Raw genomic sequence first — 56,012 nt, forward strand, 5'->3', positions numbered from 1 at the left:
ATCAGCGCATCGAACGCATCGGCGATGGCCAGGTAATCCGCCGGCCCCAGCGGCCGCCCGCAGAGGTCATAGAAATCCGCCCGCGCCACCCGGTCATGCGCGGCCGGAATGGTGACGCTGCGACCCCTGATTTCCAGCGCGCGCGGGCGGGCAGGGGCGGCGCCGGTCAACTCGGCCCAGATCTCGTCCAGCGTGGTCCGGCGGTCGCCGTCCTCGGGGGTGAACCAGACCTGCCCGCCCGCGGCGCGGCCCTGCCGGTGGTCGCGGTCGGAATCCAGCCGGATCACCTGCATCCGTTCCCGGATCAGCGCGATAAAGGGCAGGAAAAGCTGGCGGTTGAGGCCGTTCTTGTAAAGATCCTCGGGCACCCGGTTCGAGGTGGTGACCACCGTCACCCCCTTTTCGAACAGCAGCTGGAACAGGCGCCCCACGATCATCGCATCGGCGATGTCGGTGATCTGCATCTCGTCGAAACACAATAGCCGGGTCGAGGCCGCGATGGTCTCGGCCACCGGGCGCACCGCATCGGCGTCGCCCCGCAGGCGGGCATCGTTCAGCCCGGACTGCACCTCTTGCATGAATTCGTGGAAATGGACGCGGCGCTTTTTCTCGATGGGTGCGGCCTCGACCACCAGATCCATCAGCATCGACTTGCCGCGCCCGACGCCGCCCCACAGATAGACCCCGCGCGCCACCGGCCCGGGCGGAGGCTTGGCGGCCGCGCCGAAAATGCGGCCCAGCAGCCCGCCGGGCTTGCCGGCCGCCGGCGCGCGCGCCACCGCCGCGACCAGCCGGTCCAGCGCCGGCAGGACGGTGCGCTGGGCTGCGTCGTCCTTGATCCGCCCTTCGGCGACGATGCGGTCGTAAGCCGCGGTGACGGGATGCGAGACGGGATCGGCCATGCCCCGGCCGTGCCAGAGTTTCGCCGCGCCCGCAAGCCGGGGCTGGCGCGCGATCGCCCCCGCAATATCCCAAGCAGCAAAACCAGCAGCGCGGCGCCTGCCTCTTCGGGCGGTTGAAAATATCCCGGGGGTGCGGGGGCTGGCCCCCGCTTGCAGCGGCGCGGGTGGGGATCAGCGGCTTTCGGCGGCGATGCGGTCGAGCACGCGGCGTTTTTCGGCGTCGCTCATCCGGCTCCAGCCGCCGATTTCCTTTAGCGTGCGCAGGCAGGCGGTGCAGGTCCGGCTTTCGCGGTCCAGAGTGCAGATATTCAGGCAGGGGCTGGCGACCGTCATCCCAGATAGCCCAGCCGGTCAAGCGCCCCTTGCAGGATATAGGCGGCGGCCACCTGGTCGATGACCTCGGCGCGCTTGCGACGCGAGGTGTCGGCTTCCAGCAGGGCGCGTTCGGCCGCGACGGTGGACAGGCGCTCGTCCCAGAACCCCAGCGGCAAGGGGGTCAGCCGTTCCAGATTGCGGGCAAAGGCGCGGGTGGATTGGGCGCGCGCGCCCTCGGTCCCGTCCATGTTGCGCGGCAGGCCCAGCACCAGCCCGGCCAGCCCGCGGTCCTGGACGATGCGCAGCAATTCGGCCGCGTCCAGCGTGAATTTCTGCCGCCGGATCACCGTCAACGGCGAGGCGACGCTGCGCAGCCCGTCGCTGACCGCGACGCCGATGGTCTTGGTGCCCAGATCCAGCCCGGCGATGGCGCCGCTGCGGGGCAGGGCGGCGGCGAAATCCTCGATGGTTTCGCAGATCATTCGGCGGCGTCCAGACCGACCTCGGCCGCGGCGGCGTTAATCACCGCTGCGGCCTCGGGGGCGTTGCCAAAGCGCATCCTTGCCTCGGCCAGGATTTCCTGCGCATGGGCGCGATCATCGACCCGCACCAGCGAGGTGATCAGCCGCGCCCATTCCTCGGGGGTGCCGCCTTCGGTCGCGAGCCGCGATTCGAGATTGTCGACCATGCCGCGGATCATCTGCTGCTGTTCTTCGGGACTCATCTCGCCGGCGGCGGCCATGGTTTCGGCATCGGGGCCGGGCAGGGCGGGCATTCCGGGCGCGCCGGTTTCGGGCGGGCGGTATCCGGGATGGCCCGCGAACCACGCCAGTTCAGGGATCATCTGGCGGATGGTCAGGTTCCACGGCGCATCGGGGCGCGAATTTTCCAGCAGCTCGCGCCACAGGTCAAAGGCAAGGTCGGGCCGGTCGTTCTGCGCATACATCAGCCCCAGCAGATAGCGCGCCTGCGGCAGCTGCGGATCAAGGCGCAGCGCGGTCGCAAGCTGGGCCTGCGCCTCGGCCGAGACCATGCCCCCCGCCGCATCCACCCACAGCAGCGCCAGCCGGACGTGGTCGAACGCGCCGGCGTCCTCGCCGCGCAGCGCCAGCAGCCGCGCCTGTGCATCGGCGGCGGCGGCTACATTGCCCAGCCGGGCTTCGTGTTCGGCCAGCAGTTCCAGCCCCTGCCGGTCGTCGGGTTGTTGGATGACGGCCTGACGCAGCCTTTCGATCAGTTGCAGATAGTCGGGGTCGGCCTGCGGCAGCTCGCGCGCGGGCGCGCGGGCGACCAGATCGGCCTGCGCCGGCAGGTCGGCGATGCGGGCGTCGGCGGCGGCAATGCGGGCTTTCAGCGGCACGTCGGGCATGGCCGGGCTGCCGTTGCGCAGATAGATCGCGGCGCTTGCGGCGACCGCCAGCACCAGCACCGCGACCGCCAGCCACGGCCGCGCCGGTCTTTCGGCGCCTGCACTGTGGCGGGTCAGCGCGCGGTCGGCATCCAGGATCTTGCGCCCGATCTCGGTGCGCAGCCGCGCGGCCTCTGCCTCGGTCAGCACGCCGCGCTTCACGTCGCGGTCCACCTCGCGCAACTGGTCGCGATAGACGCCCAGGTCATAGGCGGCGGCGGGGATGGCCTCGGCCTGCCCACCCCCGATGAAAGGCCGCAGGATCGCCCCCGCCACCACCAAGGTCATTGCCGCCAGAATGATCCAGAACATCGCCGCCTCGCTTGTGTCGAGGGGGTGATAGGCAGTTTTGCCGGCGGGTGAAAGCGCCGCAAGGCCGCAGGCGCTTCACGGGCGCGTGGGGTGCGGGTGGCACGCAAACGGCAGCTTTGCGCCCGGGCTGTCGATCGCGCTTGATATTGCTGCATTGCGGCGTATGAGTCGGGTCATATCAACGGAGTATTTGACATGGCCTCGACCAACGAGAACAAAAAAAACCTGTGGTACATCGTCGGCGCGGTGGTCATCGCGGCCGCTGCGGCCTTCTGGTATGTCGGCTCGGACAACACGGCCCCGGCGGACAATGTCTCGGTCGAGCCGCCCCCCGCCGTGGAAGAGCCGGTTGCCGAAACGCCGGTCGTCGAAGAGGTTGTCGTCGAAGAGCCGGTGGCCGAGCCTGTCGCAGTCGAACCGGTTGCCGAGCCCGAGGCTGAGCCCGAGGCCGAAGATCCCGCCACCGACGCGACCACCGACGACGCGACCACCGATTCCGTGACCGAGGCGGTGACGGATGCGGAACCCGCCGCCGATGAAGCAGCGGATGAGGCGACCGATGACACGGCGGTCGAGGTCGAAACCACCACGACCAACTGATCCCCTGCGCGGGGGCGACCACGCCCCCGCACAGCTTGCAGAAACTGCGGCGCGGGTCGCGGCGTTGGGGCATATCCACGGTGATCCGTGCCGGGCAATCCGGCGCGGGCCCGGATCTGACCCATAGGTGCTTTCATGGCTTTACCCCGCGAATCCTCCGGCATCGGCATCTGGCCCATGGTGATCGGCGTCGCCGCAGTCATCCTGGCGGCGGTGCTGTTCTTCATGTTCGTGCCGATCCAGAAACCTGTGCCGACGCCCGACAGCCCGGCCGCATTGGGCATCGACGGCGAACCCGCCGGCGCGACCGGTGCCGGGGTGCAGCCCGGAACCCCGCAAGGGACCGAGGCTGCCCCCGCAGTGGTGCCGGTCGAACCCGCGCCCTCCAACTGACGCCCGCGCATGAAAAAAGGCCCGCCACTTACGGCGGACCTTTGTCATCATGCCGGCTGGGGGATCACATGCGCGAGGCGACGTTTTCCCAGTTCACCAGCTTGTTCAGGAAATTTTCCAGATATTTCGGCCGGGCGTTGCGGAAATCAATGTAATAGGAATGTTCCCACACGTCGCAGCCCAGCAGGGCGGTCTGGCCAAAGCACAGCGGGTTCACCCCGTTTTCGGTCTTGGTGACCTTGAGGCTGCCGTCCTTGTCCTTGACCAGCCAGGCCCAGCCCGAACCGAACTGCCCGGCGCCGGCCTCGGCGAATTTCTTCTTGAACTCGTCGACCGAGCCAAAGTTTTCGGTCAGCGCCTTTTCCAGCTCTGCGGGGATGGCGCCGGGGTTCGGGCCCATCATTTCCCAGAACTGCGCGTGGTTCCAGTGCTGGCTGGCGTTGTTGAAAATGCCGTTCTGGGCGACCGCGCCGTCCTTGTAGGTGCCGCGCACGATGTCTTCGAGGCTGGCATTTTCCCATTCGGTCCCGGCGATCAGCTCGTTGAGCTTGTCGACATAGGCCTTGTGGTGTTTGTCGTGGTGATATTCCAGCGTTTCCTTGGACATGCCACCGGCGGCCAGAGCATCATGGGCATAGGGCAGGTCGGGCAGGGTGAAGGCCATGGGAAGCAATCCTTTCAAAGAGTTTCGGGCAGAGCCTCGAACAAGGCTCGCCCAGCCGGCGGGCAGTTTCGCTGCCGGCCGAACGCGGGTCAAGCGGATAGGGTTCCCCGCCGGGCCGCGCGCCCGCACCGGGGCCGGGGCCGCGCCGGGGTTCAAAGGGGCGGCAGCGGGTAATCTGGCGGGTAATCTTGGGGGGCCGGCCGGCGCGGGCGTTGGCAAACCCCCGGCCGCGTGTGTAGAAGGGCGAAAACCGGATCAAGCAGGCGCGGACCCTTTATGGCCAACCAGAACGACCATTTCATCGACGAGGTGACCGAGGACCTGCGCCGCGACCGGCTGTTCCTGCTGATGCGGCGCTATGGCTGGGTCGCCGCGCTGCTGATTGTGGCGCTGGTCGGGGGGGCGGCGTGGCGCGAATACGCCCGCGCGCAAGAGGCAGCCTCGGCCCGCGCCTTCGGCGATGCGATCCTGGCCGCGCAGCAGGCGGGGGGCGACGATGCGGCCGCCCGCGCCGCCGCCATTGCCGCCATCGCGACCGACAACCCGCGTCAGGCGATGCTGCGCGATATTCTGGCCGGAAACGCGCTGGTCGAGGCCGGCGATATCGCCGCCGCCGGGCAGCGCTATGACACCGCCGCCACCGCCGCCGGCAGTGACGTGGTGATTCGCGACCTTGCCGCGCTGAAATCGGTGCTGGCGCAAGGGCCGGGCATGGACCCCGCCGCCCGCGATGCGGCGCTGACGCGGCTGTCGGCCCCCGGCGCGCCCTTTGAAATGATCGCCCATGAGCTCAAGGCCATCGCCCTGGCCGGCGCGGGCCGGCGCGACGATGCGGTCACGCTGATCCGCCAGATCCAGAAGATGAACGGGCTGAGCGGGCAGATGCGCCAGCGGCTGGCCGACCATCTGGTCACGCTGGGCGCCGACCCCGACCCCGAGGCCGCCACCCACACCGCCCCCGATCCCACGCTTGCCGCCGAGGTGGTCCAGCCCGCCGACGCGGACTGACCCGCCGCCTCTGCCCGCCACGTTCCCGCCGACCCACCGCCCCCGCCGCACCGGAGCCACAGATGTCCAGACTGAACGCGCTGCTGCCCCTGATCGCCCCCATGGTTGCCGTCGCCGCGCTGTCGGCCTGTTCCCCGCGCGAGGTGATCCTGACCGGCGAACGGCTGGACCCGCGCGACATCGCCTCGGCCGAAGGTCCGGCGGTGATCGGGCCGGCGGGGGTGACCTCGACCGCGCTGAACCTTGCCGCGCCGGTCTCGACTGAATGGAGCACGCGGGCGGCGAATGCGGCGCATCTGATGCCCCACGCGGCGCTGCCAGGCGGCGGGCTGCAACGGATCTGGTCGGCGCCCATCGGCCAGCCCTCGGGCAAGCGCCACCGCATCACCGCCGACCCGGTGGTGGCGGGGGGGCGCGTGTTCACGCTGGACAGCCGCGCGCAGGTGGTGGCCACCGCGCTGTCGGGCGGCACCGCCTGGATCGCCGATCTGCGCCCCGCGGGCGAAAGCGGCGACGGCGTGTCGGGCGGCGGCATCTCCCATGAATCGGGGCGGGTCTTTGTGACCACCGGCTATGGCGAGCTGGTGGCGCTGGACGCGGCCAGCGGCCGGGTGCTGTGGCGCCAGCGCGTGCAGGCGCCCATCGGCGGCGCCCCCACCGCCGCGGGCGGCGTGGTCTATGTCGCCGCGCGCGACGCCACCGGCTGGGCGGTGCGGGCCGAGGACGGCAAGGTGCTGTGGACGGTTTCGGGAATTTCCGCGCCTTCGGGCGTGACCGGGGTCTCGGCCCCGGCAGTGGCGGGGGGGCAGGTGATCTTTCCCTTTGCCTCGGGGCAGCTGCTGGCCGTGGACACCGCCACCGGCGCGGAACGGTGGAGCGCGCAGGTCGGTGGCTCGCGGCTGGGCCGGGCCATCGCCTTTATTCGCGACCTGACCGGCGATCCGGTGATCGCGGGGAACATGGTGCTGGCGGGGTCGTCCTCGGGGCGGATCAACGCCTTTGACCGCGACAGCGGCACCACGCTGTGGTCGGGCCGCGACGGCGCCAACAGCCCGGTGGTGCTGGCCGGAGGCTCGGTCTTTGCGGTGAACGATCAGGCGGAACTGGTGCGGCTGGACGCGCAGACCGGCGGGCGCATCTTTGCCACGCCTCTGCCGCTGTTCGTCGAGCAAAAGACCAAGAAACAGGCCGCCATCCGCGTGCATTACGGACCGGTGCTGGCGGGGGGGCGGCTGTTCGTCGCCTCGTCCGACGGGGTGTTGCGGGCCTTCGATCCGCGCTCGGGCGCGCTGGTCGGGCAGGCGGCGATCCCCGGCGGTGCGGCGACCGCGCCGGTCGTCTCGGGCGGCACGCTTTACGTCACCGGCCAGAACGGCCAGCTGCACGCGTATCGCTGATGAGCTTTACCCTTGCCATCGTCGGGCGCCCGAATGTCGGCAAATCGACCCTGTTCAACCGTCTGGTGGGCCGGCGGCTGGCGCTGGTGGACGACCAGCCCGGCGTCACCCGCGACCTGCGCGAAGGCGATGCGCGGCTGGGCGATCTGCGTTTCGTGGTGATCGACAGCGCCGGGCTGGAAATGGTCGAGGACGGCAGCCTGCAAGGGCGGATGCGGCGGCTGACCGAACGCGCGGTGGACGAATCCGACATCTGCCTGTTCGTGATCGACGCCCGCATCGGCGTGACTGCCGCCGACGAATATTTCGCCGACATCCTGCGCAAACGCGCCAAACACGTCATCCTTGCCGCCAACAAGGCCGAGGGCGCGGCCGGTGAGGCCGGCGCGGCCGAGGGCTGGTCGCTGGGCCTGGGCGAGCCGATCCAGATTTCCGCCGAACACGGCGAGGGGATGGAGGATCTTTACCGCGTCCTCAAACCCCTGTCCGAGACCGTGGAAAGCGAACGTCCCGCCCCCATCGCCCCCGCGGTCGAGGTCACGCTGACCGAGGCCGAGGCCGAATCGGGCGAGGGCGCCGAGGACTGGCGCCCCAGCGACACGCGCCCCTTGCAGATCGCGGTGATCGGGCGGCCGAACGCCGGAAAATCGACGCTGATCAACAAGATCATCGGCGAGGACCGGCTGCTGACCGGCCCCGAGGCCGGGATCACCCGCGATTCGATCTCGGTGCGGTCGGATTTCATGGGCACTCCGGTGCGGATCTTCGACACGGCGGGGATGCGGAAAAAGGCCCGGATCACCGACAAGGTCGAAAAGCTGTCGGTCGCCGACGGGCTGCGCGCGGTGCGCTTTGCCGAGGTGGTGGTGGTGCTGCTGGACGTGGCGATCCCGTTTGAACAACAGGACCTGCGCATCGCCGATTTCGCGGAAACCGAGGGCCGCGCCGTGGTGGTCGCCGCGAACAAATGGGATCTTGAGGACGACAAGCCCCACAAGCTCAACGAGCTGCGTGAGGCGTTCGAGCGGCTGCTGCCGCAGCTGAAAGGCGCGCCGCTGGTCACCGTCTCGGCCCGCACCGGCAAGGGGCTGGACCGGCTGCACGCCGCGATCCTGCGCGCGCATGAGGTCTGGAACCGCCGCGTCCCCACCGCAAGGCTGAACCAGTGGCTGACCGCGATGACCGAATCGCACCCGCCCCCCGCCCCGGGCGGCCGCCGCATCCGCCTGCGCTACATGACGCAGATCAAGACGCGGCCGCCGGGCTTTGTGGTGATGGCGACGCACACCGACCAGCTGCCCGAGGCCTATCGGCGCTATTTGATCAACGGGTTGCGGGCGGATTTCGACCTGCCCGGCACGCCCATCCGGCTGAATTTCCGCGACCAGGGGGTCAAGAACCCCTACAAGGACCGCTCGAACAAGCGGCCCACCGGGGCGCTGGCCAAGCACAAGGACCGGCAGCGGCCCAAGGGCAGCTGAGGTTCCGCCGCAGCAGGGGTTTTCCACCCCCGGCCACTTGCCGTGGCCTTCCTCGCTGAAAACGGTCCACTGGGCTGTTTTTCCGGGCGCTCGGAAACCCGGAGGATATTTGCGCAAGGAAGAACGGGCGCGGGCCCGGCGTTCCCTCTTTCGGGCGGTTGTTAAATATCCCGGGGTCCGGGGCAGCGCCCCGGTCCGGCCGCGCGGCCCAGGCGCCGGTTCAGCCTGCCGTCGCCATCGCATCCATGACCCGCACCAGCTCGGCGGCGATGCGAGGTTCGGTCAGCGCGTGACCTGATGCGGGGACCATGCGCAGCTCTGCCCCCGGCCAGCCGCGCGCCAGTTCCCACGCGCTTTGCGGCGGGCAAACCATGTCATAGCGGCCCTGCACGATCACCGCGGGCAGATGTTCGATGCGGTGGCGGTCGCGCAGCAGCTGCTCGGGGTCCAGAAAGCACTGATGCGCGAAATAGTGGTTTTCCAGCCGGGCAAAGGCGCGGGCATAGCTCGGCGGGATATGGCTGTTGGTCGGGGTGTCCACCCCGGCCAGCGCGTTTTCCCAGGCCAGCCAGGGGATGGCGTGGCGGGTCTCCGTCGCGTGGTCGCCGCAAAACAGCCGGCGGTGATAGGCGGCGATCAGGTCGCCGCGTTCGTCAGCCGGGATCGGCGCGACAAAGCGTTCCCACAGATCGGGCCAGAACCGCCCCGCGCCGCCGCCATAGAACCAGTCAAGTTCGCTTTGCCGGCCCAGGAACACCCCGCGCAGGACCAGTGCCGACACGGCCTCGGGGCGGGTCTGCGCATAGGCCAGGGCCAGCGTCGCGCCCCATGAGCCGCCGAACAGCACCGCCGGCGGCAGTTCCAGCGCCTGCCGGATCGCGTCGATGTCCGAGATCAGATGCGCGGTGGTGTTGGCCACGACCGAAGCCTGCGGCGTGGATCGCCCGCAGCCGCGCTGATCGAACAGCACCACCCGCCAATGCGCGGGGTCGAAAAACCGCCGCATCACCGGGCTGGTGCCGCCCCCCGGGCCTCCGTGCAGCACGACCACCGGCCGCCCGTCGGGGTTGCCGCATTGCTCGACGTGGATGTGGTGGCCGTTGTCGCGCGCGATCATGCGCCGGTCGAACGGCTCGATCGGTGGATAAAGCCGCCCCTGCGACGATGATGCGGCGTTTCGGTCTGCCAAGCGGTCCATGTTTCCGCTATACACCCTGCGCCGGGCCGACGCCAATCGGTCCCCGAAGGAGACGCAGCATGACCACCGCGCACAGCAGCATCGACCGGGCCGAGGTCGCCAAGTTCCAGGCGATGGCCGAGGAATGGTGGGATCCCGCCGGCAAGTTCAAGCCGCTGCACATGCTCAACCCGCTGCGGCTGGAATATATCGTCACCCAGATCGCCGCCGAATTTTCCCGCGACCGCAGCAGCCTGCGCCCGCTGGAGGGGCTACGGCTGCTGGATATCGGCTGCGGCGGCGGGCTGGTCGCGGAACCGATGGCGCGGCTGGGCGCGCAGGTCACCGGCGCCGACGCGGCCGAGGAAAACATTGCCGTCGCCCGGCTCCATGCCGAACAGTCCGGGTTGCAGATCGACTACCGTGCCACCACCGCCGAATCGCTGCTGGCCGAAGGCGGCGGTTTCGACGTGGTGCTGGCGCTGGAAATCGTCGAGCATGTCGCCGACCCGGCTGATTTCATCGCCACCTGTGCGCAGCTGCTGCGGCCGGGCGGGGTGCTGATCGCCTCGACCGTGAACCGCACCCCGCAAAGCTTTGCCGCGGCCATCGTGGGCGCGGAATGGATCATGCGCTGGCTGCCGCGCGGCACCCATGACTGGCGCCGCTTTATCCGCCCGGACGAACTGGCGGCGATGTTCGAGACCGCCGGTGCCAAGGTGGTGGATCGCGCCGGCATGGTGTTCAACCCGTTGGGTTTCCGCTGGTCGCTGTCGCCCCGCGACCTGGCGGTGAACTATCTGATGACCGGGATCCGGCGCTAGGTTTCATCCTCAAGCCGCTCGCGCAGGCGGCGCAGGACGGGCAGGGCGAGGCGCACCTGCGACGCGCCCAGATCGCGGACGATGGTCGAGATGCGCGGCAGGAACGCCGCCAGCGCCGCATCTCGGGCGGCGCGGCCGGCTGGGCTGATCGCCACGAATTTGCGCCGCGCGTCGTCCCAATCGGGGCGAACATGGACATGCCCCGCCCATTCCAGCCGGGAAATCGTGTTGGTCATGGCGCTGCGGTTGACGTGGAACGCCTCGGCCAGCTGGGCGGGGGTGCGTTCCTCGTTCAGATGCGCCAGCAGGTTCAGCACCGAAAAATGCGACAGCTGCATCCCGCCGGGCAGGCTGCGGGTGACCAGCGCGCGGGCCAGCTGCTCGCTGGCCAGCAACTCGGCAAACAGGCTCGCGGCCAGCGCCGGGATGGTGTCGAGATCGTCGCTCATGGTCCCCAGATCACCGGATCATGCCGCCATGCCGGGATGCGGGTGCGGGCGGTATCCACGCGGGCGGGGTCGAGATCGACCAGCGTCACCCCCGGCGCCTGACCCGCGTCGGCCAGCACCTCGCCCCAGGGCGCGACCGCCAGCGAATGGCCGTAGCTGCGGCGGGGATCACGGCCGGGGCTGTGGGGGGCGGGGTGGGTGCCTGTCTGGGCGGCGGCCAGCACGAAACAGCCGGTCTCGATGGCGCGGGCGCGCAGCAGCACATGCCAATGCGCGGCGCCGGTGGTGGGGTGAAACGCCGAAGGCACGGTCAGAACCCGCGCCCCCGCCAGCGCCAGCCGCCGGTAAAGCGCCGCAAAGCGCAGATCATAGCAGACGCTCAGCCCCATCGGCCACGGCCCGCGTGCGACCACCGCCTGCGCGCCGGGGCGAAAACCCGCGCTTTCGCGGATGGCGCGGCCGTCGATCTCGACGTCGAACATATGGATCTTGTCATAGCGCGCGACGATGCCCCCGTCGGGCGCGATCAGGAAACTGCGGTTGACGAAACGCGGCTCGTCCGGGTCGTCGTGGCGCAGCGACAGCGACCCCACCGACAGCCAGATCCGCCAATCAGAGGCCGCCGCGCGCAGCGCCGCCAGCGTCGGGTCGTCAGCCTCGCGCCACAAGACCGCACGCTGGCGTTCGCGGTCTGGGGTCAGCAGGTTGGTCGCCTCGGGCGTCAGCACCAGCTGCGCGCCGCCGCGTGCGGCCTGGGCCACAAACCCCAGCGTCGCGGCCAGGTTGACCGCCGGGTCGTCGCCGACATTCAGCTGCACCAACGCCGCGCGCAGCATCGCTCAGATCCCCAGCAGCGGGTCAAGCTTGCCCTGCCGGTCCAGCGCGTGGATCTCGTCCGACCCGCCGACCGCAACCCCGTCGATAAAGATCTGCGGCACCGTGCGGCGCCCGTTCGCGCGCTGGGTCATCTCGGCCCGGCGCCCCGGCTCGCGGCCGACGTCGATCAGCTCATACGCGACGCCCTTGCCCCGCAGCAGGGCGCGGGCGGTGATGCAATAGGGGCAGCTCTGGGTGGCATAGACCTCGACGCGGGCGGTCATGGAAATCTCCTGTATTCGGCTTTGATGTATCTGGGATGAAACCGCGGCTTGCGCCAGCCCCCTCGGCCCGGCCATCCGTTGAAAACCCGCAGGCTTCTTTCTGGCCCAAATACCCATGCGGCCGCGCGGCCGGGCGCTGCGCTGCTTGTCCTTTGGGCGCGTCCTGCCTATATCCCGGCTTTCCCCTTTCCCGCCCGAGGCTTCCGACCATGGCCGACCCGCAGACGCCGTTCTACCTGATCGACCGCTCGCGGCTTCAGGCGAATCTGGACAAGATGGCCCGGCTGCGCGAGCGGTCGGGGGCGAAAACCCTGCTGGCGCTGAAATGCTTTGCGACCTGGGGGGTGTTCGACCAGATGTCGCGGTTCATGGACGGCACCACCTCGTCCTCGTTGAACGAACTGCGGCTGGGGCGCGAGAAATTCGGGGGCGAGACCCACGCCTATTCCGTCGCCTGGGCCGATCATGAAATTGATCAGGCGGTGGGTTACGCCGACAAGATCATCTTCAACAGCCTGGGCCAGCTGGACCGTTTCGCCGACCGCGCGCAGGGGATCGCGCGCGGGCTGCGGCTGAACCCGCGGTTTTCCACCAGCGGCTTTGATCTGGCCGACCCGGCGCGGAAATTCTCGCGGCTGGGGGAATGGGACATGGCGCGACTGGACGCGGCGCTGGACCGGATCAGCGGGGTGATGATCCACTATAACTGCGAAAACGCCGATTTTGCCCTGTTCTCGACCCAGCTCGACCGGATCGAATCCGAGTTCGGCGATTTCCTCGGCCAGCTCGACTGGGTCAGCCTTGGCGGCGGCATCCATTTCACCGGCGAAGGCTATCCGCTGGACGCGCTTGCCGACCGGCTGCGGGCCTTTGCCGACCGCCTGGGCGTGCAGGTCTATCTGGAACCGGGCGAGGCCGCGATCACCGGCACCACCACGCTTGAGCTGACGGTGCTGGACCTGCTCGACAACGGCAAGCGCATCGCCGTCGTGGACAGCTCGATCGAGGCGCATATGCTCGACCTGCTGATCTACCGCGAAAACGCCACCTTGCCGCAGGACGGCGCCCATGACTACCAGATCGCCGGCAAATCCTGCCTTGCCGGCGACATCTTCGGTGACGCGCGTTTCCCTGCGCCGTTGCAGGTCGGCGACCGCATCAGCGTGCAGGACGCTGGCGGCTATACCATGGTCAAGAAGAACTGGTTCAACGGCGTGGCCATGCCCGCCATCTGCATCCGCGAGACGGACGGGACCATCACCACGGTGCGTTCGTTCTCGTATGACGATTATCGGGACTCGCTGTCCTGACCCCGTTCCCGGCCGGATCCCCCGGCCCGATCCCCGAATGAAAAAAGGAGACCGCTGCGGTGGCAAAACCCAACGTCCTCATCATCGGCGCCGGCGGCGTCGCACAGGTCGCGGCGCACAAGGTGGCGCAGCGGGCGGATGATTTCGGCGAAATCCACATGGCGAACCGCACCCGCGCCAAGGCCGATGCCATTGTCCAGAGCATCCGGGACAAGGGCCATGCCGTGGCCGAGCGTATCGCCACCCACACGCTGGACGGGATGGACAGCGCCGCGGTGGCCGCGCTGATCCGCCAGACCGGCGCCAGGATCGTGATCAACGTCGGCTCTCCCTTCATCAACATGACCGTGTTGCAGGGCTGCATCGACACCGGCGCCGCCTATATCGACACCGCCATCCACGAAGACCCGGCCAAGATCTGCGAAGCTGCGCCGTGGTATGCCAACTACGAATGGAAACGGCGCGAGGACTGCGAAAATTCCGGCGTCACCGCCATCCTCGGCGCGGGTTTCGACCCCGGCGTGGTCAACGCCTATGCGCGTCTGGCCGAGGACGAATATTTCGACAAGATCGACGAAATCGACATCGTCGACATCAACGCCGGCAACCACGGCCGCTATTTCGCCACCAACTTCGACCCGGAAATCAACTTTCGCGAATTCACCGGCAAGGTCATCACCTGGCAGGGCGGCAAATGGCAGGAAAACGCCATGTTCGAGGTGGGCCGCGAATGGGATCTGCCGGTGGTGGGCAAGCGCACCGCCTATCTTTCCGGCCATGACGAGATCCACAGCCTCGCCGCCCGCTACCCGCAGGCCGATGTGCGGTTCTGGATGGGCTTCGGCGACCACTACATCAACGTATTCACGGTGCTGAAAAACCTTGGCCTGCTGTCGGAACACCCCGTCAAGACCGCCGAGGGGCTCGAGGTCGTGCCGCTCAAGGTGGTCAAGGCGGTGCTGCCCGACCCGGCCAGCCTTGCCGCGGGCTATACCGGCAAGACCTGCATCGGCGATCTGGTCAAGGGCTCGCGCGACGGCAAGCAGGGCGAGGTGTTCATCTACAACGTCGCCGACCACGAAGAAGCCTTTGCCGAGGTCGGCAGCCAGGGCATCAGCTACACCGCGGGCGTGCCCCCGGTCGCGGCGGCGGTGCTGATCGCGCGCGGTGACTGGGACGTCAAGCGCATGGTCAACGTCGAGGATCTGCCCGCGCGCCCGTTCCTTGAACTGCTGGGCGAGATGGGCCTGCCCACCCGCATCATCGACGAGAACGGCGACCGCCCGCTGTAACGCCCGCTCATTGCGACCGGCCCGGCACGCCCCGGGCTGGTCCTGCATTTCCGCGCCCCGCAGCTGCGGCTCTTTCATCTTGCCTGAAATATCCTCGGGGGTCCGGGGGCAGACAGCCCCCGGTCCGGCCGGGCCGCCTGCCACGCGCGGTCGGGGCGGGAACCATTCCGAACCCCCTGCCGTTGGAGGCAGAACTCCGGGCGCCTGCAAGGCCCGGATCTCCATGAGGAAAGGGCGACGATGGCGCAGGATTCGTCTGAACGGCTGCTGTTTCCGCGAGCGATCGCCCGCAGGCGGGTGGCTCCGGCGAACTGGGCGATCATCGGCATCTTCATCATCCTGGCCTTCGACATGATCGCGCGGGCGCGCGAGTTCCTGATGCCGGTGGCGCTGGGGGTGCTGCTGTTTTTCGTCTTTGCACCGTTCCGCCGCTGGATGGAGCGGCGGGGCGTCAAGCCGGGCGTCACCGCGGGCATCGTGGTGCTGGGGATCCTCGCCACCGTCGGGATGATCGGGTTTTCCGTCTCCGGCCCCGCCGGGCAGCTGATCGACGACGCCCCCCGGATCAGCCGCCAGCTCAAGCAGAAATACGAGGATTTCCGCGAGAATTTCCGCGGCATCGCCGAGGCGACCAGTCAGCTGTCCGGGGCCGAACCCGAAGCGGTGGTCAGCGCGGTCAAGACCGGCGACGAACCGGGGGTGACGACGACGACGACCCCCGTTGGCGCGGACGGCGCGCCGGTGACGATCCCGCTGCCCGTCGCGCCTGCCGGTGCGCCGCTGGCTGACCGACAGATCGGCGGCGCGCCGGGGGCGGAGGCGACGGCCTCGGGGTCGGTCACCGCCTCGTCCACGGTCAGCCGGGGCGGGGACGAGGCCCCGGTGACCAACGACTTGCGGGTCGAGGTCCACACCGCGGCCGAGGGTCCGTCGCTGACCGACACCCTGTTCAGCCTGGGCCCGGCAATCGTCAGCCAGACCGTGTTCACCCTGATCTTCCTGTTCTTTCTGCTGGCCTCGGGGGATCTGCTTTATCTGCGCATCGTGCAGAGCTTCGATTCTCTGACCCGCAAGCGCGCGGCCTATGAGGCGCTGCGCAAGATCGAGGCCAGCCTGGGATCCTATCTCGGCACGATCACCGTGATCAATGTCGGGCTTGGGGTGGTGTCGGGACTGGCGATGTGGGCTTGGGGGATGCCTTCGCCCTTGCTGTGGGGGATCGGGGCGGCGGTGCTGAACTATATCCCCTATATCGGTGCGGCGCTGGGCTATGTGGGGGCGGCGCTGGTGGCGCTGGTGGTGTTCGACGACGGCTGGACCGCGCTGCTAGTGGGGGGCACCTATTTCGGCCTGACCGCGATCGAGGGGCAGTTCGTCACCCCCTATTTCGTCAGCTGGCGGTTGCAGCTGAACCCGGTGGTGGTGTTTCTGACCGTGGCGCTGTGGGCGTGGCTGTGGTCGATCATCGGCATGGTGGTGGCGGTGCCGCTGCTGGTGGTGGTGCGGGTGCTGTCCGACCATATCCCGGCCTTGCAGAAATTCGGCAATTTCCTGGCCGGGGAATCACCCCCCACGCTGGAGGACGAGCCGCAGCCCGACACCCCCGCGGCGTGAACCCCGGGGCGCGGGCGAGGGCTCTGCCCCCGGCGCCTTGCCGCTGCCGCGGGGTATTTGGGCCAGAAAGAAGCCACGCGGGTCGCGGGACGGACTTGCAAGGGACGCGCGGGCGGTCTATATGCTGGGTCACAGCGGTGCGGGGGTCCAAACCTCGCCCACCGGGACTTGCGCACGGGCCGCCCTGACGGCCCGTTTTTCATTTTTGGGGATCGGACACATGACCGACCTTATCGCCAAGACCGCCATCGACCGGCGCCTGGCCGGGATCATCCAGCCGGTGATCGAGGGCATGGGGTATGAGCTGGTGCGCATCCGCTTGCAGGGCGGGCGCACCGCGACCTTGCAGATCATGGCCGACCGTCCCAAAGGGGGTATCGACGTCGAGGATTGCGCCGATATCTCGACCGCCGTCAGCGCGGTGCTGGATGTCGAGGATCCGCTTGAGGACGCCTATCACCTTGAGGTGTCCAGCCCCGGCATCGACCGGCCGCTGACCCGGCTCAAGGATTTTGCCACCTTCGAGGGGTATGACGCGCGGCTGGAAACTGCCCAGCCCATCGACGGGCGCAAGCGTTTCAAGGGCGTGCTGGCCGGGGTCGAGGGCGACGAGGTTTTGCTGAACATCGACGAGCAGGGCGAGACCCACACCATCGGCCTGGATTTCGAGCTGCTGTCCGACGCCAAGCTCTTGCTGACCGACGAGCTGATCGCCCTGATGCTGAAACAGCGCAAGGACGCCGGCACCCTGCCGCCCGGCGCCGAGGCGGGCGCGAGGATCGGCGACGGCAAGGGCGCGGGCGAGGGGTTCGATTTCGACGAATCCGCCTTTGACGAGATCGAGGCCGATACCGATATTACCGACACCGACACCGACACTGACGACACGGAAACAGACCAGCGCGGCGATCCTGCCGCATCCAAGGAGTGAGCATGGCCATTACCTCTGCCAACCAGCTCGAACTGTTGCAGACTGCCGAGGCGGTCGCGCGCGAAAAGATGATCGACCCCGTTCTGGTGATCGAGGCGATGGAGGACAGTCTCGCCCGTGCGGCCAAGTCGCGCTACGGCGCCGAGATGGACATCCGCGTCGTCATCGACCGCAAGACCGGCAACGCCCGCTTTACCCGCGCCCGCACCGTGGTCGAGGATGACGCGGTGGAAAACTATCAGGCCCAGTTCACCGCCGCCGATGCGCGCGCCTATTTCGAGCCGCGCAAGGACACGCGCTGGCTACGCGACGGCGAGGTGGTCGAGGATTTCGCCGGCGGCCCGCAGCCCGGCGACGTGTTCGAAGAACTGGTCCCCCCGGTGGAACTGGGCCGCATCGCCGCGCAATCGGCCAAGCAGGTGATCCTGCAACGCGTGCGCGAGGCCGAGCGCGACCGCCAGTACGAAGAATTCAAGGACCGCGCCGGCACCATCATCAACGGGATCGTCAAGCGCGAGGAATACGGCAACATCATCGTGGACGTGGGCCGAGGCGAGGCCGTCCTGCGCCGCAACGAAAAGATCGGCCGCGAAAGCTATCGTCCGAACGACCGTATCCGCGCCTTTGTCAAGGACGTGCGCCGCGAGGTCCGCGGCCCGCAGATCTTCCTGTCGCGCACCGATCCGCAGTTCATGGCCGAGCTGTTCAAGATGGAAGTGCCGGAAATCTACGACGGCGTGATCGAGATCAAGGCCGTCGCCCGCGACCCGGGATCGCGCGCCAAGATCGCGGTGATTTCCTATGACAACTCGATCGACCCGGTCGGCGCCTGCGTCGGTATGCGCGGCTCGCGCGTGCAGGCCGTGGTGGGTGAATTGCAGGGCGAAAAGATCGACATCATTCCGTGGTCCGAGGATCAGGCGACCTTTCTGGTGAACGCGCTGCAACCGGCGCAGGTGGCCAAGGTCGTCGTGGACGAGGACGCGACCCGCATCGAGGTCGTGGTCCCCGAGGAACAGCTTTCGCTGGCCATCGGCCGGCGCGGGCAGAACGTGCGGCTGGCCAGTCAGCTGACCGGCCTCGACATCGACATCCTGACCGAGGAAGAAGAATCCAAGCGCCGGCAGGCCGAGTTCACCACCCGCACCCAGCTGTTCATGGACACGCTGGACCTGGACGAATTCTTTGCCCAGCTGCTGGTGGCCGAGGGTTTCACCGACCTCGAAGAAGTCGCCTATGTCGAGCTGGACGAGCTGCTGTCCATCGACGGCGTGGACGAGGGCACGGCCGAGGAATTGCAGGCCCGCGCCCGCGACCACCTGGAGGCCGCCAGCAAGGCCGCGCTGGAAAATGCGCGCGCGCTGGGGGCCGAGGACAGCCTGATCGGGTTCGAGGGGCTGACCCCCCACATGGTCGAGGCGCTGGCCAAGGACGGCGTCAAGACGCTGGAAGATTTCGCCACCTGTGCCGACTGGGAACTGGCCGGCGGCTGGACCACCCAGAACGGGCAGCGGGTCAAGGATGACGGGATCCTGGAAACCTTTGGCGTGACGCTGGAACAGGCGCAGGACATGGTGATGACCGCCCGCGTCATGCTGGGCTGGGTGGACCCCGACGAACTGCACCGGGGGGCCGAAGATGCCGAAACCGATTCCGCCGACACCACCGAGGAGGCCGGGGTGTAACGCCCCGGAACGCTGTTGACGCGCGGGGGCCGGGACAAGGACCGCGAGGCGCCGTCGGAACGGCGCTGCCTCGTCACGGGCGAGGTGCAGCCCAAGACCGGGTTGATCCGCTTTGTGGCGGGGCCCGACGGCATGGTCGTGCCCGATCTGGCCGAAAAACTGCCCGGTCGCGGCTTCTGGGTCGCGGCCGACAGGGCGGTATTGCAAAAAGCTGCCGACAAGGGGCTGTTTTCCCGGGGCGCAAAGGCCCATGTAAGGGCGGAACCGGATCTCGTGGACGGAATCGAGGCGGGTCTGGCGCGGCGGGTGATCGAACTGATCTCGCTGTCGCGCAAGGCCGGCGATGCGGTCGCGGGGTTCGAAAAGGTCAAGGGCTGGCTGGCCGACGGCAAGGCAAAGGTGCTTTTCCAGGCCAGCGACGGGTCGGACCGTGGCAAGGGCAAGCTGTGGACGCCGCCGGGCGGACGCTGGTTCGGGTGCCTCACGGCGTCGGAATTGGGTTTGGCATTCGCGCGCGATCATGTCATACACAGCGCGCTCGCACCCGGAGGTCTGACCGACAGGGTCATCAGGGACGCCGGCAGACTGAACGGTCTGCGCGGGCAAATCGGCAGTTCCTCTGCCGGGAAGGATTCGAGAGCGGATGAGCGATAGAGACGGAAAGAAACCCCTGGGTCTGGGCGGCGGCGCAGGCGGGCGTTCGGGGCAGGTGAAGCAGAGCTTCAGCCACGGGCGCACGCATAATGTGGTTGTCGAGACCAAGCGCAAGCGCGTCGTGACGCCGAAACCCTCGGCCGCGGGCGCCGCGGGGCTGCGCGCGAACACGCCTGCGGCGGTGGCCTCGGACCCGTCCAGGCGCCCGGCGGGGATCTCGGAAGCCGAGATGGAGCGCCGGCTCAAGGCGCTGGCCGCGGCCAAGGCGCGCGAGGCCGAGGATATCGCCCGCCGCGCCGCCGAGGAAAAGGCGCGCGAGGAAGAACGCGAACGCCGCCGCGCCGAGATCGAGGCCAAGGAACGCGAAGAACGCGAGCGCGAGGAAGCCCTGCGGCTCAAGGCCGAAGAGGACGAGCGCCGCGCCCGCGAGGCCGAGCTGCGCGCACAGCGCAAGGCCGAGGTGACGGCGAAACCCGCCGAACGCGGTGCCACGTCGACCGCCGACCGCGTCGCGGCCGAAACCGCCGCCGCCCGCGCCGACAAGGGTGCGGCGCCGCGCCGGATGCCCGAACGCGCCCGTGCCCCCGAACCCGACCGCGATCGCGGCAAGGGCCGCGGCGGCGACAACCGCCGTGAGGGCAAGCTGTCGCTGAGCCAGGCGCTGTCGGGCGAGGGCGGGCGTCAGCGCAGCCTGGCCGCGATGAAGCGCAAGCAGGAAAAGGCCCGCGCCAAGGCGCTGGGTCAGTCGCATCGCGCCGAAAAGCAGGTGCGCGACGTGCAGCTGCCCGAAACCATCACCGTGGGCGAGCTGGCGAACCGCATGGCCGAGCGTTCGGCCGATGTGGTCAAGACGCTGATGAAAATGGGCATGATGGTCACCGCCAACCAGACCATCGACGCCGACACCGCCGAGCTGGTGATCGAGGAATTCGGCCACCGCACCGTGCGCGTGTCTGACGCCGACGTGGAACAGGTCATCGACAGCGTCGAGGACCGCGAGGAAGACCTGCGTTCGCGCCCCCCGATCATCACGATCATGGGTCATGTGGACCACGGCAAGACCTCGCTTCTGGACCGTATCCGGCAGGCGAACGTGGTCTCGGGCGAGGCCGGCGGCATCACCCAGCATATCGGCGCCTATCAGGTGCGCGCCGAAAGCGGGGCGCTGCTGAGCTTTCTCGACACGCCGGGCCACGCCGCGTTCACCTCGATGCGGGCGCGCGGCGCCAATGTCACCGACATCGTGGTGCTGGTGGTTGCAGCCGACGACGCGGTGATGCCGCAGACGGTCGAGGCGATCAGCCATGCCAAGGCCGCGGGCGTTCCGATGATCGTCGCGATCAACAAGATCGACAAGCCGACCGCCAACCCGCAAAAAGTCCGCACCGACCTGCTGCAACACGAAGTCGTGGTCGAGGCCATGTCGGGCGACGTGCAGGACGTCGAGGTTTCCGCCCACACCGGGCAGGGCATCGACCAGCTGCTGGAAGCCATTGCGCTGCAAGCGGAAATCCTGGAACTGCGCGCCAACCCGCAGCGCTCGGCGCTGGGGGCGGTGATCGAGGCCAAGCTGGACGTGGGCCGCGGCCCCGTCGCCACGGTTCTGGTCCAGAACGGCACGCTGAAACAGGGCGACATCTTTGTCGTGGGCGAGCAGTGGGGCAAGGTCCGCGCGCTGATCAACGACAAGGGCGACCGGGTGACCGAGGCCGGGCCGTCGACTCCGGTCGAGGTTCTGGGCCTGAACGGCACCCCCGAGGCCGGCGACGTGCTGAACGTGGTCGAGACCGAGGCGCAGGCCCGCGAGATCGCCGATTACCGCGTGCAGGCCGCCAAGGACAAGCGCGCCGCCGCCGGTGCCGCGACGACGCTGCAAGAGCTGATGGCCAAGGCCAAGGCCGATGAATCGGTCGCCGAGCTGCCGGTGGTGGTGAAAGCCGACGTGCAGGGTTCGGCCGAGGCGATCGTGCAGGCGCTGGAAAAGGTCGGCAACGAGGAAGTCCGCGTCCGCGTGCTGCATTACGGCGTCGGCGCGATCACCGAATCGGATGTCGGCCTGGCCGAGGCATCCGGCGCGCCGGTCATCGGTTTCAACGTGCGGGCGAATGCGCCTGCGCGGGCCAGCGCCAACCAGAAGGGCGTCGAGATCCGCTATTACTCGATCATCTACGACCTGATCGACGACATCAAGGCGGCGGCCTCGGGGCTGCTGTCGGCCGAGGTGCGGGAAAACTTCATCGGCTATGCCGAGATCAAGGAAGTGTTCCGCGTCACCGGCATCGGCAATGTCGCGGGTTGTCTGGTCACCGAAGGCGTGGCGCGGCGTTCCGCCGGCGTGCGCCTGCTGCGCGACAACGTGGTCATCCACGAAGGCACGCTCAAGACGCTGAAACGCTTCAAGGACGAGGTCAAGGAAGTGCAGTCGGGTCAGGAATGCGGCATGGCGTTCGAGAACTACGACGACATCCGCCAGGGCGACGTCATCGAGATCTTCGAGCGCGAGGAGATCGAGCGCAAGCTCTGATCCCCGGCATGGAAACAGGAAACGGCGCGCCCATCGGGCGCGCCGTTTTCGTTTCGGCGGTGACGATCTGTCAGGGCGGTGCCGGCGTCGGCGCCGTGTCAGGGTATTTGGGCCAGAAAGAAGCGCGCGTTCGGAGCCGGGCGGCGGCGTGGTCACGGGGCTGGGGTCAGCGCAAAAGCGCCTCGGCGCAGGTTTTTGTCATGCCAAAGGCGATGCCGCCGGCGGTTTCAGCCACTGTCCCGCACCAGACGCCTTGCGGTGAAAACAGCGATTTCGTTCGGCCGCCGCCGGGGCGATAGGCAATGCGGCGGCCGCGAAGGTCGAACAGGTTCAGCGTGCCGCCGTTCCGGGTGTAATAGCCGACCGCATCGTCCCCGGCCCAGATCGAGCGGCCGCCGCCGGGCAGGTTCGCGGGGTTGTCGGGGGCGTTGGCGCGGATGCCGGGTCCGTTCCCCGGCGCGGCGGCGCTGTTGCCGGGCGCATGGGGCAGGTTCCCGGCCCGCGCCGGCTGATTGGCGGGCGCGCCGGGGCCAAGATCAAAGGGCATCTGCGACGGCTCGACGATGAACAGCGGCGCGTCGGCGCGGGCAGCGGGGGTCGCCAGCAGCGACAGGATCAGCAGGGCAGGGGCCAGCAGCATGGGGGCGGCCCGCAGGCTCACACCATGCGTTCCTGTTCCTTGGCGGCGCGGACGAAATCGGCAAACAGCGGCGCCGGGGCAAAGGGCTTGGATTTCAGTTCCGGGTGGGCCTGCACGCCGATGAACCACGGGTGGTCCGCAAGCTCGACCACCTCGGGCAGGCGGTCGTCGGGGGACATGCCAGAAAACACCATCCCCGCCGCCTCAAGCTGGTCGCGATAGCTTACGTCGACCTCGTAGCGGTGGCGGTGGCGGTCCTCGATTTCCGTCGCGCCGTCATAGACCCGGCTGATCAGCGACCCGGGTTTGAGCACCGCGGTATAGGCCCCCAGCCGCATGGTGCCGCCCTTGGCGTCGTCGGGCTTGCGTTCCACCTTGCGGTTGCCCTGCACCCATTCCTTGAGGTGATAGACCACCGGCGTGCAGCGCCCGCTGTCGGCCGCGGGGTCGAATTCCTGCGAGCCAGCGTCGCTGATGCCGGCGAGGTTGCGCGCGGCCTCGATCACCGCGGTCTGCATCCCCAGGCAGATGCCCAGAAAGGGCACGCGTTTTTCGCGGGCGTATTGCGCGGCGGCGATCATGCCCTCGGTCCCGCGCTCGCCAAAGCCGCCGGGCACGATGATGCCGTGATACCCGTCCAGCAGGTGGCTGCCGTCGTCCTGTTCCAGATCCTCGGCGGCGATCCATTCGGGGCGCACCCGCACCCGGTTGGCCATGCCGCCATGGGTCAGCGCCTCGGACACGGATTTATACGCGTCCTCAAGCTCGGTGTATTTGCCGACCACGGCGATGCGAACCTCGCCCTCGGCATGGGTCAGCCGGTCCATCACGTCTTCCCAGCGCGACAGGTCGGGGCGCGGGGCGGGGCTGATCCGGAACGCGTCCAGCACCGCCCGGTCCAGCCCGGCGCGGTGATAGGCCAGGGGCGCCTCGTAGATGGACTTGAGGTCATAGGCGGGGATCACCGAATCGGGCCGCACGTTGCAAAACAGCGCGATCTTGGCGCGCTCGCGGTCGGGGATCAGTTGTTCAGAGCGGCAGACCAGCACATCGGGCTGCAAGCCGATCGAGCGCAGCTCTTTGACGGAATGCTGGGTGGGCTTGGTCTTGAGCTCACCGCTGGCCGCAAGCCAGGGCAGCAGCGTCAGATGCATCAGGATGACCTTGCCGCGCGGGCGTTCCTGCCCGAACTGGCGGATCGCCTCGAAGAAGGGCAGCCCCTCGATGTCGCCGACGGTGCCGCCGATCTCGCACAGCATGAAATCGACCTCATCCTCGCCGATGGCAAGGAAGTCCTTGATTTCGTTGGTGACGTGCGGAATGACCTGGATGGTCTTGCCCAGATATTCGCCGCGGCGTTCCTTGTCCAGCACGTTGGAATAGACGCGCCCGGCGCTGATCGTGTCGCTGCGCCGCGCCGAGACGCCGGTGAAACGCTCGTAATGGCCAAGGTCCAGGTCGGTCTCGGCGCCGTCGTCGGTGACAAAGACCTCGCCATGTTCAAAGGGCGACATGGTGCCGGGATCGACGTTCAGATAGGGGTCCAGCTTGCGCAGCCGCACCGTATAGCCGCGCGCCTGCAACAGCGCCCCCAGTGCGGCGGATGCCAGCCCCTTGCCCAGCGAGGACACGACACCGCCGGTGATGAAGATATAGCGCGCCATTCATGGTCCCCGTGATCGTCTAGGCAATGCGGAACTGGCCCGGTTGGCCGGCATCACGGGACCCGGCCTATAGCCGATTCTTCGCAAAACCGCAACGGACACAGCTTGTTGTTTCAAGGGCGCGAAAGGCGCCCCCATGTCTGTCGGTCAGTTGGCCGGCGGCGTGACCGGCGCGTCCTGGCCGGTTGATTCGCTGGCATCCGCGGCGGGTTCGGCAGGGGCGGGCGGTGCCACGGGTCCGTCGGCCGCCGGGGCCTCGGTGATGGTTTCGGCGGGTTCGGTCGCTGCGGGTTCGGTCGCGGCGGGGGCTGATCCCGGCGGCAGCACCGGCTGGCCCACGCCGGGCGGCGGCGCATAGGTCGGCAGGTTCGGCAGGTTCCCCGCCGGGGCCGAGGGCGCTGCCGGGCTGATCCGGTCCACCACCGAACCGCCCACCGAATTGCGCGCCGCGATCACGGTCAGGGCGATCGAGGTGACAAGAAAAGCCGAGGCGATGATCCAGGTGCCGCGAGTCAGCGCGTTCGCCGCCTGCCGCCCGCTCATGACGTTGCCGCCGCTGCCGCCGATGCCAAGTCCGCCACCCTCGGATCGCTGAAGCAGCACGATGCCGATCAGCAGCAGCGCAAGGATGAGATGCACGGTCAGGACGACGTTTTCCACGGGGCGGCAGCCTTATCTTTTCGGACCGCTGTTATCTATTCAGAGCACTCGCGGAAGGCAAGCGATGCTTCCCGCGACAAGGAGCGGCGGCGGAGTTCTTCCTTGTGAAAATATCCTGCACCGACGGCGCCCGATGTCAGGCCAGCGCCGCCAGCGCCTGCGTCAGGTCGATGGCGCCGTCGTAAAGCGCCCGCCCGGAAATCGCCCCTGCGATCACGCCGCTGTCGCGCAGCTCGGTCAGGTCGGACAGTTGCGACACCCCGCCCGAAGCAATCACCGGGATCGAGACCGCCCGCGCCAGCGCCTCGGTCGCGGCGACATTCGGTCCCTGCATGGCGCCGTCGCGGTCGATGTCGGTATAGATGATCGCGGCGACCCCGGCATTTTCAAAGCTGCGGGCCAGTTCGGTGGCCATCACCTTGGTTTCTTCGGCCCAGCCGCGGGTGGCGACGCGGCCCCCGCGCGCGTCGATGCCCACCGCGATGCGGCCCGGGAAACGCTGTGCGGCCTGGGTTACCAGATCGGGGTTCTCGACCGCCACCGTGCCCAGGATCACCCGGCGCACGCCGCGATCGAGCCAGAAGCCGATGGTGTCCATGTCGCGGATGCCGCCGCCCAGCTGCACCGGGATCGACACCGCGGCAAGGATCGATTCGACCGCGGCCGCGTTCACCGGCCGCCCGGCAAAGGCGCCGTTCAGGTCGACCAGATGCAGCCAGCGCGCGCCCGCTTGCTGGAACGCCAGCGCCTGCGCCGCCGGGTCGGTGCCGAACACCGTCGCCGCATTCATGTCGCCGCGCAGCAGCCGCACGCAGTTGCCGTCCTTGAGGTCGATGGCGGGATAAAGGATCATGTCGCGCTCCGTTCAGCCGTGGCGGGTTGCCCGCGTCCATGCCACAGAGGCGCGGGCCGGGAAAGCCCGCGCGGGCCGGGGGCGCGACCTCACGTCATGCTTGCCAGATCGCGGGCGCCGCTGCCAAATCCCTTGGAGGGAACTGGAGGAAATCCAATGCGGACCATCTTGCTGGCGGGCGTTCTGGCGCTTGCGGGGGGCGCGGCACTTGCCGCCGACCCGATCGAGGGCATCTGGCAGACCCAGCCCGACGAGGGCTCGGTGGCGCTGGTGCAGATTGCGCCCTGCGGGGCGGCGTTCTGCGGCACCATCACGCGCACCTTCAAAGGGACCGAGGAATACCGATCGCCCAATATCGGCAAGCAGATCGTCATCGACATGGCACCCGCGGGCGGGGGCGCCTATGCCGGCAAGGTGCTGCGCCCGGCCGACAACAAGATCTATACCGGCAAGGCCAGCGTCAGCGGCACCGCGATGAAGCTGTCGGGTTGCGTCGCGGGCGGGCTGATCTGCAAGTCGCAAAGCTGGACCAAGCTGAAATAGCGGGGCGCTGGTGGCGCGGCCGGAGCGGGGGTTTTCCACCCCCGCACCCCCGGAGGATATTTAAATGATGAAGAAACACTAGAACAGGACGCTCGCCCCTTCGTCGGCGGCCGAGGCATTGGCGCGGAACAGGGCGAAAAGCTCGCGGCCCAGCCCTTCCTGATTGGCAGAGAGATCTGCGGGGGCGGCGGGGCGGTCGGCGAAACCCGGCGTCAGGCAGTCGAGCGTGCCGGTGATCGCGTCCAGTCGCAGCACATCGCCGTCGCGTAGTTGCGCCAGCGGGCCGCCGGCGGCGGCCTCGGGCGTGCAGTGGATCGCGGCCGGCACCTTGCCCGAGGCCCCCGACATCCGCCCGTCGGTCAGCAGCGCCACCCGCAGCCCGCGGTCGAGCAGCACCGACAGCAGCGGCGTCAGCGTGTGCAACTCGGGCATGCCGTTGGCGCGAGGGCCCTGAAAGCGGACGACGACGACGCAGTCGCTGGTGAGCTCGCCCGCCTGGAACGCCGCCTTGACCTGCGCCTGATCGGTAAAGATGCGGGAAGGGGCCTCGATCACATGCAGCTCGGGCTTGACGGCAGAGACCTTGATGACCGCGCGGCCGAGATTGCCGGTCAGCATGTGCAGCCCGCCGGTCGCCGCAAAGGGCGCGGCCATGGGGCGCAGGATGCGGTCGTTCAGGGTCTCGCGCGCGCCCGCAACCCATTCGGCCCGCCCGTCCGTCAGCCTTGGTTCCCGGCGGTAGCGGTCGAGCCCCGGCCCGACGATGGTGCGCACGTCCCCATGCAGCAGCCCCGCGTCGAGCAGCTGCGCGATCATGAACCCCAGCCCCCCGGCGGCGTGGAAATGGTTCACATCCGCCAGCCCGTTCGGATAGACCCGGGCCAGCAGCGGCACCACCGCGCTGATTTCATGAAAATCTTGCAAATCCAGCAAGATACCCGCCGCCCGCGCCATTGCCGGCAGGTGGATGACGTGGTTGGTGGACCCGCCGGTCGCCATCAGCCCGACGATCCCGTTGACCAGGGCGCGCTCGTCCAGGATCGCGCTCACGGGGGTGTAGTCGGGGCCAAGCGCGGTGATTTCGGCAGCGCGATGGACCCCGGCCGCGGTCAGCGCCTCGCGCAGGGGGGTGCCGGGGTTGACGAAGCTCGATCCGGGCAGTTGCAGGCCCATGAACTCCATCAGCATCTGGTTTGAGTTGGCGGTGCCGTAGAATGTGCAGGTGCCGGGCGCGTGATATGAGGCCATCTCGGCCGCCATCAGCGCCTCGCGCCCGATATGCCCGGCGGCGAATTCCTGCCGCACCCGGGCCTTTTCGTCGTTGGGCAGGCCCGAGGGCATGGGGCCGCCGGGCAGGAACACCGCCGGCACATGCCCGGCGGTTGCGGCGGCAATCACCAGCCCCGGCACGATCTTGTCGCAGATCCCCAGCCAGACCGCGGCGTCATAGGCGTCGTGGGACATGGCGACGGTGGCGGCCAGCGCGATCACGTCGCGGGAAAACAGCGACAGCTCCATCCCCGCGCGGCCCTGGGTCACGCCGTCGCACATGGCGGGAACGCCGCCCGCCACCTGCGCGGTGGCGCCGGCGGCATGGGCGGCGCGGCGGATCAGCTCGGGATAATGCTCATAGGGCTGATGCGCGGAAAGCATGTCGTTATAGGCGGTGACGATGCCGATATTCGGGCGCCTCGTGGTGGCGAAATCCTGCTTGTCGTCCATCGCAGCATAGGCGTGGGCCTGATTGCTGCACGACAGATGGGTGCGGCGCGGGCCGTCCTCGGCCGCGCGGGCAACCCGGGCCAGATAGGCGGCGCGGCCGGTGGCAGAGCGCTGGCGGATGCGGTCGGTGACGCGCTCGATGACGGGATGCAGGGCCATGGCGTTATTCCGCTTGCGAGGCAGTTGCGGAACTGTAGCGCGTTAGCGTTAACGGGGCAAATGTGGAATCGCCAGCATACGTCCGGCCGGGGCGGGTTCCCCCCGCGCACGGCCGTGCTTGCGCGACTTTGCCCGCCCGATGGCCGGAAAGTGGCGGGTTTGCGCCGCCGCGTTCCCGATCAATCGGCGGCTCAGCCAGCGGCGGCCGAGTCTTTTTTCGCGTCGGCGTGGATTTGCAGCGGCCGGGCCGAGGGGTTTTCCACCGCCTCTTCGTTCACCACGATCTCGGTCACGCTGTCCAGCCCGGGCAGTTCGAACATGCTGTCCAGCAGGATGTCCTCCATGATCGAGCGCAGGCCGCGGGCGCCGGTCTTGCGCTTGATGGCGCGGCGGGCGATCGCTTTCAGCGCGTCGTCGGTAAAGGTAAGCTTGACGTCCTCGAGGTCGAACAGCCGCTGATACTGCTTGACCAGCGCGTTTTTCGGCGTGGTCAGGATCGTGATCAGCGCGTCCTCGTCCAGATCGGTCAGCGTGGCGATTACCGGCAGGCGGCCGACGAATTCGGGGATCAGGCCGAATTTCAGCAGATCCTCGGGTTCCAGATCCTTGAAGATCTCGCCCACGCCGCGGTCGTCCTGTTCCTTGACCGAGGCGCCGAAACCGATGGCGCTGCCCTTGTTGCGCTGCGCGATGATCCGGTCGAGACCGGCAAAGGCGCCGCCGCAGATGAACAGGATGTTCGTGGTGTCCACTTGCAGGAATTCCTGCTGCGGATGCTTGCGCCCGCCCTGCGGGGGGACGCTGGCGACCGTGCCCTCCATGATCTTCAAGAGCGCCTGCTGCACACCCTCGCCCGAGACGTCGCGTGTGATTGAGGGGTTGTCGGACTTGCGGGTGATCTTGTCGACCTCGTCGATATAGACGATGCCGCGCTGCGCCCGTTCGACGTTGTATTCGCTGGCCTGCAACAGCTTGAGAATGATGTTTTCCACATCCTCGCCGACGTAACCTGCCTCGGTCAGCGTGGTGGCGTCGGCCATGGTAAAGGGCACGTCGAGAATCCGCGCCAGCGTCTGCGCCAGCAGGGTCTTGCCGCAGCCGGTAGGGCCGATCAGCAGGATGTTCGACTTGGCCAGTTCGATGTCGGATTTCGAACTGTGGTTCAGCCGCTTGTAGTGGTTGTGGACCGCGACCGACAGCACCCGCTTGGCGTGTTCCTGGCCGATCACGTAATCGTCCAGCACCGACATGATCTCGCGCGGGCTGGGAACGCCTTCGCCGGTCTTGAGTCCGGCGCTTTTGGTTTCCTCGCGGATGATGTCCATGCAGAGTTCGACGCATTCATCGCAGATGAACACGGTCGGGCCCGCGATCAGCTTGCGGACCTCGTGCTGGCTCTTGCCGCAAAAGCTGCAATAGAGCGTGTTCTTGCTGTCGCCGCCGGGCTGGTTTGCCATCGTCGTCATCCTTGCCTTGTCTGGGCCGCGCGGAATCTTCCGCCGCGCGGTTCGGCGCATCCTGTCGGTTCCGCCCATGTTAGGGGGGGCGGCGTCTGGTCACAATCCCGCATTTCAGCACGCGATTCCACGGGTCCGCGTTTCCGGCCGGGCGATCTGCGTCGCTCTGGCCGGTTGCACCGCCGGCTCAGCTCTCGGGCACGGCCTTGCCGCGCGCCGCGAGGATTTCGTCGATCAGCCCCCAGTCCTTTGCCTCGTCGGGGGACATGAAGCGGTCGCGTTCCAGCGCCTCTTCGACCTCGGCCAGGGTGCGGCCGGTGTGCTGCACATAGATCTCGTTCAGGCGCAGCTTGAGCTTTTCGGTCTCGCGCGCGTGGATCAGGATGTCCGAGGCGGTGCCCTGGAACCCGCCCGAGGGCTGGTGCACCATGATCCGGCTGTTGGGCAGCGAATAGCGCGCGCCTTTTTCCCCGGCAGCCAGCAGCAGCGAGCCCATCGAGGCCGCCTGACCGATTACCAGCGTCGAGATCCGGGGGCGGATATATTGCATCGTGTCATAGATCGACAGCCCCGCCGTCACCAGCCCGCCGGGGCTGTTGATATACATGCTGATGTCCTTGGACGGGTTTTCCGCCTCGAGAAACAGCAGCTGCGCGCTGATCAGCGTCGCCATCCCGTCATGCACCGGCCCGGACAGAAAGATGATCCGTTCCTTGAGCAGGCGCGAAAAGATGTCATAGGCGCGTTCGCCCCGGCTGGTCTGTTCCACGACCATCGGGACGAGCGTATTCATGTAGTATTCTGCCGGATCCTGCATCTGCCCTGCCCGTTGCCTGATTTTCGATTCGCCGCCATGCGTCCTTGAACGCATCTCTCATAGCCGCGATGTGTTGACAGAGTCTTAGTTACGGGCGACGCCCGCCGCAAGGGATGGGGTGAAAGCGCTGAAAATGCCGATGATATTGATGGTGGGGCTGGGAAACCCCGGTGCGAAATACGCCGGCAACCGGCATAATGTCGGTTTCATGGCGGTGGACCGGATCGCAGCCGACCATGGTTTCGGCCCGTGGAAGGCGCGGTTCCAGGGGCTTGCGGCCGAGGGGCGGCTGGGCGACCGGCGCGTGGTGCTGCTCAAGCCGCAGGGCTATATGAACCTGTCGGGCCAGTCGGTGGGCGAGGCGATGCGTTACCTCAAGCTGACCCCGGCCGAGGTGGTGGTGCTGCATGATGAGCTCGACCTTGCCCCCGGGGTCTGCCGGCTGAAATCCGGGGGCGGGCATGCGGGCCACAACGGGCTGCGCTCGATCCACCAGCATATCGGCGAGGGCTATCGGCGCCTGCGCATCGGCATCGGCCACCCCGGCCACAAGGACCGGGTGACCGGCCATGTGCTGTCCGATTTCGCCAGGGCCGAACAGCCGATGCTGGACGATTTGCTGCGCGGCATTTCGGACGGGGCCGCGGCGCTGGCCGCAGGCGACGGCGCCGCCTTTGGCATGGCGCTGGCGGCGCGGATGGCGCCGCCGAAATCCTCGCGACCGGCCGCACCTTCGGTTCAGGCGAGCCCGGCCCAAGCCGCCCCCTCTGCCCCGGAGCCCCGCACCATGACCGACCGGCTCAGATCGCTTGCCGACCGGTTCCGCTAGGCGGCTTTTCCCGGTCCTGCGGCAACGAAAGGAACCCAGATGGAACCCTCAATCAACGTTCTCGGTCAGCGGCTCAGGCCCTGTTCCACCGACCCGCTGACCGGATTCTATCGCAACGGCTGCTGCGACACCGGACCCGGGGACCGCGGCAGCCATACGGTCTGCGTCATCGTCACCGCCGAGTTCCTGGCGCTGTCAAAATATCTGGGCAACGACCTGTCCACACCGCGGCCGGAATTCCGCTTTCCGGGGCTGAAACCCGGCGACCGCTGGTGCCTTTGCGCCGCGCGTTTCCTGCAAGCGGCCGAGGAATTCGCCGCGCCCAAGGTCGTGCTGGACGCCACCCACGCAAGCGCCACCCGGATCGTGCCGCTGGAACTGTTGCGCGCTCATGCCGCAGATGTATGAAGTTGCCGGGATGAATATTCATGTCCGGGCGTTTGCCCGATTGCTGGAAAGAGCATGTTTTGACCAGAAAAAATATTCTGTTGATCAGTTTTGATGATGCCGTGGCCCCCTGGCCCTACAAGACAGTATTCAACGAGCCGCTGCGGACGCCCAATCTGGATCGGCTTTGCGAAATATCGACGGCATTTCATGCAGCCTACGCCCAGGCCCCTATTTGCGGACCTTCGCGCGCCAGCATGATGACCACACTGATGCCGCATGAAACCGGCATTCTCGACAACGAAGTATACGCATTCGATCGGTTCAGCCCCCAATCGATCTGGACCTATCTGCTGAACTCGGGGGGGTATTACTGCTCGTCCGGCGGCAAGGTGCATCACGGTTATCGGCCGCTGAAGCCAGAAAATCACGATGTCATCTATTCCGATGGCAGAAAGAAGTTCCAGGACGACATGGGTTTGCCCAAAGAGCTTCGCAAGCGAAGCAAGGCGTTTGGTGGATTCAGAAGGGGCTGGGGAACGCCCGACGGAACTGATGACGATTTCTATTACGATGCAAAATCTGCCGATTCCGCAATAAAATTCCTGACCGACTATGACGGCGATCAGCCGTTTTACCGCGAGGTCGGATTCTTCAGTCCGCATGTGCCATGCGCGACCCCGGCAAGATTCAAGCGGATGTATGACGCCTCGAATCTACGTCGGCCGCAGGAGTGGAATGGTCATGTTCCGGAAAACGATTATATTGCCTCGACTTTTCCGGAAAATGAAGATTTTCGTTCCGAACAATATTGGCAGGACAGTATCCGGAATTATTTCTCGGCCTATAGTCACGGGGATTACCACTTCGGCCGGGTGATGGATGCGCTGAAAAATTCTAGACATGCGCAGAATACCATTGTCGTTGTAGTTTCGGATCACGGCTTCCATCTCGGGAACCGCAATCTGTTCAGAAAAACCACCTTATGGGAGCAGTCGCTTCGGGTTCCGTTCATTATCTTTGATCCGGAAAATCCGGTTGGTCAGGAAATCCACGACCCCGTTGCGCTGATCGACCTTGGCCCCACCGTGCTTGATTTTGCCGGGATTTCGCCGGCAGGGCGCCGTCACGGACGTTCTCTGCGGCCATTCCTTTCCGGAAAGCGGGATGCAGGTCGGGCTGTCCCGTCTTTCTACAAGAATCATGTTTCCATCAGAAAAGGTGATTACCGAATTATCCGCTATGATGACGGGAGCTTTCAACTTTTCAATGTCGAGACGGATTTCTGGCAGCTCAGAGACCTTGGCACGCAGCACGAACAGTTCGCGCCCATGTATCAGGCCCTGAAGGAATGCTCGGCGGATTGCGGCTTCGATTTCCAGAACGCCGTCAGCGCAGCAGCTGATCCGGCTGCGGGGGGATCTGCCTTGCAATCACCGTGATTACAGCGGTGCCCGGTTCTGTCAGGCCGGCGATCACCATGGGTTTCATCGAACATTTCGGAAAACAGCAATGTCGAAAATGAAAGCGCCTTGTGGCTGTTTGCCGACATCCGACCGCGAGACCGGATCAATCGGCGACATGGTCGCGCCATGTGGCGCATCAGATAGCTTGCGCGCGGCGATATGCGCAGAGATGCGCGAGATTCCGGGCGGTTTTTTCGAGATGGGCACCCCGCGCTCGCGCTATGATGTCGATCTTGACAGCCCGAGACGCCGAATCTGGATCGACACATTTTCCATGGGCGAAACAACAGTGACGAACCGCTTGTTTGCGCGCTTTATTGACGAAAGTGGTTATCGGACCACGGCCGAGCGCGAAGGCTGGTCCTTTGTTTTCGCAAACTTCCTGCCGGATGCCGCCACCTGGCCGAAACACCCGCCGCTGACTCCGTGGTGGCGGCAGGTTTTCGGGGCGGATTGGGCGCATCCCGAAGGCCCTGAAAGCGATATTTCCCGGCGAATGGAACATCCTGTGGTGCATGTTTCGTGGGATGATGCTGCCGCCTTTGCCCGCTTTACCGGCACGCGGCTGCCGTTGGAGGCGCAGTGGGAATATGCGGCCCGCGGAGGGCTTAAGCGCATGAAATTCCCATGGGGCAATGCGCCCGCGTCAGACCCGGTTCACCGCCACAATGTCTGGCAGGGACAATTCCCGAATGGAAACAGTGCAGAAGACGGGTATTGCGGCACAGCACCGGCCCGCAGCTTTCCACCAAATGGGTTCGGTCTTTTCAACATGACCGGAAACATATGGGAATGGGTCGCCGACTGGTTCGGCCCGCTGCCGGCCGCGGAAATGCCGCCGCTACGCAATCCGAAAGGGCCCCAATCCGGCGCTGCCAAAGTCATGCGCGGCGGATCGCATATGTGCCACGATTCATACTGCGCCAGGTATTTCGTGCATTCTCGCACCCATAACACGCCGGACAGCACAACGGGCCACATCGGCTTTCGCCTTGCAAGTGGCCCGACCGGGCGGCGCGCTGTGCTGCATCATCAGTTCGTGGGCTGAACCCCCGACAAGGTCACGTTTCCGGACAATTTTATCGAACCTGCGCGAAGTAATCTTTTCTTAAGGGATTGCGGCGACACTTGCGTGGGCAAGCCAGGGTTGATCTGTGGCCGACGGGGTAAAAAGGGCATGATGACTTGATCAGAACCGACCGACTTTCATCCGCGTTCGTGGTGGTGGCTCAGCCGCGAAGTGGCTCGACCTTGCTTTCGATGGCCCTGCACGCACATCCCGGCATCGTCTGCCATGACGAACTGTTTTCCCGGGACTTTGTCCATGGATACCGCCCCAAGGAATCGCTTGAGCCGCAAGCGGCCAACGGCGTGCTTGCCACGCAGCTTCTGGAAGAACGCAGCAGTGACCCCGAAAAATTTCTGTTCGAGCGGGTGTTTGCCGTTGGGCCACGGTTGCAGGTGGGTTTCAAGGTTGTCTACAGCGACCTGTTCGCCGGGACAGAAACCAGCCAGTTTCTGCGGTCCTTTCTGATCGAAAGCAGAATCCGGGTGATTCATCTTCGGCGGCTCAACATGCTTCGCTGCTTTCTTTCGGTAGAGCGGATGCGCCGGCTTGGCATCACCCACTCGAACCAGCCGGGGCAGAAATCCTGCGGGCGTTTGCACCTCGACTTGCGGGACTTCACCAGATTCATCGTGTCGCAGGATAACAACTGCGATCTGGTCGCCCGTTCCATGAACATCATCGCCAATCCCCGCTACGAAAACCTTCCGCAGGGTTACAACAAGGTGCTGGATGCGCTGGGGGTGCTGCGCCGGCCCTTTGTGGAACATCTTGCACGGCTTTCCGATCAATCGCTAAGCGAGCTTGTCGAAGATGTCGAACTGTTCCGCCCGTTTGATTTCCCCAGACTGCCAGGGTTTGCTGCCTATACCGATTGAGGGATCGGCATCAGCGACGCGCAGTCGCTTTTGCCCATACCGAACCTAACCCTCGATCTGCACGCCTAGATGGCGGGCGACGGTAAAGATGTCCTTGTCGCCGCGGCCGCTGAGGTTCATCACGATCAGGTGATCCTTGGGCAGCGAGGGCGCGATTTTCATCACATGCGCCAGCGCGTGGCAGGGTTCCAGCGCGGGGATGATGCCCTCGATCTCGCAGCATAGCGTGAATGCGGCCAGCGCCTCGGTGTCGGTGACGCTGACATATTCGGCGCGGCCGATGTCGTGCAGCCAGGCGTGTTCGGGGCCGATGCCCGGATAATCCAGCCCGGCGCTGATCGAGTGACCTTCGAGGATCTGGCCGTCCTCGTCCTGCAACAGATAGGTGCGGTTGCCGTGCAGCACGCCGGGGCGGCCGCCCGAAAGGCTGGCGCAATGCTGCATGGTCTCGTCCACGCCCTTGCCGCCGGCCTCGACCCCGATGATGCGCACCGAGCGGTCGTCGAGGAACGGGTGGAACAGCCCCATCGCGTTCGAGCCGCCGCCGATTGCGGCGACCAGCGTGTCGGGCAGGCGGCCCTCGGCTTCCATCAACTGCGCCCTGGTTTCACGCCCGATGATGGTCTGGAAATCGCGGACCATTGCCGGATAGGGATGCGGGCCGGCCACGGTGCCGATGCAATAGAAAGTGTCGCGCACGTTGGTCACCCAGTCGCGCAGCGCGTCGTTCATCGCGTCCTTCAACGTGCCGCGGCCCGATTGCACCGGGATCACCTCGGCCCCCAGCAGCTTCATGCGGAACACGTTGGGCTGTTGGCGGCGCACGTCCTCGGCGCCCATGTAGACCACGCATTTCAGCCCGAAACGCGCGCAGACGGTGGCGGTGGCCACCCCGTGCTGGCCGGCGCCGGTTTCCGCGATGATGCGGGTCTTGCCCATGCGCCGCGCCAGCAGGATCTGGCCCAGCACGTTGTTGATCTTGTGGCTGCCGGTGTGGTTCAGTTCCTCGCGCTTGAGATAGATTTTCGCGCCGCCCAGATGCGCGGTCAGCCGCTCGGCGAAATACAGCGGCGAGGGGCGGCCGACGTAATGTTTCCACAGATCGTCCATCTCGGCCCGGAACTGCGGGTCGGTCTTGGCGCGCTCATATTCCGCTTGCAGGTCAAGGATCAGCGGCATCAGGGTTTCGCTGACGAAGCGCCCGCCGAAGATGCCGAAGCGGCCGCGGTCGTCGGGTCCGGTCGTGTAGCTGTTGATGAGTTCTTCGGCCATGGTGCTGCTCTCCCGCGCGGCTGAGGGGGCCTGCCTTGCCCGTCGAAGCAGCCCGTCAGAGAGGTTTCTTAAATCCGATGTGCGATGGGGTAAACCCGGCCCCCTGATAGAAGCGCAGCGCGTCGGCGCGGCTGGCGTTGCTGGTCAGCTGCAACAGCCCGCAGCCGGCGGCGCGGGCGCGCGATTCGGCGTCGGCGATCAGCCGTGCGCCCATGCCGCGGCCGCGCAGGCTGGCGGTGATGCGCACCGCCTCGATCTCGGCGCGGCGGGTGGCCGACAGCGACAGGCCGGACATGAAGATCAGCTGATAACAGGCGACGACGCGGCCGTCCGCATCCTCGGCCACGATCAGCTGGTTGCCGGTCTCTAGCTGCATGGCGTCGAAAGCGGCAAGATAGGGGTCGAGTTCCGCGGTCTCGCGCCCGGCACCCAGGATGTCGTCCGACAGCAGCGCCACGACCTGGGGGACGTCGTCGCGGGTGGCGGGGCGAAAGCGAGGGGTCATGCCCCGGCCCCGGCGGCCGCGACAAAGCGACGAATGCGGCCCGCGTCCTTGATGCCCGGGGCGGATTCGACGCCCGAGGACACGTCGACCATCGGCGCGCCGGTCAGCCGCACGGCCTCGGCCACGTTGTCCGGCGTCAGCCCGCCCGCCAGCATCCACGGCCGCAGCAGGCGCCGCCCGGCCAGCAGCCGCCAGTCAAAGGCCAGCCCGTTGCCGCCGGGCAGGGTCGCGCCGGGGGCGGGCTTGGCATCGACCAGCAGCAGGTCCGCAACCAGCCCGTAATCCCATAGCGCGTCCAGATCGGGGGGGGCGGCGATGCCCACCGCCTTCATCACCGGCAGGCGGGTGCGGGCGCGGATCTCAGAGACGCGGGCAGGGGTTTCGCTGCCGTGCAGCTGGATCATGTCCAGCGCCACTTGCGCCAGCACCGCATCCAGCGCCGCATCATCGGGGTCCACGAACAGCCCGACGCGCGCGAGCAGGTCGGGCGCGTTTCCCGCCAGCGCGGCCGCCGAATCGATCGACAGATGCCGCGGCGATTTCGGAAAGAACACCAGCCCCGCATAGCGCGCGCCGGCCTGCGCCGCGGCGGTCAGATCCTCGGGGCGGGTCAGGCCGCAGATCTTGACCTGGGCCATCAGCTCTTGGCAGGCAGGGCGGGCGTTGCCGGGCGGGGCGCGTCCAGAATCGCCAGCACCTCGTCGCGGGGGGCGTGGTGGGTCTTGCGCAGGCTGCCGACCTCGCGTTCCAGCAGGCGTAGCTCATGCGCGCGCTGTGCCGATTCGCGGCGCTGCGAGGCTTCGCGCAGCCATTCCCAGACCACGCCCAGCAGCATTCCGGCCAGAACTGCCAGCAGGATGATCAGGAACAGCGGTATCCGCGCGGTCCAGTCCCCGGGAATCCACTGGTCCAGCCCGGCGGGAATCAGGCTGACCTCGACGAACTGCCGGTTGGCCAGCGCGACGACGACCAGCACCGCGGCCAATACCACGACAAACAGCAACCGCAGATAACGCATCGGCAACACCTTTCGCTGCCCCGAACGGAAATCGGGGTGTCCGGCGCGAGTTTCCTAGAACGCGCGGCGGGACGCAACCTTGCTGAGCGCCATTCCTGCCGCCAAGGGGCGTGGGCTAGCCCTCGGCCGAGCCCTGCGCATCGTCCAGACCGTTCAGTCGGTCGCGCAGCAGCTTGCCGGTCTTGAAGAAGGGGACGTGTTTTTCCTCGACCTGCACGGTTTCCCCGGTGCGGGGGTTGCGGCCCTGCCGCGCCTGCCGCTGCTTGACCGAGAACGCGCCGAATCCGCGCAGTTCGACCCGCTCGCCGCGCGACATGGCGCCGATGATCTCTTCGAACACCGTTGCCACGATCCGCTCGACATCGCGTTGAAAGAGATGGGGGTTTTCTTCGGCGATTTTCTGGATGAGTTCTGACCGGATCATGGGGCGCACCGTTTTGTCTGAAGCACTGTCCGCGCGGGGGCGATTTTCTGGAAAGGGAACGCGACAGGACTGAAAAGGTTGCAGGTTTTCGCCGACATTACCATCCCCCTGCATGAAAAAAGACCGCCCCCCGCAGGGGGCGGCCGAATTGCGGCGTCGCGCGGGGATTTTCCCGCGCGCAACCGGGTCAGTTGCGGCTTTTGAGCGCCGCGCCCAGGATGTCGCCCAGCGATGCGCCCGATTCCGACGAGCCGTATTGTTCCACGGCTTCCTTTTCCTCGGCGATTTCGCGGGCCTTGATCGACAGGCCCAGACGGCGGGTGCGGGTGTCGACGTTGGTGATGCGGGCATCGACCGAATCGCCGACCTGGAAACGCTCGGGGCGCTGATCCTGACGGTCGCGGGCCAGATCCGAACGGCGGATAAAGGATTTCACCCCGTTGAATTCGACCTCGACGCCGCCATCCTCGATCGCGGTGACGGTGGCGGTGACGATATCACCCCGCTTCACCCCGTCGACGGCCTCGGACATGCTGTCGTTTTCCAGCGCCTTGATCGACAGGCTGATGCGTTCCTTGTCGACATCGACCTCTTGCACCACGGCCTGGACCACGTCGCCCTTGCGGTAGTTCTGGATCGCGTCTTCGCCGCGCTGGTCCCACGACAGGTCGGACAGGTGGACCATGCCGTCGATGTCGCCTTCCAGCCCCACGAACAGACCGAATTCGGTGATGTTCTTGACCTCGCCCTCGATGGGCGTGCCGGCGGGGTGGGTTTCGGCGAACACTTCCCACGGGTTGCGCATGGTCTGTTTCAGACCCAGCGACACGCGGCGCTTCTGCTCGTCGATCTCCAGCACCATCACGTCGACCTCTTGCGAGGTAGAGACGATCTTGCCGGGGTGGACGTTCTTCTTGGTCCAGCTCATTTCCGAGACGTGGACCAGACCCTCGACGCCGGCTTCCAGTTCCACAAAGGCGCCGTAGTCGGTGATGTTGGTCACGCGGCCCTTGTGGACCGAGGCGATCGGGAACTTGTCCGACACGGTGTCCCACGGATCCGACTGAAGCTGCTTCATGCCCAGGCTGATGCGGTGGGTTTCCTTGTTGATCTTGACGACCTGGACCTTGACGGTCTCGCCGATCGACAGGATTTCCGAGGGGTGGTTCACGCGGCGCCACGCCATGTCGGTGACGTGCAGCAGCCCGTCAACACCGCCCAGATCGACAAAGGCGCCGTATTCGGTGATGTTCTTGACCACGCCGTCGACCACCTGACCTTCGTGCAGGTTGGCGATGACCTCGGCGCGCTGTTCGGCACGCGATTCTTCCAGGATGGCACGGCGCGACACCACGATATTGCCGCGGCGGCGGTCCATTTTCAGGATCTGGAACGGCTGCTTGAGACCCATCAGCGGGCCGGCGTCGCGCACCGGGCGCACGTCAACCTGAGAGCCGGGCAGGAAGGCCACGGCACCGCCCAGATCGACGGTAAAGCCGCCCTTGACGCGGCCGAAGATGGCGCCCTCGACGCGCTCTTCCTTGGCGTAGGCTTGCTCCAGACGGTCCCACGCCTCTTCGCGACGGGCTTTCTCGCGCGAGATGCTGGCCTCGCCGCGGGCGTTTTCCACGCGGTCCAGATAGACCTCGACCTCGTCGCCGACGCTGAGTTTCGCGTCTTCGCCGGGGGCTGCGAATTCTTTCAGATCGACGCGGCCTTCCATCTTGTAGCCGACGTCGATGATGGCCTGGCCTGCCTCGATGGCGATGACCTTGCCCTTGACGACAGAGCCCTCTTCGGGGGTGTCGATTTCGAAGCTTTCGTTCAGGAGGGCTTCGAATTCCTCCATTGCGGTTTTCGCCATGCGGCAGACGTTTCCTTTGAAGCTGTTACGGGCCGGGCGGTTGGCTCCGCCGGTCTATGGTTGCGGTCCCCCGCGGCAACGACAAAGGGTCGCGGCATGACGCCCGACCCGTGTGCTGGCGGCCTGTTGTGGCCATGTCGCCCGAAAAGACTGTCGCGCCTATAGCGCAGAACGGGGTTCGGCGCAAGGCCGGGGGGTGGCGGACCGGGGGGGCGGACCGGGGCGCTGCCCCGGACCCCGGGATATTTGAGGCAAGATGAAAGAGCGGAGGTCAGCGGCGGTTCAGCTCGCCCAGGGCGAAGGCGAGTTCGTCGCGCAGCTGGCGGCGTTCCTCGGGCGACAGGAATACGCCCAGCTCGATCTCGCGCTGGCCGTCGGTCAGGGTCAGATAGTCCTGCACCGGGCCGTCGCGGCGCAGGTTCAGCCGGACCCAATAGGGATTGGCCTGCCAGTGGCGCGGCTTGCGGCCAGGATCGTGACGGCTGACCAGCAGGGTTTCGCGCGAAAGGGTCAGTTCCTCGAAACTGCCGCCGCCGCGCCAGTGGCGCTGCATCGCCCACCACAGCCCCGCCAGCGCCGCCAGCGCAAAGGGCAGCAGCCCCCACATCACCGCCAGGCCGGTCAGCGCCACCAGCGGCAGCACCAGCAGCAGCGCGGTCGCGGCCATGAACCAGACAAAGCCGCGGACCGTCAGCGAACGATACCGCCAGATCAGCAGGCGTCGCGTGTCGTCTTGGGCATCGGGCTGCCAGGCATAGGGCATGGTGGGGGCGGGATCCGGAAGATCTTGCGGAAAGCGAACGGCCCCGGATTGCTCCGGGGCCGCGTTGTGGTCGGGGCCGGGTCAGTGCGTATAGCGGCGGTCCCAGTCCTCGGGCTTGGGCAGCTGCTCGAACGTATGTTCGGGCGGCGGCGTGGGCAGGGTCCATTCCAGCGTGTCGGCGTATTCGTTCCAATAGTTGTTTTCGGTCACGCGCTTGCCGGCGAACAGCGTGTAGAACACGATGCCGATGAACAGCAGGAACGAGGCGAACGACAGATAGGCGCCGATCGACGAGACGTTGTTCCAATAGGCGAACGCCTCGGGATAGTCGATGTAGCGGCGCGGCATCCCCTGCTGGCCCAGGAAGTGCTGCGGAAAGAAGATGAGGTTCGAGCCGATGAACATCATCCAGAAATGCAGCTTGCCGGCCCATTCGGGATACTGGCGGCCCGACATCTTGCCGATCCAGTAATAAGCCCCGGCAAAGATGGCGAACACGGCGCCCAGCGACATCACATAGTGGAAATGCGCCACGATATAGTAGGTGTCATGATACACGCGGTCCAGCGGCGCCTGGCTGATGACCACGCCGGTCACGCCGCCGACGGTGAACAGGAACAGGAAGCCGAAGGCCCAGAGCATCGGCGTCTTGAACTCGATCGAGCCGCCCCACATCGTCGCGATCCACGAGAACACCTTGATGCCGGTGGGCACTGCGATGGTCATGGTGGCCAGCATGAAATACGCCTGCTGGGTCAGCGACATGCCGGCCGTATACATGTGGTGCGCCCAGACCACGAAGCCCAGGATCGCGATGGCGGCCATTGCCAGCACCATCGGCAGGTAGCCGAAGATCGGCTTGCGCGAGAAGGTGGCGATGACGTGGCTGATGATGCCAAAGCCGGGCAGGATGATCATGTAGACCTCGGGGTGACCGAAGAACCACAGGATATGCTGGTAAAGCACCGGGTCGCCGCCGCCGGCCGGGTTGAAGAAGTTGGTGCCGAAGTTGCGGTCCATCAGCAGCATGGTGATGCCGCCCGCCAGCACCGGCAGCGACAGCAGGATCATCCAGGCGGTGATGAACACCGACCAGGCGAACAGCGGCACCTTGAACAGGGTCATCCCCGGCGCGCGCATGTTCAGGAAAGTAGTGATGATGTTGATCGCCCCCAGGATCGACGAGGCGCCCGAGACGTGGACGGCAAAGATCGCCAGGTCCATCGAATAGCCGGCCTCGGTCGTGGACAGCGGCGGATAAAGCACCCAGCCCACGCCCGAACCCATCTGGTCGTTGCCACCCGGCGTCAGCAGCGAGGCAATACCCAGCGCCACGCCGCAGACATACATCCAGTAGGACAGGTTGTTCAGCCGCGGGAACGCCATGTCGGGCGCGCCGATGTGCAGCGGCATGAAATAGTTGCCGAAACCGCCGAACAGCGCCGGGATCACGACAAAGAACATCATCAGAACGCCGTGATAGGTGATCATCACGTTCCACAGATGCCCGTTCGGGGTGCATTCGCGGCTGGCGTCGGCGATCAGCCGCGCACCTTCGAGGCACATATACTGCACGCCGGGATGCTGAAGCTCCATCCGCATGTAGACCGTGAAGCAGACCGAGATCAGCCCCACTATCGCGGCGGTGAACAGGTAAAGGACCCCGATATCCTTGTGATTGGTGGACATGAACCAGCGGGTGAAGAACCCGCGGGTATCATGTTGCGCACCGTGGCCGGGAACGGCGGCGTCTGCCATGCGAATGCTCTCCTCAGAATCGTGCCGGACCGGCGGGGCCGGTGGGACTCAGCTGAAACTGTAGAGCAGGTTTGCGGCTGGGGCAATGTGTCGCGCCGGGTTGGCTGCGACAAAAACGCCCGGCTGCGGGAAAAAATTCCTGGAAAAAACCCCCGGCGGGTCGGCGCCGGGGGCAGGGTCGTCAGCTGGCGGCGAGGCGGCGCGGTTTCGCGCCGGTCCCGCCGGATCCCGGGCGATCAGCCCTCGTCGCCGGCCTCGGGCGAGTGTTCGGCCAGGAACGCGGCCACGTCGGCCTGGTTCTTGTTCAGCTTGAAGGTCATCTTGGTCTTGGCCTTCGCATCGCCGGTCTGATCCTTCAGATAGGCGCCGGGATCGGTCATATAGGCGATCAGCTGCTCTTCGTCCCAGACCATGTCGGGCTTCATCTCGGCGAGTTCGAGGATGCCCTCGCCGTATTTGAAGCCCTCTTGCGCGGCGGGGTGCGCGCCGACGATGCCATAGAGGTTCGGACCGGTCTTGCCGCCCTTGACGATGTCGGTCCCGTCAGGCGCCTGCACCATGTGGCAGGCCTTGCACTTGTTGAATTCCTTCTGGCCCTTTTCGGCATCCCCGTCCTGGGCAGCGGCGGGCACTGCCAGAGCAAGCATGGCGAGCGTGGCATACAGGCTGGTTTTCATTCGTCTTCCGTCCTTCCTCAGCGGTTCGGTCCTGTGAGAGCTGGCTCTCTTTTGCAAGGCATATCACCGCGGCGATCCGCACGACACCACAAAAGTCATGCGGTCCCGGCCCGGGGGCACATGGTTTGCGCAAATCCGTTCATCAACGCGTGATCAAGGTCGGCCATCGTCACCGGCAGCCCCAGATCGACCAGGCTGGTGACGCCGTGGCCGCTGATGCCGCAGGGCACGATGCCGTCGTAATGCGACAGGTCGGGTTCGACGTTGATCGCCAGCCCGTGAAAGCTGATCCAGCGGCGCAGCTTGATGCCGATGGCGGCGATCTTGTCCTCGCGCGCGGTGCCGTCGGGCAGGGGGGGCTTGTCGGGGCGGGCGATCCAGACGCCGACCCGGCCCTCGCGGATCTCGCCCCGCAGGCCGAATTCGGCCAGCGTCGCGATCACCCATGCCTCGAGGTCGCGGACAAAATGCCGCACGTCGCGGCCGCGGCGATCGAGGTCCAGCATGACATAGACCACCCGCTGCCCCGGCCCGTGATAGGTATACTGGCCGCCGCGGCCGGTCGGATGGACGGGGAACCGGCCGGGGTCGGTCAGATCCTGCGGCCGCGCCGAGGTGCCCGCGGTGTAGAGCGGCGGATGTTCGACCAGCCAGATCGTCTCGGGGGCCTCGCCCGCCAGAATCGCGGCGACGCGGCTTTCCATCCAGGCGACCGCCTGCGGATGCGCCATCAGCCCCGGCGTCAGCAGCCATTGCGGCCCCGAGGCGGCGTCGGGCGTCGCGAGTTGCAGCGTGTCTGGCGTGGGCAGGGTCATCAGGACGATGAAATAGCGGACGCGAGGGAATCCGCAAGGCTTGCGGCCCTGGCCGCGCCGGAGCGGGGGCCGGCCCCCGCGCCCCCGGGATATTTTCATGATGAAGAACAAACGGTGGCGTGGCCGGACGGAGCTAGGGCTTTTCCCCCAGCGGACGGCGGATGGTGCGGCGGCGGCGGCGCACTTCGCGCAGATGCGACATATGGGCGGCGTTGGGTCCGGGGGGCGGCAGGTCCAGCACCGCCCGGCGCAGCGCCTCGATCCCCTCTTCCGAGCGGGTGGGCAGCGAGGCGGAATCGATGGGGGCGCCGATGGTGATGCGATAGGTGTGGCCGGCCTTGTTCAGCACCTCGTGAAACAGCGTCACGTCACGCAGCGTCGGGTGGATCGCGTCCAGCAGGTAGAACAACGCCGAGTTGCGCGCCCGGATGTGCAGCGGGATGACCGGCGCGCCGAACTTGCGCGCGATCATCGCCGCGCTGGCCATCCATGGCCGTTCGTGCAGCGTCAGCCCGCGCCGTCGGGCCAGCCGCCCCGACGGGAAGATCAGCCCGATCCGCCCCTGTCCCAGCGCCGCGCGGGTATAGTCCATCGTCTGCCGGGTCTTGGCGTGGCTGCGTTTTTCCGGCCGCCATTCCACCGGAGCGATCAGTTCCTCGGTCTGGGGCAGCACCCGGATCATGTCGTGGTTGGCATAGATGAACAGGTCGTCGCGGATGGCCGAGACCACCGCGTGCAGCACGATCCCGTCGGCGATCCCCGTCGGGTGGTTGGCCACGATCAGCGCCGGGCCGGTGGCGGGGATATGTTCCAGCCCCTCGACCCGCAGATCGCGCAGGATCAGCCCCGAGATGCGGCGCATGATCTCGGCCGTGGGCAGGTCGCGGAACTCGGCCGCCAGCTCGATCGAGCGGGGGTATTGCAGCAGCTGCATCATCAGCAGCCGCGCCGCGGTATGGTGCAGCCGCCCCGAATAGAGCCAGGGCGCGCGTTCCTCGATCAGCGGGTCCAGCCGCTGCTGCATTTCGGTCCGCGCCGGCAGGCGGTCGGGGGCATCCGGGTGTTTCAGCGGCATCTGGCTTATCCGGTTCCGATGGGGCCGATTGCGGTGGTGGCCCGACAGAATGACGCGGGAAAGCCCCTTCAGGTTCCGGCGGCCAGAATGCGCCTGACCATTTCGGCGCTGTTGACCGACAAGAGCGGCATGGCGGCGATCCGTTCCAGCGCGTCGCGCGCGGCCTTGCGGCGGGTGGCGTCGTGGCGGGGCCAGGTTTCAAAGGCGGTCATCATCCGCGCCGCGGTCTGCGGGTTCGCCGGGTCCAGCCGCATCAGCCATTCGGCGACGAAATCATAGCCCGAGCCGTCGGCGGCGTGAAACGCAGCCGGGTTCGCCGTCACCGCCCCGATCAGCGCGCGAAAGCGGTTGGGGTTCTTCCAGTCGAAATCCGGGCGCGCGGCGAGGCTGCGGGCAATGGCGACGGCGCGGGCAGGCGCAGCGGCTATCGGCTGGATGGTAAAGAACTTGTCCATCACCAGCCGGTTGTCCGCGAATTGCGATTCCATCTGCGCCAGCGCCGTGCCGGCACGGTCCAGCCGCACCAGCGCCGCGAGCGCCCCCATGCGCTGGGTCATGTCGGGGGCGGCGTCCCACAGCGCCTGCGCGCGTTCGCCCCCGTCCAGCCGCGACAGCAGCCCCAGCGCCGCCAGCCGCAGCGAGCGCTGCCCGGCTGGGCCGGCATCGGGCGAATAGGGGCCTTGCGGCTCCATCCGCTCATACAGCGCCGCCAGCGCGGGCTGGTGGTCGCGGGCGATGGTTTCGGCCAGCGATTCGCGCGCTTCGTGGATGCGGTCGGGGTCGGGGATGGCGCCGCGGGCAGTGATCCCGGCCGCGATTTCGTCTTCCGAGGGCAGGCGCAGCACCAGCGCCACAAAGGCGGGGTCCAGCGTGCCGTCCCCCAGCACCCCGGCCAGAGCGCGGGAAAACGCCGGGTCCGGGTCGCCGCCCTGCGCGGCGGCAACCAGCGCCTCCAGCGCCAGATCGTGGCCGGCCTGCCAGCGGGCAAAGGGGTCGCTGTCATGGGCCAGCAGCAAGGCACGGTCGGCGGCGCTCATCGTTCGTTCGACCGTGACCGGGGCGGAAAACCCGCGCAGCAGCGACACCACCGGCCGCGCGCCGAGATTGTCAAAGCTGAATTCCTGCGCGGCCGCGGTCATCTCCAGCATCTGCGTCGGCAGCACCTCGTCGCCGTTGGGCGAGATCAGCCCCAGCGCGATCGGGATCACCCGCGGCGGCTTGTCGGGCTGGCCGGGGGTGGGGGCGGTCGTCTGCGCAAACCGCAGGGTCAGGCGGCCCGCGTCCTCGTCCCAGTCCTCGGCCATGGTCAACCGGGGGGTGCCGGCGTCGGTATACCAGCGCTTGAACTGCGCCAGGTCGCGGCCAGTGGCGTCCTGAAACACGCGCAGCCAGTCCTCGATGGTGCAGGCCTGCCCGTCGTGGCGGGTGAAATACAGCTCCATCCCGGCGCGCCAGCCATCCTCGCCCACCAGACGGCGCAGCATCCCGATCACCTCGGCACCTTTTTCATAGACGGTGGCGGTGTAGAAATTGTTGATTTCCTCGTAGCGATCCGGGCGGGGGGGATGCGCCAAGGGCCCCGCATCCTCGCGGAACTGGCGGGCGCGCAGCGCCACCACATCCTCGATCCGCTTGACCGCGGCCGAGCGCAGGTCGGATGTGAACTGCTGGTCGCGATAGACGGTCAGCCCCTCTTTCAGGCACAGCTGGAACCAGTCGCGGCAGGTGATGCGGTTGCCGGTCCAGTTGTGGAAATATTCATGCGCGATCACCGATTCGATGCGTTCGTAATCGGCATCGGTGGCGGTGTCGGGGCTGGCCAGAACCAGTTTCGAGTTGAAGATGTTCAACCCCTTGTTTTCCATGGCCCCCATGTTGAAATCATCCACCGCGACGATGTTGAACACGTCCAGATCGTATTCGCGCCCGTAAGCCTGTTCGTCCCAGACCATCGAGGCTTTCAGCGCCTGCATCGCAAAGCCCGCGCGGTCCAGATCGCCCGGCCGCACCCAGATGTTCAGCGCCACCTCGCGCCCCGACATGGTGGTGAAGCGGTCGGCAAGCGCGCGCAGATCGCCCGCCACCAGCGCGAACAGATAGGCGGGTTTCGGCCAGGGGTCGTGCCATTCCGCCCAGCCCCGACCCTGCGCCACCGGGTTGCCGTTCGACAGCAGCACCGGCAGGTCGGACCGCACCACCACCCGGAACGGCGCCATCACGTCGGGGCGGTCGGGATACCAGGTGATGTGGCGAAACCCCTCGGCCTCGCACTGGGTGCAGAACATGCCGCCGGACAGATACAGCCCCTCAAGCGCGGTGTTGTCGGCGGGGTCGATTTCCACCTCGGCGGCAAAGGCAAAGGGGCGGTCGGGCAGGGCGGCCTCGGCCACGGTCAGCGATTCCGCGGCGATGGTCAGATGCGCCGGATCGACCGGACGCCCGTCGATCGTCACCGCGCGTGTGCGCAGCCCCGCGCCGCCGTCCATGACCAGCGGCCCCGGCCCGCTGCGTTCCAGCGCGATTTCCGAACGCACCACGGTGCCGCGCGGGGCCAGCGTCACGTCCAGCCGCGTTTCGGCAATCCGGAACGGCCAGGGGCGATAATCGTCAAGCAAGCGGGTTTCCGCCATTCGAGCCTCCGCTGGGGAAATATGTGCAAACCGGGGAACTTGTGTCGAAGCAGAGTGTTAAGCGCAGGATTACGGGGTCGCAACCCGGGCTGTCCTCGTCTATGACGGCGCGGCAGAACCGGTCCCGAAATATCGAACAGCTTCAAGGAGTCACACATATGGCCAACTACGACCCCAACGATCCGCGCCGCACCGATGCCACCGACCCGCACCGTCCCGTCGATCCGACCGGTCGCGCCACCGCCGTGAACGAAACCTATGTCGAGCCGGTCGAGAAAAAAGCGTCGCCGCTGCCGCTGATCATCGGGATCCTGCTGGCGCTGGCGCTGGCGTGGTGGCTGCTGTCGAACTTCATGGGTAACGACGCCGAGCGGGCCGGCGACACCACCACGACGACGACCATCACCACGCCCGAGCCTGACACCGCCACCGTCCCGCCCGTGACGACCACCGAGCCGGCGGAAACGGTCACGCCGGAAGTGGAAACCACCGTGCCTGACACCGCGGTCGACGAGCCGGTGACCACCGCGCCCGATACGGCGACCGATACCGTGCCCGAGGCCGACGCCGCCGCGACCGAAGCCGACGCCGCCGCGACCGAGGCTGATGCCGCAGCGACCGAGGCCGAGGCAGCCGCCACCGAGGCCGAAGCCGCCGCCGATGAGGCCGCCGACGCCGCTGCCGATGCCGATGCGGCCGCCGACAGCACCGACGGCACCACGATCATCACCCCGGCGAACTGATCGCAAACGGGCAGCCTGCGGCCCAGCTGCACTGCCTGCCGCACTGCCTGCCGCACCGGACCGCCGCGCCTTTGGGTGCGGCGGTCTTTTGCTGCCTGCGTGCCATATGCGCGCGCAGACGCCGCAAACCCCGCTCTCTGGCTTGTGAAAACCCGAAACCCGATGCTAATGCAGTTGCAGCAACGGACAAAGGGGGGCGGGCCCGGTGAGAATTGGCGCGTTGAAGGAAAGTTTCGACGGTGAGGCGCGGGTTGCGGTCACTCCGTCGTCTGCGGGGCATCTGCAAAAGCTCGGGCACGAGGTTCATGTCGAATCCGGCGCCGGGGCGCGGTCCGGGTTTTCGGACGCGGCCTATGAACGCGCGGGGGTGACGGTGCATCCCACCGCCGCGGCGCTGCTGGCGGCGGTGGATGTGGTGGCCAAGGTGCGCCCCCCCACCGAGGACGAGCTGGCGGCGATGCGCGAGGGGCAGACGCTGATCTCGTTCTTCTACCCCGGCCAGAACTCGGAACTGCTGGAACAGGCGCGCGGGCGCGGCGTCAACGCCATCGCCATGGACATGGTGCCGCGGATTTCGCGGGCGCAGAAAATGGACGCGCTGTCGTCCATGGCCAATATCGCCGGCTACCGCGCGGTGATCGAGGCCGCGAACAACTTTGGCCGTTTCTTCACCGGGCAGGTGACGGCCGCGGGCAAGGTGCCGCCGGCCAAGGTGCTGGTGGTGGGCGCGGGCGTGGCCGGTCTGGCCGCGATCGGCGCCGCGACCAGCCTGGGCGCGCAGGTCTACGCCTTCGACGTGCGCCCCGAGGTGGCCGAGCAGATCGAATCGATGGGCGCGGAATTCGTGTTCCTCGACTTTACCGACCAGGTGCAGGACGGGGCCACGACCGGCGGCTATGCCGCGCCCTCGTCGCCCGAATTCCTGGCCAAGCAGCTGGAAAAATTCCGCGAACTCGCGCCCGAGATGGACATTGTCATCACCACGGCGCTGATCCCGGGCCGCCCCGCGCCCAAGCTGTGGACCGAGGACATGGTCCGCGCGATGAAGCCGGGTTCGGTCATCATCGACCTTGCGGCCGAACGCGGCGGCAACTGCGACCTGACCGTGCCGGACGAAAAGATCGTGACCGAAAACGGCGTCACCGTCATCGGCTATACCGATTTCCCGTCGCGCATGGGGGCGCAGGCGTCCGAGCTATACGGCAACAACGTCCGCCACATGATGGCCGACCTGACGCCGGCCAAGGACGGCGCGCTGGTCCACGACATGGATGACGACGTGATCCGCGGGGCCACCGTGACCCGCGAACACGACATCACCTGGCCGCCACCTCCGCCCAAGGTGCAGGCGATCGCGGTGCAGAAGCCCAAGGAAAAGCCGAAAGAGCTGACGCCCGAGGAACGCAAGGCGGCAGAGCTGGCGGCATTTCGCCAGCAGACCCGCAACCAGGTGACGCTGCTGGTCGCCGGCGGCGCGGTGATGGCGCTGGCCGGGCTGTTCGCGCCCGCATCGTTCCTGCAACATTTCATCGTCTTTGTGCTGGCGGTGTTCATCGGCTTTCAGGTCATCTGGAACGTCGCGCATTCGCTGCATACGCCGTTGATGGCCATCACCAACGCGATCTCGTCGATCGTGATCCTGGGGGCGCTGTTGCAGATCGGATCCGGCTCGGCCTGGGTCGTGATCCTGGCGGCGCTGTCGGTGCTGATGACCGGCGTCAACATCTTCGGGGGCTTCCTGGTCACGCGCCGGATGCTCGCCATGTTCCAGAAGTCGTAAGGGTCGATGATGGAAAATACCGTGATCACCACCGCCCCCGCCGCGCCGCTGAACGTCGTTCTGGACGTGCTGCCGGCCTACGGCTTTACCACCGCGGCCTATGTCGTCGCCGCGGTCCTGTTCATCCTGTCTCTGGGCGGGCTGTCCGGCCAGGAAAGCGCCAAGCGCGCGGTCTGGTATGGCATCGTCGGCATGGCGCTGGCGGTGCTGGCGACGCTGTTCGGCCCGGCCTCGGCCAACTGGTGGCTGACGGTCATCATGCTGGCCATCGGCGGCGCCGGCGGCTGGGTGCTGGCCACCCGCGTGCAGATGACCGAAATGCCGCAGTTGATCGCCGCGATGCACAGCCTTGTCGGGCTTGCCGCCGTGTTCATCGGCCTGAACGCGCAGCTTGAGCTGGGCCGGGTCATTCGCGTCCGTGCCGAGGGCGTGGCCGACGGCTTTGCCGGGTTCGCCGCGATGCTGGCGCAAAAGACCCCGGCCGAGATCGCCATGCTCAAGATCGAGGTGGCGCTGGGCATCTTTATCGGCGCGGTCACCTTTACCGGCTCGGTCGTGGCCTATGGCAAGCTGGCCGGCCGCATCGACGGCAAGCCGAAAAAGCTGCCGGGCGGGCATATGCTGAACCTGACGGCGGCGCTGCTGTCGCTGCTGCTGACCGTCTTTTACGCTGCCGGCTGGGGTCCGGCGGTGCTGTGGCTGCTGATCCTTGCGGTGATCGCGGGCTTTATCGGCTGGCACCTGATCATGGGCATCGGCGGCGCCGACATGCCGGTGGTGGTGTCGATGCTGAACAGCTATTCCGGCTGGGCGGCGGCGATGATCGGTTTCACCCTGTCCAACGACCTGCTGATCGTGACCGGGGCGCTGGTCGGATCCTCGGGTGCGATCCTGTCCTATATCATGTGCAAGGCGATGAACCGCTCGTTCATCAGCGTGATCCTGGGCGGCTTCGGCGGCGAGGCCGGCCCCGCGATGGAGATCGAGGGCGAACAGATCGCCATCGACGCCGACGGCGTGGCCGCGGCCTTGAACGAGGCCGACAGCGTCATCATCGTGCCCGGCTACGGCATGGCGGTGGCCCAGGCGCAGCAATCGGTCAGCGAGCTGACCCGCAAGCTGCGCGCCGCCGGCAAAGAGGTGCGTTTCGCCATCCACCCGGTCGCCGGTCGCCTGCCCGGGCACATGAACGTGCTGCTGGCCGAGGCGCGGGTTCCCTACGACATCGTGCTGGAAATGGACGAGATCAACGATGACTTCCCCTCGACCGACGTGGCCATCGTCATCGGCTCGAACGACATCGTGAACCCGGCCGCGCAAGAGGATCCCAACAGCCCCATCGCCGGGATGCCGGTGCTTGAGGTGTGGAAGGCGAAACAGGTGTTCGTGTCGAAACGGGGCCAAGGCACCGGCTATTCCGGCATCGAGAACCCGCTGTTCTACAAGGAAAACACCCGGATGTTCTATGGCGACGCCAAAAAATCCATCGACGCGCTGCTGCCGATGATCGACTGAGCCTCGCCAGTCCTGAAAATGGAAAACCCCCGCTGCGGCGGGGGTTTTTTGTTGGAAATGGCGGATGGGTTCGAGGGGCCGCACCGGGGCTCTGCCCCGGACCCCGGGATATTTTCAACCGCCCGAAGGGTCATGGGGGGCGCGGCGCCCCAGGGGTGTGCAGGCCCTTGGCGGGACGAGGGCGCCGCTGTGGCAGGCGCGCGCGCCCCGGCCGCTCAGGGATTGATCAGCACCGGGGTGCCGTCGCGGACCATGGCATAGATATCCTCGATCTGGTCGTCGCGCACCGCGATGCAGCCGGCGGTCCAGTCGCGCTTGCGGGGCGCCAGCGCGTGGCCCTCGGGGCCCCAGCCGTGGATGAAGATGTCGCCGCCGGGATCCTGCCCCTGCGCCAGCGCGAACCCGGAATCCACCGGATTCGGATAGGAAATTCCCAGCGACAGGTGATAGCTGCTGTCGGGATTGCGCCGGTCGATGTAATACAGCCCCTCGGGGGTCTTGCCGTCGCCCGAGAACTGCTTGTGGCCCACCGGCTCATTCCCCAGCCCCACGTCATAGGCCGCGATCACGCTTGACCCGCTCAGGAACAGCATCTGCCGCTGTGACTTGTTCACCACGATCTGGGTGACCGGCGGGCCGTCATAGGTCTTGAACTTGCTGGGCGCGCAGGACGCCGCCAGCGCCAGCAGCATCGCCGCAATCGGCAGTCTGAGCGAAAGTTTCATGGTCTGTCCCGTGATTATTGCCCCGATCTTGCCTCAGCCGTCGCGTCCGGGCAACCGAGGGGCGATCACGATAGGCTTAGCGGCGGGGTATGGCCTGCGGTTGCTACGGCGCGAACCGCTTGCGCGGGTGGCGGTTTGCGGGTTGATGTCGCTGCATGGACAAGCACCTGCCCCGAACCCCGAACCCCCGGCCGCTGGACCACCCGCTGCGCTATGAGATGGTGAACGAGTTGCACGCCCGCCCGTCGCCACGGCTCAGCGTGCCCTGCACCGCGGTCTATGTCGCCTTCAAGGAACCGCGCGATGCTGCCAGCCGCGACCGTAGCGTCGATCTGGCGCATCTGGCCGAGTTGGTGGGGCGCCACGGCGCCCCCGCGCCGCCGCCCGAGGCCGGGCATTACGCCGCCCAGCTGGGCCGGCACGAGCTGCGCTGGGAAAGCCACAGCGAGTTCGTCAGCTACGCCAGCTTTGCGCCCGGCCGGCCGCAACGGCCCTTTGACCCGGCGCTGGCCGAGCTGTTTCCCGATGAATGGCAAGCCCGCGCGCCGGGGCGGCGGGTGGCGGCGGCGATCGTGCAGGTACTGCCGATGCCCGAGGACCCGGCGGCGATCACCCCGCTGCTGGGGCAGTGGTTCGCCGCCGACGGGCTGGTCGCAGTGCAGGTGCTGGACGGCGCCGGGGTCGCTGCCACCGATTTCCGCGTCGATCCGGCCGGATGGATGCGCTTTGCGGTGTTCGTCGCCCCCGATGTCGGCGCCGGGCGCATCGGCCGCATCATTCAGCGGCTGCTGGAACTGGAAACCTATCGCGCCATGTCGATGCTGGGCCTGCCGCGGGTGCGGGCGCTGACCGCGACGATGAACACGCTGGAAACCCGCCTCGCCACCCTGCTCGAACGGCTGGGCGACGACAGCGGCAGCCCTGATTCGGCGTTGCAGGAGCTGCTGGACCTGTCGCAGCAGCTGGAATCGGCGGCGACGCAGCACGGGTTCCGCTTTGGCGCCACCCGCGCCTATGAGGCCATCGTCCACGACCGCATCGCCACCCTGCGCGAGACCCGCTTTCAGGGTCGCCAGACCCTGACCGAATTCATGGTGCGCCGCTATCAGCCCGCCATGCGCACCGTGCATTCCGCCGAGCGGCGGCTGGCGGCGCTGGTCGACCGGGCGGCGCGGGCGGGCGAGCTGCTGCGCACCCGCGTCGATGTGCAGCGCAGCGGCCAGAACCAGTCGCTGCTGGAACGCATGGACCGCCGCGCCGACCTGCAACTGCGGCTGCAACACACGGTCGAGGGGCTGTCGGTGTTTGCGATCAGCTATTATGCCGTGGGGCTGCTGGGTTATGCTGCAACGCCCCTGGCCACCGGTTTCGGCATCGACCGCGCGGTGCTGGTCGCGATTTTCACGCCGCTGGTGGTGCTGGCGGTCTGGGCGGCGATGCGGCGGGTGCGCGCCCGGCTTCACGATGCGGCGGGGGATCGTTCCGGCCGCGGGGATCTGTGACGAAAGGGATATTCGATGAGCGACAAGCGGTTGGAGATGTATGGTCTGGCGCATTGCTCGACCTGCCAAAAGGCGATTGCGGCGCTTGAGGGCGCAGGCTGGACGGTAGATTTCCGCGACGTCAAGACCGCGCCGCTGTCCGGGGCGGAACGCGCGCGGCTCGTCACCGATTTCGGGCCCAAGCTGGTCAACCGCGCCAGCCTGACCTGGCGGGCGATGTCCGAGGATGAGCGGGCCGAGGAACCGGTGGCGATGCTGGGCGCGCGCCCCTCGGTAATGAAGCGCCCGGCCATCGTCGCGGGCGAACAGCGGCTGCTGGGCTGGACCGCCAACGTCAAGCGCGCGCTGGGGGTCGAGGTCTAGACGATATAGCGGTCGCGGCGGTGGTTGATCGCGATGACGAGGTTCAGCACCGCCGCGCCAAGCGCCGACCACAGCACCATCTGCCACGGCATCAGGGCAAAGGCGGCGGCGAACAGTGCCGCGTCAAAGCCCATCTGCACCCATCCGGCGCGGATGCCGAAACGGTCCTGCACATCCAGCGCCACCGCTCCGATTCCGCCCAGGCTGGTGCGGTGGCGAAACAGCGCCAGCAGCGCCGCCCCCGACACGAACCCCGCCAGCACCGCCGCGGCGCCCGGGTGCAGATGCTCGAATCCGATCAGCCGCGGCAGCGCCATCGAGGTCGCGACCATCAGCAGCACGGCCAGAACGGTGCGGATCAGGAACCCCGCGCCCAGCCGGCGATAGCCGAAACCGTAGAACGGCAGGCTCAGCGCCAGATAGACCGGGCCGAAGCCGTAACCCGACGCGTTCGAGATCAGCAGCGCCAGCCCCGCCAGCTGCCCGGTGATCAGCCCGGCGCTGCCCAGCAGCATCGCGCCGAACGCCGCCATCACCCCCCCGAATGCGATGCCCTGCGCGTCTTCCATCCGGTTGTGGCGATGGGGCGGGATGTCCATGGGGCGGGGTGGGGTGCTCATGCCCGGGGGATGCCGGACTGCGGGGCCGCTGTCCAGAGGATGCGCCGTCGCATGGGTATTTGGGCCAGAAAGAAGCCCGGCCGCGGTGACAAAAGGCGGCAATGGGTCAGGGCGCGCGGTCGCGGTCCAGGCTGGCGAGGCGGCTCGAAAGCAGGCGAAACAGCCCCTCGCGGTCGAGGTCGCGGATGAACAGGGCGTTGGGCGGTCGGTCGGTCGTCCCCCACCAGTCGACGACGGTCATGCCGCGGGTAAAGCGGCCCTCGGTCTCGATCTCGACATTGACGCGGCGGCCCGAGAAAAGCCCTGGCTGGATAAGCCATGCCACGGCACAAGGATCGTGCAGAGGCGCCCCCTCGCGCCCGTATTTCGCCTGGTCGAAACGTTCGTAGAATGAGGTCCAGCTGGCGACGGCGCGGCCGACAGGACCGGTCTGGCGCATCGCTTCCACCCAGTCGCGGCTGGTCAGCGCCCGATGCGTCGCGTCCAGCGGCAGCACGGTGATTTCGACGCCCGAGGCAAAGATGCGGGCGGCAGCCTCGGGGTCGACGTGGATGTTGAACTCGGCGGCGGGGGTGACGTTGCCCAGCTCGGACCACGCCCCGCCCATCAGAACGATTCGGGCGACGCGTGCTGCGATGTCGGGGGCGCGTTCAAAGGCGGTGGCGAGATTGGTCAGCGGGCCGATGGCGACCAGCGTGACGCTGCCGGCAGGCTCGCGGCGCAAGGTGTCGACCAGGAAATCGACGGCGTGGCCGGGGGCGGGTCGCATCCGCGGCGCCGGC

At 67.1% G+C, this 56,012-nt stretch carries 54 protein-coding genes and 1 pseudogene (2 of these 55 only partly in view); 24 read left to right on the forward strand and 31 right to left on the reverse strand.

From position 1 onward, the window contains the following. The 4 genes from zapE to ccmI all read right to left on the reverse strand — a co-directional run. Positions 1-902 carry the 5' portion of a cell division protein ZapE gene (gene zapE / locus BLW83_RS06295; RefSeq protein ID WP_090846715.1) on the reverse strand. It extends 217 nt beyond the left edge of the window, so only the first 902 of its 1,119 coding nucleotides appear in the window; the start codon lies at positions 900-902; the stop codon falls past the left edge of the window. Positions 903-1,073: 171 nt separating this feature from the next. Then, positions 1,074-1,235: a DUF1289 domain-containing protein gene (locus tag BLW83_RS06300; protein WP_090846717.1), complete on the reverse strand. Its 162-nt coding sequence runs from the start codon at positions 1,233-1,235 to the stop codon at positions 1,074-1,076. Further along, complete coding sequence (ruvX, locus tag BLW83_RS06305; protein WP_090846719.1) at positions 1,232-1,699, reverse strand: Holliday junction resolvase RuvX; 468 nt, start codon at positions 1,697-1,699, stop codon at positions 1,232-1,234. Before ruvX ends, BLW83_RS06300 begins: the two co-directional genes overlap by 4 nt. Then, a complete protein-coding gene (ccmI, locus tag BLW83_RS06310; RefSeq protein WP_090846721.1) occupies positions 1,696-2,937 on the reverse strand; it encodes a c-type cytochrome biogenesis protein CcmI in 1,242 nt (413 codons plus the stop codon). Before ccmI ends, ruvX begins: the two co-directional genes overlap by 4 nt. Before the next feature lie 195 nt (positions 2,938-3,132). Here ccmI and BLW83_RS06315 point away from each other — a divergent pair, with 195 nt between their 5' ends. Beyond that, complete coding sequence (locus BLW83_RS06315) at positions 3,133-3,537, forward strand: hypothetical protein (RefSeq protein WP_090846723.1); 405 nt, start codon at positions 3,133-3,135, stop codon at positions 3,535-3,537. A gap of 135 nt (positions 3,538-3,672) precedes the next feature. Then, the gene (locus BLW83_RS06320; RefSeq protein ID WP_143042753.1) at positions 3,673-3,930 is read left to right on the forward strand and encodes a hypothetical protein; all 258 of its coding nucleotides are present in this window, start codon (positions 3,673-3,675) and stop codon (positions 3,928-3,930) included. A gap of 64 nt (positions 3,931-3,994) precedes the next feature. On the opposite strand, the gene BLW83_RS06325 is transcribed toward BLW83_RS06320, so the two are convergent. Beyond that, a complete protein-coding gene (locus BLW83_RS06325; protein WP_090846727.1) occupies positions 3,995-4,594 on the reverse strand; it encodes a superoxide dismutase in 600 nt (199 codons plus the stop codon). Between the two features lie 276 nt (positions 4,595-4,870). Between BLW83_RS06325 and BLW83_RS06330 the strand changes: the two genes are divergently transcribed. The 3 genes from BLW83_RS06330 to der all read left to right on the forward strand — a co-directional run bounded on the left by BLW83_RS06330 (position 4,871) and on the right by der (position 8,480). Further along, entirely contained in the window at positions 4,871-5,602 is a 732-nt protein-coding gene (locus BLW83_RS06330) for a tetratricopeptide repeat protein (RefSeq protein WP_090846729.1), read from the forward strand. Positions 5,603-5,664: 62 nt separating this feature from the next. Beyond that, on the forward strand, positions 5,665-6,999 hold the full coding sequence (locus tag BLW83_RS06335) for an outer membrane protein assembly factor BamB family protein (RefSeq protein WP_090846732.1): 1,335 nt from the start codon (positions 5,665-5,667) through the stop codon (positions 6,997-6,999). Next, positions 6,999-8,480, forward strand: a complete 1,482-nt coding sequence (der, locus tag BLW83_RS06340; protein ID WP_090846734.1) for a ribosome biogenesis GTPase Der — start codon at positions 6,999-7,001, stop codon at positions 8,478-8,480. The genes BLW83_RS06335 and der overlap by 1 nt, the downstream gene beginning before the upstream one ends. Before the next feature lie 220 nt (positions 8,481-8,700). On the opposite strand, the gene pip is transcribed toward der, so the two are convergent. Further along, positions 8,701-9,678 (reverse strand): prolyl aminopeptidase, encoded by a 978-nt coding sequence (pip, locus tag BLW83_RS06345; RefSeq protein ID WP_090846736.1) that lies wholly within the window; start codon positions 9,676-9,678, stop codon positions 8,701-8,703. A 59-nt stretch (positions 9,679-9,737) separates the two neighbouring features. Here pip and ubiG point away from each other — a divergent pair, with 59 nt between their 5' ends. Then, the gene (ubiG, locus tag BLW83_RS06350) at positions 9,738-10,481 is read left to right on the forward strand and encodes a bifunctional 2-polyprenyl-6-hydroxyphenol methylase/3-demethylubiquinol 3-O-methyltransferase UbiG (protein ID WP_090846738.1); all 744 of its coding nucleotides are present in this window, start codon (positions 9,738-9,740) and stop codon (positions 10,479-10,481) included. Here the strand turns inward: ubiG and BLW83_RS06355 are convergent. From BLW83_RS06355 to grxC, 3 genes are read right to left on the reverse strand one after another with little or no spacing between them, the layout of a single operon-like run. Next, a complete protein-coding gene (locus BLW83_RS06355; RefSeq protein WP_090846740.1) occupies positions 10,478-10,930 on the reverse strand; it encodes a MarR family winged helix-turn-helix transcriptional regulator in 453 nt (150 codons plus the stop codon). The two genes, ubiG and BLW83_RS06355, sit on opposite strands and share 4 nt — an antisense overlap. Further along, positions 10,927-11,763: a carbon-nitrogen hydrolase family protein gene (locus tag BLW83_RS06360; RefSeq protein ID WP_177172526.1), complete on the reverse strand. Its 837-nt coding sequence runs from the start codon at positions 11,761-11,763 to the stop codon at positions 10,927-10,929. Before BLW83_RS06360 ends, BLW83_RS06355 begins: the two co-directional genes overlap by 4 nt. Before the next feature lie 6 nt (positions 11,764-11,769). After that, a complete protein-coding gene (gene grxC, locus BLW83_RS15685; RefSeq protein ID WP_177172503.1) occupies positions 11,770-12,030 on the reverse strand; it encodes a glutaredoxin 3 in 261 nt (86 codons plus the stop codon). Positions 12,031-12,239: 209 nt separating this feature from the next. On the opposite strand from grxC, the gene BLW83_RS06365 reads away from it, so the two are divergent. The 7 genes and pseudogenes from BLW83_RS06365 (at position 12,240) to infB (ending at position 22,040) form a co-directional block, all read left to right on the forward strand. After that, complete coding sequence (locus BLW83_RS06365; RefSeq protein ID WP_090846742.1) at positions 12,240-13,340, forward strand: carboxynorspermidine decarboxylase; 1,101 nt, start codon at positions 12,240-12,242, stop codon at positions 13,338-13,340. A gap of 59 nt (positions 13,341-13,399) precedes the next feature. Next, positions 13,400-14,632, forward strand: a complete 1,233-nt coding sequence (locus tag BLW83_RS06370; protein WP_090846744.1) for a saccharopine dehydrogenase family protein — start codon at positions 13,400-13,402, stop codon at positions 14,630-14,632. Between the two features lie 240 nt (positions 14,633-14,872). Next, on the forward strand, positions 14,873-16,246 hold the full coding sequence (locus BLW83_RS06375; protein WP_090846747.1) for an AI-2E family transporter: 1,374 nt from the start codon (positions 14,873-14,875) through the stop codon (positions 16,244-16,246). A gap of 220 nt (positions 16,247-16,466) precedes the next feature. After that, a pseudogene (rimP, locus tag BLW83_RS06380) lies at positions 16,467-16,997 on the forward strand (ribosome maturation factor RimP); the annotation flags it as partial. Between the two features lie 182 nt (positions 16,998-17,179). Then, positions 17,180-18,862, forward strand: a complete 1,683-nt coding sequence (nusA, locus tag BLW83_RS06385; protein ID WP_090846751.1) for a transcription termination factor NusA — start codon at positions 17,180-17,182, stop codon at positions 18,860-18,862. Between the two features lie 15 nt (positions 18,863-18,877). Beyond that, entirely contained in the window at positions 18,878-19,516 is a 639-nt protein-coding gene (locus BLW83_RS06390) for an RNA-binding protein (RefSeq protein ID WP_090846753.1), read from the forward strand. Next, positions 19,506-22,040 (forward strand): translation initiation factor IF-2, encoded by a 2,535-nt coding sequence (gene infB / locus BLW83_RS06395; protein ID WP_090846755.1) that lies wholly within the window; start codon positions 19,506-19,508, stop codon positions 22,038-22,040. The genes BLW83_RS06390 and infB overlap by 11 nt, the downstream gene beginning before the upstream one ends. A gap of 166 nt (positions 22,041-22,206) precedes the next feature. Here infB and BLW83_RS06400 read toward each other — a convergent pair whose 3' ends face one another. The 4 genes from BLW83_RS06400 to hisA form a co-directional block, all read right to left on the reverse strand. Then, the gene (locus tag BLW83_RS06400; RefSeq protein WP_245728656.1) at positions 22,207-22,701 is read right to left on the reverse strand and encodes a hypothetical protein; all 495 of its coding nucleotides are present in this window, start codon (positions 22,699-22,701) and stop codon (positions 22,207-22,209) included. Further along, on the reverse strand, positions 22,698-24,344 hold the full coding sequence (locus BLW83_RS06405) for a CTP synthase (RefSeq protein ID WP_090846759.1): 1,647 nt from the start codon (positions 24,342-24,344) through the stop codon (positions 22,698-22,700). The genes BLW83_RS06400 and BLW83_RS06405 overlap by 4 nt, the downstream gene beginning before the upstream one ends. Before the next feature lie 147 nt (positions 24,345-24,491). Further along, positions 24,492-25,004, reverse strand: coding sequence for a preprotein translocase subunit SecG (gene secG / locus BLW83_RS06410; protein ID WP_090846761.1), 513 nt, complete (start codon positions 25,002-25,004; stop codon positions 24,492-24,494). A 136-nt stretch (positions 25,005-25,140) separates the two neighbouring features. After that, entirely contained in the window at positions 25,141-25,857 is a 717-nt protein-coding gene (gene hisA, locus BLW83_RS06415; RefSeq protein ID WP_090846763.1) for a 1-(5-phosphoribosyl)-5-[(5-phosphoribosylamino)methylideneamino]imidazole-4-carboxamide isomerase, read from the reverse strand. A 156-nt stretch (positions 25,858-26,013) separates the two neighbouring features. Here hisA and BLW83_RS06420 point away from each other — a divergent pair, with 156 nt between their 5' ends. Continuing rightward, complete coding sequence (locus tag BLW83_RS06420; protein WP_090846765.1) at positions 26,014-26,400, forward strand: DUF2147 domain-containing protein; 387 nt, start codon at positions 26,014-26,016, stop codon at positions 26,398-26,400. A 78-nt stretch (positions 26,401-26,478) separates the two neighbouring features. On the opposite strand, the gene edd is transcribed toward BLW83_RS06420, so the two are convergent. The 3 genes from edd to BLW83_RS06435 form a co-directional block, all read right to left on the reverse strand. After that, positions 26,479-28,281 carry a phosphogluconate dehydratase gene (gene edd / locus BLW83_RS06425; protein WP_090846767.1) on the reverse strand — a complete coding sequence of 601 codons (1,803 nt, stop codon included), beginning with the start codon at positions 28,279-28,281 and terminating at the stop codon, positions 26,479-26,481. 191 nt (positions 28,282-28,472) lie between these two features. Beyond that, the gene (gene clpX, locus BLW83_RS06430) at positions 28,473-29,738 is read right to left on the reverse strand and encodes an ATP-dependent Clp protease ATP-binding subunit ClpX (protein WP_090846769.1); all 1,266 of its coding nucleotides are present in this window, start codon (positions 29,736-29,738) and stop codon (positions 28,473-28,475) included. A gap of 187 nt (positions 29,739-29,925) precedes the next feature. Beyond that, a complete protein-coding gene (locus BLW83_RS06435) occupies positions 29,926-30,555 on the reverse strand; it encodes an ATP-dependent Clp protease proteolytic subunit (RefSeq protein ID WP_090846771.1) in 630 nt (209 codons plus the stop codon). A gap of 139 nt (positions 30,556-30,694) precedes the next feature. Between BLW83_RS06435 and pth the strand changes: the two genes are divergently transcribed. The 5 genes from pth to BLW83_RS06460 all read left to right on the forward strand — a co-directional run bounded on the left by pth (position 30,695) and on the right by BLW83_RS06460 (position 35,181). Continuing rightward, the gene (pth, locus tag BLW83_RS06440; RefSeq protein ID WP_090847522.1) at positions 30,695-31,384 is read left to right on the forward strand and encodes an aminoacyl-tRNA hydrolase; all 690 of its coding nucleotides are present in this window, start codon (positions 30,695-30,697) and stop codon (positions 31,382-31,384) included. Between the two features lie 39 nt (positions 31,385-31,423). Beyond that, positions 31,424-31,792, forward strand: a complete 369-nt coding sequence (locus BLW83_RS06445) for a DUF2237 family protein (protein ID WP_090846773.1) — start codon at positions 31,424-31,426, stop codon at positions 31,790-31,792. A 20-nt stretch (positions 31,793-31,812) separates the two neighbouring features. Then, positions 31,813-33,213: a sulfatase-like hydrolase/transferase gene (locus tag BLW83_RS06450; RefSeq protein WP_090846775.1), complete on the forward strand. Its 1,401-nt coding sequence runs from the start codon at positions 31,813-31,815 to the stop codon at positions 33,211-33,213. A 70-nt stretch (positions 33,214-33,283) separates the two neighbouring features. Further along, positions 33,284-34,285, forward strand: coding sequence for a formylglycine-generating enzyme family protein (locus BLW83_RS06455; protein WP_245728657.1), 1,002 nt, complete (start codon positions 33,284-33,286; stop codon positions 34,283-34,285). Positions 34,286-34,422: 137 nt separating this feature from the next. Further along, positions 34,423-35,181 carry a sulfotransferase gene (locus BLW83_RS06460; protein WP_143042755.1) on the forward strand — a complete coding sequence of 253 codons (759 nt, stop codon included), beginning with the start codon at positions 34,423-34,425 and terminating at the stop codon, positions 35,179-35,181. Positions 35,182-35,226: 45 nt separating this feature from the next. Here BLW83_RS06460 and trpB read toward each other — a convergent pair whose 3' ends face one another. The 12 genes from trpB to pepN all read right to left on the reverse strand — a co-directional run bounded on the left by trpB (position 35,227) and on the right by pepN (position 47,982). After that, positions 35,227-36,453 carry a tryptophan synthase subunit beta gene (trpB, locus tag BLW83_RS06465; RefSeq protein WP_090846781.1) on the reverse strand — a complete coding sequence of 409 codons (1,227 nt, stop codon included), beginning with the start codon at positions 36,451-36,453 and terminating at the stop codon, positions 35,227-35,229. A 55-nt stretch (positions 36,454-36,508) separates the two neighbouring features. Then, the gene (locus BLW83_RS06470) at positions 36,509-36,958 is read right to left on the reverse strand and encodes a GNAT family N-acetyltransferase (RefSeq protein WP_090846782.1); all 450 of its coding nucleotides are present in this window, start codon (positions 36,956-36,958) and stop codon (positions 36,509-36,511) included. Then, positions 36,955-37,599, reverse strand: a complete 645-nt coding sequence (locus BLW83_RS06475; protein ID WP_090846784.1) for a phosphoribosylanthranilate isomerase — start codon at positions 37,597-37,599, stop codon at positions 36,955-36,957. Before BLW83_RS06475 ends, BLW83_RS06470 begins: the two co-directional genes overlap by 4 nt. Next, positions 37,596-37,976: a lipopolysaccharide assembly protein LapA domain-containing protein gene (locus BLW83_RS06480; RefSeq protein ID WP_090846786.1), complete on the reverse strand. Its 381-nt coding sequence runs from the start codon at positions 37,974-37,976 to the stop codon at positions 37,596-37,598. Before BLW83_RS06480 ends, BLW83_RS06475 begins: the two co-directional genes overlap by 4 nt. A gap of 115 nt (positions 37,977-38,091) precedes the next feature. Beyond that, positions 38,092-38,400, reverse strand: coding sequence for an integration host factor subunit beta (ihfB, locus tag BLW83_RS06485; RefSeq protein WP_090846788.1), 309 nt, complete (start codon positions 38,398-38,400; stop codon positions 38,092-38,094). Between the two features lie 187 nt (positions 38,401-38,587). Beyond that, entirely contained in the window at positions 38,588-40,264 is a 1,677-nt protein-coding gene (gene rpsA / locus BLW83_RS06490; RefSeq protein WP_090846790.1) for a 30S ribosomal protein S1, read from the reverse strand. A gap of 271 nt (positions 40,265-40,535) precedes the next feature. Next, complete coding sequence (locus BLW83_RS06495; protein WP_090846792.1) at positions 40,536-41,027, reverse strand: DUF2244 domain-containing protein; 492 nt, start codon at positions 41,025-41,027, stop codon at positions 40,536-40,538. Between the two features lie 81 nt (positions 41,028-41,108). Next, positions 41,109-42,785: a cytochrome c oxidase subunit I gene (gene ctaD / locus BLW83_RS06500; protein WP_090846794.1), complete on the reverse strand. Its 1,677-nt coding sequence runs from the start codon at positions 42,783-42,785 to the stop codon at positions 41,109-41,111. 236 nt (positions 42,786-43,021) lie between these two features. Further along, complete coding sequence (locus tag BLW83_RS06505) at positions 43,022-43,462, reverse strand: c-type cytochrome (RefSeq protein WP_090846796.1); 441 nt, start codon at positions 43,460-43,462, stop codon at positions 43,022-43,024. A 95-nt stretch (positions 43,463-43,557) separates the two neighbouring features. Further along, a complete protein-coding gene (gene lipB / locus BLW83_RS06510) occupies positions 43,558-44,277 on the reverse strand; it encodes a lipoyl(octanoyl) transferase LipB (RefSeq protein ID WP_090847524.1) in 720 nt (239 codons plus the stop codon). A gap of 133 nt (positions 44,278-44,410) precedes the next feature. Continuing rightward, the gene (locus tag BLW83_RS06515) at positions 44,411-45,352 is read right to left on the reverse strand and encodes a lysophospholipid acyltransferase family protein (RefSeq protein WP_245728658.1); all 942 of its coding nucleotides are present in this window, start codon (positions 45,350-45,352) and stop codon (positions 44,411-44,413) included. 68 nt (positions 45,353-45,420) lie between these two features. Then, on the reverse strand, positions 45,421-47,982 hold the full coding sequence (pepN, locus tag BLW83_RS06520; protein ID WP_090846798.1) for an aminopeptidase N: 2,562 nt from the start codon (positions 47,980-47,982) through the stop codon (positions 45,421-45,423). 158 nt (positions 47,983-48,140) lie between these two features. Here pepN and BLW83_RS15415 point away from each other — a divergent pair, with 158 nt between their 5' ends. From BLW83_RS15415 to BLW83_RS06535, 3 genes are all read left to right on the forward strand, one after another. After that, positions 48,141-48,725, forward strand: coding sequence for a hypothetical protein (locus tag BLW83_RS15415; RefSeq protein ID WP_143042759.1), 585 nt, complete (start codon positions 48,141-48,143; stop codon positions 48,723-48,725). 205 nt (positions 48,726-48,930) lie between these two features. Beyond that, positions 48,931-50,505: a Re/Si-specific NAD(P)(+) transhydrogenase subunit alpha gene (locus BLW83_RS06530; RefSeq protein WP_090846802.1), complete on the forward strand. Its 1,575-nt coding sequence runs from the start codon at positions 48,931-48,933 to the stop codon at positions 50,503-50,505. 9 nt (positions 50,506-50,514) lie between these two features. Continuing rightward, the gene (locus BLW83_RS06535; protein ID WP_090847528.1) at positions 50,515-52,020 is read left to right on the forward strand and encodes an NAD(P)(+) transhydrogenase (Re/Si-specific) subunit beta; all 1,506 of its coding nucleotides are present in this window, start codon (positions 50,515-50,517) and stop codon (positions 52,018-52,020) included. A 215-nt stretch (positions 52,021-52,235) separates the two neighbouring features. On the opposite strand, the gene BLW83_RS06540 is transcribed toward BLW83_RS06535, so the two are convergent. Continuing rightward, the gene (locus BLW83_RS06540) at positions 52,236-52,745 is read right to left on the reverse strand and encodes a L,D-transpeptidase family protein (RefSeq protein WP_090846804.1); all 510 of its coding nucleotides are present in this window, start codon (positions 52,743-52,745) and stop codon (positions 52,236-52,238) included. 155 nt (positions 52,746-52,900) lie between these two features. On the opposite strand from BLW83_RS06540, the gene BLW83_RS06545 reads away from it, so the two are divergent. Both BLW83_RS06545 and BLW83_RS06550 read left to right on the forward strand, forming a co-directional pair. Next, positions 52,901-54,247, forward strand: a complete 1,347-nt coding sequence (locus BLW83_RS06545; RefSeq protein WP_090846806.1) for a DUF3422 family protein — start codon at positions 52,901-52,903, stop codon at positions 54,245-54,247. 15 nt (positions 54,248-54,262) lie between these two features. After that, on the forward strand, positions 54,263-54,610 hold the full coding sequence (locus tag BLW83_RS06550; protein WP_245728659.1) for an arsenate reductase family protein: 348 nt from the start codon (positions 54,263-54,265) through the stop codon (positions 54,608-54,610). On the opposite strand, the gene BLW83_RS06555 is transcribed toward BLW83_RS06550, so the two are convergent. Together BLW83_RS06555 and BLW83_RS06560 are read right to left on the reverse strand one after the other, a co-directional pair. Beyond that, complete coding sequence (locus tag BLW83_RS06555; protein ID WP_245728660.1) at positions 54,607-55,230, reverse strand: YitT family protein; 624 nt, start codon at positions 55,228-55,230, stop codon at positions 54,607-54,609. The two genes, BLW83_RS06550 and BLW83_RS06555, sit on opposite strands and share 4 nt — an antisense overlap. Positions 55,231-55,336: 106 nt before the next feature. Then, positions 55,337-56,012, reverse strand: partial view of a nucleoside hydrolase gene (locus tag BLW83_RS06560; protein WP_090846809.1) — the 3' portion only. Its footprint extends 275 nt past the window's final position; only the last 676 of its 951 coding nucleotides appear in the window; the start codon falls outside the window, past its right edge — the gene reads right to left on this strand; it ends in the stop codon at positions 55,337-55,339.

The organism is Paracoccus alkenifer (genome assembly GCF_900108405.1).
GTDB lineage: Bacteria > Pseudomonadota > Alphaproteobacteria > Rhodobacterales > Rhodobacteraceae > Paracoccus > Paracoccus alkenifer.

Coding starts and splice junctions, on each gene's coding strand:
- BLW83_RS06300 (WP_090846717.1), bottom strand. CDS start 1,235: ATGACGGTCGCCAGCCCCTGCCTGAATATCTGCACTCTGGACCGCGAA.
- ruvX (WP_090846719.1), bottom strand. CDS start 1,699: ATGATCTGCGAAACCATCGAGGATTTCGCCGCCGCCCTGCCCCGCAGC.
- ccmI (WP_090846721.1), bottom strand. CDS start 2,937: ATGTTCTGGATCATTCTGGCGGCAATGACCTTGGTGGTGGCGGGGGCG.
- BLW83_RS06315 (WP_090846723.1), top strand. CDS start 3,133: ATGGCCTCGACCAACGAGAACAAAAAAAACCTGTGGTACATCGTCGGC.
- BLW83_RS06320 (WP_143042753.1), top strand. CDS start 3,673: ATGGCTTTACCCCGCGAATCCTCCGGCATCGGCATCTGGCCCATGGTG.
- BLW83_RS06325 (WP_090846727.1), bottom strand. CDS start 4,594: ATGGCCTTCACCCTGCCCGACCTGCCCTATGCCCATGATGCTCTGGCC.
- BLW83_RS06330 (WP_090846729.1), top strand. CDS start 4,871: ATGGCCAACCAGAACGACCATTTCATCGACGAGGTGACCGAGGACCTG.
- BLW83_RS06335 (WP_090846732.1), top strand. CDS start 5,665: ATGTCCAGACTGAACGCGCTGCTGCCCCTGATCGCCCCCATGGTTGCC.
- der (WP_090846734.1), top strand. CDS start 6,999: ATGAGCTTTACCCTTGCCATCGTCGGGCGCCCGAATGTCGGCAAATCG.
- pip (WP_090846736.1), bottom strand. CDS start 9,678: ATGGACCGCTTGGCAGACCGAAACGCCGCATCATCGTCGCAGGGGCGG.
- ubiG (WP_090846738.1), top strand. CDS start 9,738: ATGACCACCGCGCACAGCAGCATCGACCGGGCCGAGGTCGCCAAGTTC.
- BLW83_RS06355 (WP_090846740.1), bottom strand. CDS start 10,930: ATGAGCGACGATCTCGACACCATCCCGGCGCTGGCCGCGAGCCTGTTT.
- grxC (WP_177172503.1), bottom strand. CDS start 12,030: ATGACCGCCCGCGTCGAGGTCTATGCCACCCAGAGCTGCCCCTATTGC.
- BLW83_RS06365 (WP_090846742.1), top strand. CDS start 12,240: ATGGCCGACCCGCAGACGCCGTTCTACCTGATCGACCGCTCGCGGCTT.
- BLW83_RS06375 (WP_090846747.1), top strand. CDS start 14,873: ATGGCGCAGGATTCGTCTGAACGGCTGCTGTTTCCGCGAGCGATCGCC.
- nusA (WP_090846751.1), top strand. CDS start 17,180: ATGGCCATTACCTCTGCCAACCAGCTCGAACTGTTGCAGACTGCCGAG.
- infB (WP_090846755.1), top strand. CDS start 19,506: ATGAGCGATAGAGACGGAAAGAAACCCCTGGGTCTGGGCGGCGGCGCA.
- BLW83_RS06405 (WP_090846759.1), bottom strand. CDS start 24,344: ATGGCGCGCTATATCTTCATCACCGGCGGTGTCGTGTCCTCGCTGGGC.
- hisA (WP_090846763.1), bottom strand. CDS start 25,857: ATGATCCTTTATCCCGCCATCGACCTCAAGGACGGCAACTGCGTGCGG.
- BLW83_RS06420 (WP_090846765.1), top strand. CDS start 26,014: ATGCGGACCATCTTGCTGGCGGGCGTTCTGGCGCTTGCGGGGGGCGCG.
- edd (WP_090846767.1), bottom strand. CDS start 28,281: ATGGCCCTGCATCCCGTCATCGAGCGCGTCACCGACCGCATCCGCCAG.
- clpX (WP_090846769.1), bottom strand. CDS start 29,738: ATGGCAAACCAGCCCGGCGGCGACAGCAAGAACACGCTCTATTGCAGC.
- BLW83_RS06435 (WP_090846771.1), bottom strand. CDS start 30,555: ATGCAGGATCCGGCAGAATACTACATGAATACGCTCGTCCCGATGGTC.
- pth (WP_090847522.1), top strand. CDS start 30,695: ATGATATTGATGGTGGGGCTGGGAAACCCCGGTGCGAAATACGCCGGC.
- BLW83_RS06445 (WP_090846773.1), top strand. CDS start 31,424: ATGGAACCCTCAATCAACGTTCTCGGTCAGCGGCTCAGGCCCTGTTCC.
- BLW83_RS06450 (WP_090846775.1), top strand. CDS start 31,813: ATGTCCGGGCGTTTGCCCGATTGCTGGAAAGAGCATGTTTTGACCAGA.
- BLW83_RS06455 (WP_245728657.1), top strand. CDS start 33,284: ATGTCGAAAATGAAAGCGCCTTGTGGCTGTTTGCCGACATCCGACCGC.
- trpB (WP_090846781.1), bottom strand. CDS start 36,453: ATGGCCGAAGAACTCATCAACAGCTACACGACCGGACCCGACGACCGC.
- BLW83_RS06470 (WP_090846782.1), bottom strand. CDS start 36,958: ATGACCCCTCGCTTTCGCCCCGCCACCCGCGACGACGTCCCCCAGGTC.
- BLW83_RS06480 (WP_090846786.1), bottom strand. CDS start 37,976: ATGCGTTATCTGCGGTTGCTGTTTGTCGTGGTATTGGCCGCGGTGCTG.
- ihfB (WP_090846788.1), bottom strand. CDS start 38,400: ATGATCCGGTCAGAACTCATCCAGAAAATCGCCGAAGAAAACCCCCAT.
- rpsA (WP_090846790.1), bottom strand. CDS start 40,264: ATGGCGAAAACCGCAATGGAGGAATTCGAAGCCCTCCTGAACGAAAGC.
- BLW83_RS06495 (WP_090846792.1), bottom strand. CDS start 41,027: ATGCCCTATGCCTGGCAGCCCGATGCCCAAGACGACACGCGACGCCTG.
- ctaD (WP_090846794.1), bottom strand. CDS start 42,785: ATGGCAGACGCCGCCGTTCCCGGCCACGGTGCGCAACATGATACCCGC.
- BLW83_RS06505 (WP_090846796.1), bottom strand. CDS start 43,462: ATGAAAACCAGCCTGTATGCCACGCTCGCCATGCTTGCTCTGGCAGTG.
- lipB (WP_090847524.1), bottom strand. CDS start 44,277: ATGACCCTGCCCACGCCAGACACGCTGCAACTCGCGACGCCCGACGCC.
- BLW83_RS06515 (WP_245728658.1), bottom strand. CDS start 45,352: ATGCCGCTGAAACACCCGGATGCCCCCGACCGCCTGCCGGCGCGGACC.
- pepN (WP_090846798.1), bottom strand. CDS start 47,982: ATGGCGGAAACCCGCTTGCTTGACGATTATCGCCCCTGGCCGTTCCGG.
- BLW83_RS15415 (WP_143042759.1), top strand. CDS start 48,141: ATGGCCAACTACGACCCCAACGATCCGCGCCGCACCGATGCCACCGAC.
- BLW83_RS06535 (WP_090847528.1), top strand. CDS start 50,515: ATGGAAAATACCGTGATCACCACCGCCCCCGCCGCGCCGCTGAACGTC.
- BLW83_RS06540 (WP_090846804.1), bottom strand. CDS start 52,745: ATGAAACTTTCGCTCAGACTGCCGATTGCGGCGATGCTGCTGGCGCTG.
- BLW83_RS06545 (WP_090846806.1), top strand. CDS start 52,901: ATGGACAAGCACCTGCCCCGAACCCCGAACCCCCGGCCGCTGGACCAC.
- BLW83_RS06550 (WP_245728659.1), top strand. CDS start 54,263: ATGAGCGACAAGCGGTTGGAGATGTATGGTCTGGCGCATTGCTCGACC.
- BLW83_RS06555 (WP_245728660.1), bottom strand. CDS start 55,230: ATGAGCACCCCACCCCGCCCCATGGACATCCCGCCCCATCGCCACAAC.